Source organism: Bacillus sp. z33 (assembly GCF_058313615.1).
Genome location: NZ_JBZFQN010000001.1, coordinates 519,042 through 576,712, shown reverse-complemented (window position 1 = coordinate 576,712; position 57,671 = coordinate 519,042). Strand labels below are relative to the sequence as shown.

62 protein-coding genes and 1 riboswitch (2 of these 63 cut by a window edge) are annotated in these 57,671 nt (G+C 36.9%); of the genes, 51 read left to right on the top strand and 11 right to left on the bottom strand.

Going from position 1 to position 57,671, the window contains the following annotated elements; translation table 11 throughout:
• The 6 genes from AC4G3L_RS02645 to AC4G3L_RS02620 form a co-directional block, all read left to right on the top strand.
• Positions 1-1,512, top strand: partial view of an ABC-F family ATP-binding cassette domain-containing protein gene (locus AC4G3L_RS02645; RefSeq protein WP_491075427.1) — the 3' portion only. 381 nt of this gene lie to the left of the window's left edge; only the last 1,512 of its 1,893 coding nucleotides appear in the window; its start codon lies beyond the left edge, outside the window; its stop codon occupies positions 1,510-1,512.
• Between the two features lie 72 nt (positions 1,513-1,584).
• Positions 1,585-2,718 carry a conserved virulence factor C family protein gene (locus AC4G3L_RS02640; RefSeq protein WP_491075426.1) on the top strand — a complete coding sequence of 378 codons (1,134 nt, stop codon included), beginning with the start codon at positions 1,585-1,587 and terminating at the stop codon, positions 2,716-2,718.
• A 239-nt stretch (positions 2,719-2,957) separates the two neighbouring features.
• Positions 2,958-3,389, top strand: coding sequence for a BrxA/BrxB family bacilliredoxin (locus AC4G3L_RS02635; RefSeq protein ID WP_491075425.1), 432 nt, complete (start codon positions 2,958-2,960; stop codon positions 3,387-3,389).
• Positions 3,390-3,407: 18 nt separating this feature from the next.
• A complete protein-coding gene (locus AC4G3L_RS02630; protein WP_491075424.1) occupies positions 3,408-4,226 on the top strand; it encodes a class I SAM-dependent methyltransferase in 819 nt (272 codons plus the stop codon).
• Positions 4,227-4,310: 84 nt separating this feature from the next.
• Entirely contained in the window at positions 4,311-4,901 is a 591-nt protein-coding gene (locus AC4G3L_RS02625; RefSeq protein WP_491075423.1) for a YpjP family protein, read from the top strand.
• Positions 4,902-5,002: 101 nt separating this feature from the next.
• Positions 5,003-5,776: a TerC family protein gene (locus tag AC4G3L_RS02620; protein ID WP_491075422.1), complete on the top strand. Its 774-nt coding sequence runs from the start codon at positions 5,003-5,005 to the stop codon at positions 5,774-5,776.
• A gap of 33 nt (positions 5,777-5,809) precedes the next feature.
• Here the strand turns inward: AC4G3L_RS02620 and AC4G3L_RS02615 are convergent, their stop codons facing one another.
• Positions 5,810-5,962 (bottom strand): hypothetical protein, encoded by a 153-nt coding sequence (locus AC4G3L_RS02615; protein WP_491075421.1) that lies wholly within the window; start codon positions 5,960-5,962, stop codon positions 5,810-5,812.
• A gap of 322 nt (positions 5,963-6,284) precedes the next feature.
• Between AC4G3L_RS02615 and AC4G3L_RS02610 the strand changes: the two genes are divergently transcribed.
• The 5 genes from AC4G3L_RS02610 to AC4G3L_RS02590 all read left to right on the top strand — a co-directional run bounded on the left by AC4G3L_RS02610 (position 6,285) and on the right by AC4G3L_RS02590 (position 10,628).
• Entirely contained in the window at positions 6,285-7,001 is a 717-nt protein-coding gene (locus AC4G3L_RS02610) for an anthrax toxin lethal factor-related metalloendopeptidase (RefSeq protein ID WP_491075420.1), read from the top strand.
• 17 nt (positions 7,002-7,018) lie between these two features.
• Entirely contained in the window at positions 7,019-7,975 is a 957-nt protein-coding gene (locus AC4G3L_RS02605; RefSeq protein WP_491075419.1) for a thymidylate synthase, read from the top strand.
• 743 nt (positions 7,976-8,718) lie between these two features.
• Positions 8,719-9,474 (top strand): SDR family NAD(P)-dependent oxidoreductase, encoded by a 756-nt coding sequence (locus AC4G3L_RS02600; protein ID WP_491075418.1) that lies wholly within the window; start codon positions 8,719-8,721, stop codon positions 9,472-9,474.
• Positions 9,475-9,486: 12 nt separating this feature from the next.
• Positions 9,487-9,933: a MarR family winged helix-turn-helix transcriptional regulator gene (locus tag AC4G3L_RS02595; RefSeq protein WP_491075417.1), complete on the top strand. Its 447-nt coding sequence runs from the start codon at positions 9,487-9,489 to the stop codon at positions 9,931-9,933.
• 194 nt (positions 9,934-10,127) lie between these two features.
• A complete protein-coding gene (locus tag AC4G3L_RS02590) occupies positions 10,128-10,628 on the top strand; it encodes a hypothetical protein (RefSeq protein WP_491075416.1) in 501 nt (166 codons plus the stop codon).
• Positions 10,629-10,873: 245 nt separating this feature from the next.
• Here AC4G3L_RS02590 and AC4G3L_RS02585 read toward each other — a convergent pair whose 3' ends face one another.
• Positions 10,874-11,368: a CotY/CotZ family spore coat protein gene (locus AC4G3L_RS02585; protein WP_491075415.1), complete on the bottom strand. Its 495-nt coding sequence runs from the start codon at positions 11,366-11,368 to the stop codon at positions 10,874-10,876.
• Positions 11,369-11,483: 115 nt separating this feature from the next.
• Here AC4G3L_RS02585 and AC4G3L_RS02580 point away from each other — a divergent pair, with 115 nt between their 5' ends.
• The gene (locus AC4G3L_RS02580) at positions 11,484-11,840 is read left to right on the top strand and encodes a DUF1360 domain-containing protein (protein ID WP_491075414.1); all 357 of its coding nucleotides are present in this window, start codon (positions 11,484-11,486) and stop codon (positions 11,838-11,840) included.
• Between the two features lie 26 nt (positions 11,841-11,866).
• Here the strand turns inward: AC4G3L_RS02580 and AC4G3L_RS02575 are convergent, their stop codons facing one another.
• Positions 11,867-12,940: a glycosyltransferase family 4 protein gene (locus tag AC4G3L_RS02575; protein ID WP_491076222.1), complete on the bottom strand. Its 1,074-nt coding sequence runs from the start codon at positions 12,938-12,940 to the stop codon at positions 11,867-11,869.
• A gap of 171 nt (positions 12,941-13,111) precedes the next feature.
• Here AC4G3L_RS02575 and AC4G3L_RS02570 point away from each other — a divergent pair, with 171 nt between their 5' ends.
• The 17 genes from AC4G3L_RS02570 to AC4G3L_RS02490 all read left to right on the top strand — a co-directional run bounded on the left by AC4G3L_RS02570 (position 13,112) and on the right by AC4G3L_RS02490 (position 28,744).
• Entirely contained in the window at positions 13,112-13,825 is a 714-nt protein-coding gene (locus tag AC4G3L_RS02570; protein WP_491075413.1) for a glycosyltransferase, read from the top strand.
• A 47-nt stretch (positions 13,826-13,872) separates the two neighbouring features.
• Positions 13,873-14,850, top strand: a complete 978-nt coding sequence (locus AC4G3L_RS02565; RefSeq protein ID WP_491075412.1) for a glycosyltransferase family 4 protein — start codon at positions 13,873-13,875, stop codon at positions 14,848-14,850.
• 209 nt (positions 14,851-15,059) lie between these two features.
• Positions 15,060-15,272, top strand: coding sequence for a hypothetical protein (locus AC4G3L_RS02560; protein WP_491075411.1), 213 nt, complete (start codon positions 15,060-15,062; stop codon positions 15,270-15,272).
• A 98-nt stretch (positions 15,273-15,370) separates the two neighbouring features.
• The gene (wecB, locus tag AC4G3L_RS02555; RefSeq protein ID WP_491075410.1) at positions 15,371-16,462 is read left to right on the top strand and encodes a non-hydrolyzing UDP-N-acetylglucosamine 2-epimerase; all 1,092 of its coding nucleotides are present in this window, start codon (positions 15,371-15,373) and stop codon (positions 16,460-16,462) included.
• Positions 16,455-17,441: an SDR family NAD(P)-dependent oxidoreductase gene (locus AC4G3L_RS02550; protein ID WP_491075409.1), complete on the top strand. Its 987-nt coding sequence runs from the start codon at positions 16,455-16,457 to the stop codon at positions 17,439-17,441. The genes wecB and AC4G3L_RS02550 overlap by 8 nt, the downstream gene beginning before the upstream one ends.
• Positions 17,438-18,265, top strand: coding sequence for a dTDP-4-dehydrorhamnose reductase family protein (locus AC4G3L_RS02545; protein ID WP_491075408.1), 828 nt, complete (start codon positions 17,438-17,440; stop codon positions 18,263-18,265). Before AC4G3L_RS02550 ends, AC4G3L_RS02545 begins: the two co-directional genes overlap by 4 nt.
• Positions 18,258-19,166 (top strand): SDR family oxidoreductase, encoded by a 909-nt coding sequence (locus AC4G3L_RS02540; RefSeq protein ID WP_491075407.1) that lies wholly within the window; start codon positions 18,258-18,260, stop codon positions 19,164-19,166. Before AC4G3L_RS02545 ends, AC4G3L_RS02540 begins: the two co-directional genes overlap by 8 nt.
• 337 nt (positions 19,167-19,503) lie before the next feature.
• Positions 19,504-19,998 (top strand): dihydrofolate reductase, encoded by a 495-nt coding sequence (locus AC4G3L_RS02535; RefSeq protein WP_491075406.1) that lies wholly within the window; start codon positions 19,504-19,506, stop codon positions 19,996-19,998.
• 19 nt (positions 19,999-20,017) lie between these two features.
• Positions 20,018-20,746: a lysophospholipid acyltransferase family protein gene (locus tag AC4G3L_RS02530; protein WP_491075405.1), complete on the top strand. Its 729-nt coding sequence runs from the start codon at positions 20,018-20,020 to the stop codon at positions 20,744-20,746.
• Between the two features lie 261 nt (positions 20,747-21,007).
• Positions 21,008-22,276 (top strand): threonine ammonia-lyase IlvA, encoded by a 1,269-nt coding sequence (ilvA, locus tag AC4G3L_RS02525; RefSeq protein WP_491075404.1) that lies wholly within the window; start codon positions 21,008-21,010, stop codon positions 22,274-22,276.
• 150 nt (positions 22,277-22,426) lie between these two features.
• Positions 22,427-22,621, top strand: a complete 195-nt coding sequence (locus tag AC4G3L_RS02520) for a twin-arginine translocase TatA/TatE family subunit (RefSeq protein WP_491075403.1) — start codon at positions 22,427-22,429, stop codon at positions 22,619-22,621.
• A gap of 81 nt (positions 22,622-22,702) precedes the next feature.
• Positions 22,703-23,440: a twin-arginine translocase subunit TatC gene (tatC, locus tag AC4G3L_RS02515; protein WP_491075402.1), complete on the top strand. Its 738-nt coding sequence runs from the start codon at positions 22,703-22,705 to the stop codon at positions 23,438-23,440.
• Between the two features lie 376 nt (positions 23,441-23,816).
• On the top strand, positions 23,817-24,659 hold the full coding sequence (locus tag AC4G3L_RS02510) for a DegV family protein (RefSeq protein WP_491075401.1): 843 nt from the start codon (positions 23,817-23,819) through the stop codon (positions 24,657-24,659).
• Positions 24,660-25,303: 644 nt separating this feature from the next.
• Entirely contained in the window at positions 25,304-26,404 is a 1,101-nt protein-coding gene (locus AC4G3L_RS02505) for a metallophosphoesterase (protein WP_491075400.1), read from the top strand.
• Between the two features lie 223 nt (positions 26,405-26,627).
• Entirely contained in the window at positions 26,628-27,212 is a 585-nt protein-coding gene (locus AC4G3L_RS02500; protein WP_491075399.1) for an SCO family protein, read from the top strand.
• A 97-nt stretch (positions 27,213-27,309) separates the two neighbouring features.
• Positions 27,310-28,167: an SGNH/GDSL hydrolase family protein gene (locus AC4G3L_RS02495; RefSeq protein WP_491075398.1), complete on the top strand. Its 858-nt coding sequence runs from the start codon at positions 27,310-27,312 to the stop codon at positions 28,165-28,167.
• The gene (locus AC4G3L_RS02490; protein WP_491075397.1) at positions 28,148-28,744 is read left to right on the top strand and encodes a YpmS family protein; all 597 of its coding nucleotides are present in this window, start codon (positions 28,148-28,150) and stop codon (positions 28,742-28,744) included. The genes AC4G3L_RS02495 and AC4G3L_RS02490 overlap by 20 nt, the downstream gene beginning before the upstream one ends.
• A 54-nt stretch (positions 28,745-28,798) precedes the next feature.
• On the opposite strand, the gene AC4G3L_RS02485 is transcribed toward AC4G3L_RS02490, so the two are convergent.
• A complete protein-coding gene (locus AC4G3L_RS02485; RefSeq protein WP_491075396.1) occupies positions 28,799-29,542 on the bottom strand; it encodes a DUF4397 domain-containing protein in 744 nt (247 codons plus the stop codon).
• A 166-nt stretch (positions 29,543-29,708) separates the two neighbouring features.
• Between AC4G3L_RS02485 and msrA the strand changes: the two genes are divergently transcribed.
• Both msrA and msrB read left to right on the top strand, forming a co-directional pair.
• Complete coding sequence (gene msrA / locus AC4G3L_RS02480; protein ID WP_491075395.1) at positions 29,709-30,236, top strand: peptide-methionine (S)-S-oxide reductase MsrA; 528 nt, start codon at positions 29,709-29,711, stop codon at positions 30,234-30,236.
• Positions 30,229-30,657, top strand: a complete 429-nt coding sequence (gene msrB / locus AC4G3L_RS02475; protein WP_491075394.1) for a peptide-methionine (R)-S-oxide reductase MsrB — start codon at positions 30,229-30,231, stop codon at positions 30,655-30,657. The genes msrA and msrB overlap by 8 nt, the downstream gene beginning before the upstream one ends.
• Positions 30,658-31,067: 410 nt before the next feature.
• Here msrB and AC4G3L_RS02470 read toward each other — a convergent pair whose 3' ends face one another.
• Positions 31,068-32,162, bottom strand: coding sequence for an SGNH/GDSL hydrolase family protein (locus tag AC4G3L_RS02470; RefSeq protein ID WP_491075393.1), 1,095 nt, complete (start codon positions 32,160-32,162; stop codon positions 31,068-31,070).
• Positions 32,163-32,300: 138 nt separating this feature from the next.
• On the opposite strand from AC4G3L_RS02470, the gene AC4G3L_RS02465 reads away from it, so the two are divergent.
• From AC4G3L_RS02465 to AC4G3L_RS02425, 9 genes are all read left to right on the top strand, one after another.
• Complete coding sequence (locus tag AC4G3L_RS02465) at positions 32,301-32,468, top strand: YjcZ family sporulation protein (RefSeq protein WP_491075392.1); 168 nt, start codon at positions 32,301-32,303, stop codon at positions 32,466-32,468.
• Between the two features lie 221 nt (positions 32,469-32,689).
• Positions 32,690-34,153, top strand: coding sequence for an NAD(P)/FAD-dependent oxidoreductase (locus AC4G3L_RS02460; RefSeq protein WP_491075391.1), 1,464 nt, complete (start codon positions 32,690-32,692; stop codon positions 34,151-34,153).
• Positions 34,154-34,474: 321 nt separating this feature from the next.
• Complete coding sequence (locus tag AC4G3L_RS02455) at positions 34,475-34,696, top strand: YozE family protein (protein WP_491075390.1); 222 nt, start codon at positions 34,475-34,477, stop codon at positions 34,694-34,696.
• Positions 34,697-34,818: 122 nt separating this feature from the next.
• Positions 34,819-36,573, top strand: coding sequence for a sensor histidine kinase (locus AC4G3L_RS02450; protein WP_491075389.1), 1,755 nt, complete (start codon positions 34,819-34,821; stop codon positions 36,571-36,573).
• A gap of 311 nt (positions 36,574-36,884) precedes the next feature.
• Entirely contained in the window at positions 36,885-37,583 is a 699-nt protein-coding gene (gene yodN, locus AC4G3L_RS02445) for a germination protein YodN (RefSeq protein ID WP_491075388.1), read from the top strand.
• 382 nt (positions 37,584-37,965) lie between these two features.
• Positions 37,966-38,286 carry a YodL domain-containing protein gene (locus AC4G3L_RS02440; RefSeq protein ID WP_491075387.1) on the top strand — a complete coding sequence of 107 codons (321 nt, stop codon included), beginning with the start codon at positions 37,966-37,968 and terminating at the stop codon, positions 38,284-38,286.
• Between the two features lie 102 nt (positions 38,287-38,388).
• Positions 38,389-39,093: a purine-nucleoside phosphorylase gene (deoD, locus tag AC4G3L_RS02435; protein ID WP_491075386.1), complete on the top strand. Its 705-nt coding sequence runs from the start codon at positions 38,389-38,391 to the stop codon at positions 39,091-39,093.
• 308 nt (positions 39,094-39,401) lie between these two features.
• Complete coding sequence (locus AC4G3L_RS02430) at positions 39,402-40,190, top strand: M15 family metallopeptidase (protein WP_491075385.1); 789 nt, start codon at positions 39,402-39,404, stop codon at positions 40,188-40,190.
• Between the two features lie 55 nt (positions 40,191-40,245).
• The gene (locus tag AC4G3L_RS02425) at positions 40,246-41,730 is read left to right on the top strand and encodes a S41 family peptidase (protein WP_491075384.1); all 1,485 of its coding nucleotides are present in this window, start codon (positions 40,246-40,248) and stop codon (positions 41,728-41,730) included.
• A 162-nt stretch (positions 41,731-41,892) separates the two neighbouring features.
• Here AC4G3L_RS02425 and AC4G3L_RS02420 read toward each other — a convergent pair whose 3' ends face one another.
• Positions 41,893-42,141, bottom strand: a complete 249-nt coding sequence (locus AC4G3L_RS02420; protein WP_491075383.1) for a DNA alkylation repair protein — start codon at positions 42,139-42,141, stop codon at positions 41,893-41,895.
• Positions 42,142-42,356: 215 nt separating this feature from the next.
• Between AC4G3L_RS02420 and AC4G3L_RS02415 the strand changes: the two genes are divergently transcribed.
• Both AC4G3L_RS02415 and AC4G3L_RS02410 read left to right on the top strand, forming a co-directional pair.
• The gene (locus AC4G3L_RS02415) at positions 42,357-42,752 is read left to right on the top strand and encodes a FixH family protein (RefSeq protein WP_491075382.1); all 396 of its coding nucleotides are present in this window, start codon (positions 42,357-42,359) and stop codon (positions 42,750-42,752) included.
• Between the two features lie 362 nt (positions 42,753-43,114).
• Positions 43,115-43,597 (top strand): DUF6385 domain-containing protein, encoded by a 483-nt coding sequence (locus AC4G3L_RS02410; RefSeq protein ID WP_491075381.1) that lies wholly within the window; start codon positions 43,115-43,117, stop codon positions 43,595-43,597.
• Positions 43,598-43,640: 43 nt separating this feature from the next.
• On the opposite strand, the gene AC4G3L_RS02405 is transcribed toward AC4G3L_RS02410, so the two are convergent.
• Positions 43,641-44,114: an Hsp20/alpha crystallin family protein gene (locus tag AC4G3L_RS02405; protein ID WP_491075380.1), complete on the bottom strand. Its 474-nt coding sequence runs from the start codon at positions 44,112-44,114 to the stop codon at positions 43,641-43,643.
• Between the two features lie 152 nt (positions 44,115-44,266).
• Here AC4G3L_RS02405 and AC4G3L_RS02400 point away from each other — a divergent pair, with 152 nt between their 5' ends.
• The gene (locus tag AC4G3L_RS02400) at positions 44,267-45,031 is read left to right on the top strand and encodes an SDR family oxidoreductase (protein ID WP_491075379.1); all 765 of its coding nucleotides are present in this window, start codon (positions 44,267-44,269) and stop codon (positions 45,029-45,031) included.
• A 142-nt stretch (positions 45,032-45,173) separates the two neighbouring features.
• Here AC4G3L_RS02400 and AC4G3L_RS02395 read toward each other — a convergent pair whose 3' ends face one another.
• A complete protein-coding gene (locus AC4G3L_RS02395) occupies positions 45,174-46,535 on the bottom strand; it encodes an MATE family efflux transporter (RefSeq protein WP_491075378.1) in 1,362 nt (453 codons plus the stop codon).
• Positions 46,536-46,690: 155 nt separating this feature from the next.
• On the opposite strand from AC4G3L_RS02395, the gene AC4G3L_RS02390 reads away from it, so the two are divergent.
• The gene (locus AC4G3L_RS02390; protein WP_491075377.1) at positions 46,691-46,840 is read left to right on the top strand and encodes a DUF2639 domain-containing protein; all 150 of its coding nucleotides are present in this window, start codon (positions 46,691-46,693) and stop codon (positions 46,838-46,840) included.
• Positions 46,841-46,899: 59 nt separating this feature from the next.
• Here AC4G3L_RS02390 and AC4G3L_RS02385 read toward each other — a convergent pair whose 3' ends face one another.
• Together AC4G3L_RS02385 and AC4G3L_RS02380 are read right to left on the bottom strand one after the other, a co-directional pair.
• Complete coding sequence (locus tag AC4G3L_RS02385) at positions 46,900-47,457, bottom strand: GNAT family N-acetyltransferase (protein WP_491075376.1); 558 nt, start codon at positions 47,455-47,457, stop codon at positions 46,900-46,902.
• A 278-nt stretch (positions 47,458-47,735) separates the two neighbouring features.
• Entirely contained in the window at positions 47,736-48,518 is a 783-nt protein-coding gene (locus AC4G3L_RS02380; protein ID WP_491075375.1) for an undecaprenyl-diphosphate phosphatase, read from the bottom strand.
• 162 nt (positions 48,519-48,680) lie between these two features.
• On the opposite strand from AC4G3L_RS02380, the gene AC4G3L_RS02375 reads away from it, so the two are divergent.
• From AC4G3L_RS02375 to AC4G3L_RS02355, 5 genes are all read left to right on the top strand, one after another.
• Positions 48,681-49,004 carry a DUF4870 domain-containing protein gene (locus AC4G3L_RS02375; RefSeq protein ID WP_491075374.1) on the top strand — a complete coding sequence of 108 codons (324 nt, stop codon included), beginning with the start codon at positions 48,681-48,683 and terminating at the stop codon, positions 49,002-49,004.
• 40 nt (positions 49,005-49,044) lie between these two features.
• Positions 49,045-49,935, top strand: a complete 891-nt coding sequence (locus tag AC4G3L_RS02370) for a hypothetical protein (protein WP_491075373.1) — start codon at positions 49,045-49,047, stop codon at positions 49,933-49,935.
• A gap of 74 nt (positions 49,936-50,009) precedes the next feature.
• Positions 50,010-50,993 (top strand): diaminopimelate epimerase, encoded by a 984-nt coding sequence (dapF, locus tag AC4G3L_RS02365; RefSeq protein ID WP_491075372.1) that lies wholly within the window; start codon positions 50,010-50,012, stop codon positions 50,991-50,993.
• A 47-nt stretch (positions 50,994-51,040) separates the two neighbouring features.
• Positions 51,041-51,718 carry a phosphatase PAP2 family protein gene (locus AC4G3L_RS02360; protein ID WP_491075371.1) on the top strand — a complete coding sequence of 226 codons (678 nt, stop codon included), beginning with the start codon at positions 51,041-51,043 and terminating at the stop codon, positions 51,716-51,718.
• A gap of 275 nt (positions 51,719-51,993) precedes the next feature.
• Positions 51,994-52,134: a hypothetical protein gene (locus AC4G3L_RS02355; protein ID WP_491075370.1), complete on the top strand. Its 141-nt coding sequence runs from the start codon at positions 51,994-51,996 to the stop codon at positions 52,132-52,134.
• A gap of 112 nt (positions 52,135-52,246) precedes the next feature.
• Here AC4G3L_RS02355 and AC4G3L_RS02350 read toward each other — a convergent pair whose 3' ends face one another.
• A complete protein-coding gene (locus AC4G3L_RS02350; RefSeq protein ID WP_491075369.1) occupies positions 52,247-52,843 on the bottom strand; it encodes a class I SAM-dependent methyltransferase in 597 nt (198 codons plus the stop codon).
• A gap of 124 nt (positions 52,844-52,967) precedes the next feature.
• A riboswitch (SAM riboswitch) is annotated at positions 52,968-53,069 on the top strand.
• 91 nt (positions 53,070-53,160) lie between these two features.
• Here AC4G3L_RS02350 and AC4G3L_RS02345 point away from each other — a divergent pair.
• Positions 53,161-55,020 carry a bifunctional homocysteine S-methyltransferase/methylenetetrahydrofolate reductase gene (locus tag AC4G3L_RS02345; protein ID WP_491075368.1) on the top strand — a complete coding sequence of 620 codons (1,860 nt, stop codon included), beginning with the start codon at positions 53,161-53,163 and terminating at the stop codon, positions 55,018-55,020.
• On the top strand, positions 55,017-57,671 hold the 5' portion of the coding sequence (gene metH / locus AC4G3L_RS02340; RefSeq protein ID WP_491075367.1) for a methionine synthase. The gene runs 789 nt beyond the window's last position; 2,655 of the gene's 3,444 nt are visible here — the first part of the coding sequence; its start codon is at positions 55,017-55,019; its stop codon lies beyond the right edge, outside the window. Before AC4G3L_RS02345 ends, metH begins: the two co-directional genes overlap by 4 nt.

Below are 57,671 nucleotides of genomic sequence, written 5' to 3'. Positions count from 1 at the left end.
ATGGATGCAAATGGAGGATGGGAAATCCATTCGAATGCGCAAATTATGTTAAATAAGCTTGGAATAAAAGATCTTAATGCAAAAATGGGATCTTTATCCGGAGGCCAAAAAAAGCGTTGTGCTTTAGCTAAAGCATTAATGGAAAAAGCAGATTTACTCATTCTGGATGAGCCTACGAACCATCTTGATTATGATAGCATTCAGTGGCTGCAGGAATACATCCAAGGATATCAAGGCTCAGTTTTGTTCGTTACCCATGATCGATATTTTCTCGATGCGGTGACTAAAAAGATTTGGGAGCTTGATAAGGGTGAATTGCATTCATTTGATGGAAATTATGAGAAGTTTATAGAAATCAAAGCGATACGAGACGAAATGGAAGCGAAATCCACACATAAACTATCAAGGCTTTTTCAGCAGGAATTGGCCTGGATGCGTAAAGGTGCCAAAGCAAGAACAACCAAACAAAAAGCTAGAATTCAACGTTTTGAATCCATACAGGAAGAAGCAAAATCCGGGAAAAACACTGAGGAATTAACCTTGGATGTCGCCTCCACCCGATTGGGTAAAAAAGTGTTGGAGCTGTCTGGCCTTTCAAAATCTTATGAGGATAAATTGTTAATAGATCAATTCTCTGCAATCTTGCAAAAAGGTGATCGGATTGGGATCCTCGGAGCTAATGGCAGTGGGAAAACGACGATATTAAGACTGCTCGCGGGTGTAGAACCGATAAGTGCGGGGTCTATAGATCGGGGATCAACCGTTTTAGTCGGGTATTATACTCAGGAAAATGAAGAATTACCGCTTAATAAGCGGATGATTGAGTATATTAGAGAGACAAGTGAAGCAGTTACGCTGGCAGATGGAGAGCGAATTTCAGCCGCACAAATGCTTGAGCGTTTTCTGTTTGAACCGCATACCCATGGGACCGTTATTGGAAAGCTTTCAGGCGGTGAAAGAAAAAGGCTCTATCTGCTCAAAATATTGATGGAATCTCCAAATGTCTTATTATTGGATGAACCGACAAATGATTTGGACATTCAAACATTAACTGTTTTAGAAGAATACTTGCAGCATTTTCCCGGCGTTGTCATAACCGTTTCACATGATCGATACTTCTTGGACAAAACATGTGATACATTATGGGTATTTACCGGAAATGGCCATATAGAAAAATATTATGGGCAGGCTAGTGATTATCTGGAATGGAAACAGGAGCAGGATAAATCTGCAATCGCAACTGAAAAAGAAATAACCTCTAAAGTAAAACGTACAGAAGAAACCAAAACCAAAAAGAGGCTTTCCTATCATGAGATGAGAGAATGGGAAGGAATCGATGCAAAAATAGAAGCTGTTGAAAAACGATTGGAAGAAGTCGCGCACGAATTAAATACAGCTGGCAGCGACTTTGAACTGGCGAATAAGTTGGCTGAGGAAGAGATTCAATTAAATGAAGAGCTGGAGCATCTAATTGAACGTTGGTCTTATTTATCAGAAATACAAGAAGGTTAAATCGTCAGAATGTAAATATTTTAATGAATATGCTACAATCCCCCTAGATTAATAGATCAGGGGGATTTTTATATGAGGATTGTCTCAATTGAGCCGACACCAAGCCCGAACACAATGAAGGTGATTCTAAATGAAGAATTACCGACAGGGAAAAGTACGAATTATAAAAAAGATACACGAGATACAGCACCTCCATTTATAAAAGAAGTCTTAACAATTGAAGGGGTGAAAGGTGTCTATCATGTAGCTGACTTTCTGGCTGTAGAGAGAAATGCCAAATATGATTGGCCGGGCATTCTGGCTCAGGTTCGAACCGTTTTTGGTGAGTCAGTGCAAGGAACCAGCAGCAATTCATTGAATTCTAGTAAAGGGTTTGGAGAAGTGAAAGTACAGATCCAAATTTTTAAAGGAATACCGATTCAAATAAAAGCAAATAGTGAGCTGGAAGAAAAGCGCTGGGCTATGCCCAAGTACTTTATTGATGCTTTCCAGGATGCACAGCTAGAGGATGATAATGCTGTTTTAATCCGTAAATGGAGTGATTTCGGCAATCGGTACGGGGAGCTTGAACAAATTGGGATAGAGGTTATGGATGAATTAATTGCCCTATATCCTGATGAACGTTTAGCTGAACTCGTTGTTGAGGCGAAAAATGTGATTAAAAAAGCGGAAACCGTAAAAGTTAAACGGAGGAAGTTAACAGAAAGTGATTTGGAACAGGATGATTGGAAGGCGAGATTTCAGGCATTGGATCAAATGGATGATCCCGAACTTGTCGATCTCCCTTTACTTGATAAAGCACTGCAGGACGAAAAAGCCTCTATCAGAAGGCTTGCTGTTGTCTACTTGGGAATGATTGAGGATATCTCAGTACTGCCTTATTTATATAAAGGTCTAAAGGATAAAAGTGTGACGGTCAGAAGAACAGCCGGAGACTGTTTATCTGATTTAGGTTTTCCTGATGCAGAACCAGCTATGATCGAAGCTTTGGCTGATTCGAGCAAGCTGGTACGCTGGAGAGCGGCTATGTTCTTATATGAGGTTGGAGGAGAAATGGCTTTGCCAGCATTGCGTAAAGCTGAAAATGATGAAGAATTCGAAGTGGCCTTGCAAGCGAAAATGGCTATTGAGCGCATTGAAAATGGCGATGAAGCGCTTGGATCTGTATGGAAACAAATGACTGAAGCAAGAAAAAACAAAAATTAAATACAGTGATTATTTGAAGTAGCTGCCTAATGCCCCGGCAGCTCTCTTTTTTATCTATCAAAAAATTTATTGGATAAATCATCAGCATTGTTTTTAATTAGAAGAAGGCAGTCCTGTCTGAACTGGAGTTTTATTCTAAATAGAAATCGTACATACAATATAAGGGAATACATTGATTGCACCAGTGAGCTTTCTACTGTATCCTAACATATGAAAGACTTTGATTGGGGGAATATAAAATGTCTATGGCATATGAAGAATATATGAGACAAATGGTCAAGCCGATGAGAGCAGAACTGACAGAAGCAGGCTTTGAAGAACTTACAACGCCGGAACAAGTGGATGAATTTATGGAAAAAGCAGAAGGTACCACACTGGTAGTAGTAAATTCAGTATGCGGATGTGCTGGCGGTTTGGCAAGACCAGCTGCTGCAGAGGCGATAAATGCTGAAATTAAACCGGATCATTTTGTAACAGTCTTTGCAGGTCAGGATAAGGAAGCCACCGCAAGAATGAGAGAATATCTGGGAGAAGTCCCATCCTCTCCATCTATGGCATTATTAAAAGGGAATGAAGTGGTTCATTTTATTCCAAGACATGAGATCGAAGGCTTTACATTAGAAGACGTCAGAGAGAATTTATTGAACGCTTTTACCGAGTATTGCAAATAAGTATAGAGGAATGCTCATTTGAGTGTTCCTTTTTTAATTGAATTTAAAGGAGCTATTAATTTGTTTGTCACGACGGTTGAAAAAACGAATGATTTACTTATCCAAAAAGCAATAAATACAGCAAATCAGTTAGGAATTCCTTATATTGAACGCAATAAAAAAACGATTAAGCAATTGCAAGCCCATTATAAGGAGTCTTGTCTTGTAGTCGGGAAGATGAAGACAGAATTGTATGATAGAAATGCCACAGATCCGCTATTCTTTCATCCCAATATGGCCGCCATCCGTATGAAGAGGATTGATAAAGGGGAAGAGGATCCTTTTGTCAGAGCTGCCGGTTTATGCGAAGGGATGTCGATCCTGGATTGTACACTTGGTATGGGGGCAGATGCGCTGATTGCTTCTTATATGATTGGAAATGGCGGTAAAATTACGGCTTTAGAGGTAAATCCATTTATTTATTTTATTATCAACGATGGATTACAAAGATACCCATTTAAGAATGAACAACTGAGGGAGGCTGCAAAGAGGATCGAAACGGTCAATATGGATTATGTAAGCTTTCTTGAAGGATCCAGCGATCGGTCTTATGATGTGGTTTATTTTGATCCAATGTTTACTGAAAGAGTGATTGAAAGTACGGGAATCCAATCACTGGGAATATTTGCTTCATATGAGGACTTGACGAAAGAGGCCATTCAACAGGCCATGAGAGTTGCCAAAAAACGGATTATACTAAAAGACCATTATAAAAGTGAACGGTTTGCTAAGTATGGTTTCACTGTTGAAAAAAGAAAAACTGCAAAATTTCATTTTGGTGTGATAGAATTAGAATAGTGAAAAAATTAAAATTTAATTTTCGATATTAAGTAAAGAGGTTGATGATACAGCTTATTTTGATAGATAGGCAGGTGATTAAGTGTGAAAAATTGGTCAAGCATCTTAAAGAAATCATTGGTAGTTGGACTTTCTGTTTTAAGCTTTGGATTAATATCTCCGTCTCAATATCAAGATTGGTATGAAGGAAACAGTGTAAAAGAGAACAAAACCAATCCATTTATTGGCCAGAATCATTACGATGACAGTGAATCCATTTCATTATTTAGTCAAAGCGATTTTTTGTCATATGCTATGCTTCGTGCTGAGGAACAATCCTTTGAAAAATTTGGAGATCGAATCGGTCCCTATATAAAAGATGAATTTTATACGAATGTATTACCACAAATGGAATATATTCTGGAGCAATTCTCATCCGAGTTTCCGGAAGAGAAATTGCTGAATATTGCGATATCAGAGAAGCCCAGCGGGGGCTTAAGCGAAAAAATATTTCACTTGTATGATCGGAAAACAAATAAGGATTTAATCAGATTCCACGTCAGAAGAGAAAACCCGCCTGGAGAAGGTCATTGGTTTGAATTTCATTACCATACATATAAAGATAATTTTGATTCACATAACTCTATGGCAAGAATTTATTGGAGCCAAAATACACCGCCAAAGTGGATTAGCTGAGCAAGAAAAGAAATTTGATAGGTTGAAATTCTCAGATTAATACGTTGCAATCAACGTATTTTCTTTTTTGTGTTAAAGTAAAAATGGGAGATGAATACAACATGAATGAGTTTACTTCACAGCTACTGGAAACATACGCTATGTTTTTTGATTGGCAAATGTGGATTGAGGTATTGTCTGATCCTGTCAGCTGGGGATTAATTGGTACGTTAGTGCTGATGGAAGGATTGCTATCATCCGATAATGCCCTTGTCCTTGCGGTAATGGTTAAAGATTTGCCGGAAAAGCAACGCAGAAAAGCTTTATTTTACGGATTAATCGGTGCCTATTTATTCCGTTTCCTTGCTATTGGAGTAGGTGTCTATCTGATTGAAATACTGTGGGTGAAATTGATTGGTGGAGCCTATCTTGCATGGTTATCCATTCAGTATTTTTACAAAAAGTACAAACATTTTGAAACGACTCCTGATGTCCCAAACGTGAAAAAGTCCGGCTTACTTATACGATTGTTCGGTACCTTCTGGGGGACAGTTGTATCAGTAGAATTAATGGATATTGCTTTCTCTGTAGATAGTATCCTGGCGGCCTTTGGTGTGAGCCAACAAGTTTGGGTTTTATTTGTAGGGGGCATTTTGGGTGTATTAATGATGAGAGGTGTGGCAGGTATATTTCTACGGCTTATTGATAAAATACCAGAGCTTGAAAGTGCCGCTTATATCTTGATTGTTTTTATCGCTGTTAAGATGGTTGGTTCTAATTTTGGCCTTCATATCGATCATGCCATGTTCTTTTTCGTAATTGTTTTAATCTTTGGCGTAACTATTTTATTGCACTTTTACAAAAAGAAAAAAAATCAGCAAACATTGAATATGTAAGAAAATCCCTGATCGATTCGATCAGGGATTTTCTTATAAATGGATAAAGACAAAAACGATACAGAAGCCAAGAGCAATTAGACTGTCTATCATAATTAATCTCCAATCGGTCATAGCTGAGTACAGATCTTCCATTATTTCTTCATCAAGATTATATTTATCTGGATGGAACCGGATATTAACCACCTCTCCCTAAATTCTAGAATGCTAATCAGGCCTCAAAGTTGATTTTTAGGTTCAAACGGTTAGCATAGATTTCCTTTTTTTTGCATACTGGTAAACTCTCATCCTATGGTATAATTTTTAATGATTTGGCTAACTGGACAATCACGTCCATTAGCGGTAATTCTTATGAACCTACATATATGTCCGTCTGTTCTCTCCAAGAGATTATTTACATACCCCTTAAAAACCTATTTTTATACGAACTGTATTTGGTTGGTGAGCTTGGGGTTTGTGCTCTAAATCTTGAAGAACCCTAATTACCCTTCTCCTGGAGTTGTAACAGATGATAAAAACTAAAAGATTAACAGCCTTATATTTTATTTGCGTACTGATGACTATTTTTATTCTATTTCCTTTAGAGGATAACTATGCGCAGTCTGTCTATATAAAAAATTTAGCTTCAGTTGAAAATGAAGCATTGCTTTCAAAAATAGTGGTTTTGCCTGATGACCGCAATCAATGGGATGAGGCTACCGGTATTATAGAAAGGTTAAGTGAGTTACCTGAGAGTTTACTGAAAACATTAGAAGTTAATAAAATAAAAATAAAGTTATTTACCGGATCATTAACTGATCAACGAGAGGCTTCTCATCTAAAAGGTATCCAGCCAAGGGGATATTCCTTGAAAAATTGGGATGAAGTCCCGGGGATGGGAGGAGGCAAGACCGTCTTAGTTAAAATCGGCTATAGTGAAAAAGGAATGGATCATGATTCAGTCAATCTAGAACTGCATGAGCTTGGCCATTCGGTCGATCAAATTATATTGAATGATAGTAGTAAAACAAGTGGTTTTCAGGCAATTTGGTCAAAAGAGGTGCATAATCTCTTTCCAAATCAAGCATACTTTATCGATTACCCGGAGGAGTATTTTGCAGAATGTTTTGCGATGCTTTATTACAATGAAAAAACCAGGACCAATTTGTTGTTAAAAGCTCCCCTCACCTATAATTTTCTAGAAAGTATTGAAAAGAATGATTATACTTTAAAAGAGCAACAATGATGTAGGAGGATGAACTAGTGGTGAAAAATGAACAGGCCTATTTAAACCTTTGCCAGCATGTGCTAGATAATGGAATAAAAAAAGCGGATCGTACAGGGACAGGGACAATCTCTATTTTCGGCCATCAAATGAGGTTTAATTTGCAAGAGGGCTTTCCCTTATTAACGACCAAAAGGGTGCCATTTCGCCTGATTGCCAGCGAATTACTTTGGTTTATAAAGGGAGATACAAATATTAAATATCTGCTTCAGCATAACAATAATATTTGGAATGAGTGGGCATTTAAGAAATGGGTTGAAAGTTCCGAGTATACAGGTCCTGATATGACTGATTTTGGCATTCGTTCTTTGCGGGATGAAGAATTTAATCAATCATATGGAGAACAAATGGAATTGTTCAAAGAGAAAATCTTAAGTGATGATGCCTTTGCTGCAAAATATGGAGAGCTTGGAAATGTATATGGGAAACAGTGGAGGGAATGGAAGACATCAACGGGTGAAACAATCGACCAGCTTAAAGATGTTGTCGAACAAATTAAAAGCAACCCCTCATCCAGAAGGTTGATTGTTTCCGCATGGAATCCTGAAGATGTACCAACTATGGCTTTGCCGCCGTGTCACAGTCTATTCCAATTTCATGTGGCAGATGGCAAGCTTTCCTGTCAATTGTATCAAAGAAGTGCTGATATCTTTCTTGGCGTGCCTTTTAATATCGCTAGTTATGCCTTGCTTACTCATTTAATTGCTGCTGAATGCGGTCTTGAAGTTGGTGAATTTGTTCATACTCTTGGCGATGCACATATTTACCTAAACCATGTTGAACAAGTGAAGACGCAATTGGAAAGACAGCCAAGAGAACTTCCTGATCTGTTCATTGATTCCTCGTTTGAAAGTATTTTTGATATGAATCTGGAGCAAATAAAAATAGAGGGATATGACCCCCATCCAACCATAAAAGCACCAATCGCTGTTTAGTTTTTAACAATATCATAATCAAATAATACCACCTAAGAGTGGTGTGAACGGCCTGCAGAATATCTACTCTGTAGGCTTTTTTCTGAGTTTATGTAAAAATTAAGAAAAAATGAGTTCATTTAATGAATTGAATCATTTGAAATGAACGCTGGATTTCATGCCAATACTCCGGATAGGTATCCGTGAATTTGAGAAAAGCTTGATGGAAATTTATGATTAAAAAATCATAAGAGGCACTACGATTTTTTTGTTATTTCTCAAATCAAAATATAAGGCAAATGGACGGGTGTAATAATTGGTAATCTGGAAAGGATTTAAAATCGCTATTTCTATATCATTTTGAAAGATAAAATCGTTAATTGATTTTATCGGACAATTTTTTGCGAAATTTGGTTCCTGGATGGAAGGGGAGCTTTCATCCAATAATATAATACCTCTGTACATATCTTACTCCTTAATAAAATTAAGTAAATTTATGTATAGGGTAGCCAAAATTATTAAAGATGATACCTATTAAAACAGTTCAGATTTTCTAAACCGTCATTAAAAGTATGCGATGATAGTGTGAGTTCGTGTGAATTGTTTGTATTTCCTAGACTGATTTAGTTAAATTAGGACCTAATTCTTCTGTCTGAAAAAAAGTAGATTAGTCTGAACTTTAAGAATATGTGAGCATATTAGTTTAACATTAAACAATTTACTGTTAAAATATAGTTAGATAAGAAAATAAAGGGGAGATTTAAATGGGGAAACTTCAAGAAAAAGTTGTCGTTATTACAGGTGGTGCAGGTGGAATCGGACTAGGAATGGCGAAAGCAATGGCTAAAGAAGATGCGGTCCTAGTGCTTGTTGATGTGAATGAAGAAACAGGAAGAGCTGCAGAGAAAGTAGTACAGGAAATATCTCCGAATTCTATGTTCTTAAAAGCAGACTTAATGGACCGTGAAAATTTACCGAATATTATTAAAACAGTTGTCGATAAATATGGAAAATTGGATGTACTTGTTAACAATGCACATGCTTCCAAACAGAAATTGATTGAAGAAACTACACAGGCAGATCTTGATCTATCCTTTGGAACAGGTTTTTATCCTACATTCTATCTAATGCAGGCAGCCCTTCCATATCTAAAGGAAACCCAAGGGAATATCATTAACTTTGCCTCAGGAGCAGGAATAAATGGAGACAAAACGCAAGCAGCCTATGCTGCTGCGAAAGAGGCTATTCGTGGTATCACTCGTGTAGCTGCTAATGAGTGGGGAGTCTATGGCATCAATGTCAATCTGATTAGTCCAATTGCTAATTCTGAAGGTGTAAGGGCTTGGGCAAAAGCACAGCCAGAATATCACCAAGCTGTCGTGAATAAGATTCCGCTTGGACGTTTCGGTGATGTGGAAGATGATATCGGCCGTGTAGCAGTCTTCCTTGCAAGCGCTGATTCTCAATATATTACGGGACAAACCATCATGGTCGATGGCGGAGCAACTATGCTCAGATAAGTAGGGATTATGATGAACCAAAAAAATCTGTTTGACTTAATTCATTCTATTGAACAGCTATCCAATGAACATATCGTGGAATTTACGTCACGTTACTCCTATCCAATTGGTGTATCAGCTGTTCTCGTGTTGGCTGAGTTGAGAGAAAACGGGGCTATCAGGCAAAGTGATCTCGCTGATATGCTTAGCTATACGAAGGGTGCTATCACTCATATTGCCACGAAACTCGTTAACTATGGGTTGGCTGAGCGCCTGTATGATGAAGGAGACCGTCGTACGGTTTATTTAGGCATTACGGATAAGGGAATCATTGCTTTAACCGAGGCACAAAAAATTGGGGAATCTATTTTTCTGAAACTGTTCGAAGGACTTTCCAGAGACGAATTGCATGAATACTTGCGTCTTCAACAGAAATTGCTTGAAGGAATGAAAAACAGGCGGTTGTCTGGAAAGAAGTAAAAGGATAAGAGATAAGTGAGCCGATTGCGATTCTATATGCAATCGGCTTTACTTTGTTCCTGCAGAGAGAATTACGTTTAACAAAAAACACTCCCATCTATTAGGCTCAGTTAGTTGCAAGTAATTTGTCAAAGGACAAAGGCCTATTGCATACATATATTAATGACCAACTTTTATGAAACGGAGGGAAGAAAATGAATGACAATAAAAGTACAAATTCTTCCATGCCTTTATTTTATATTACTCAACCAGTGAACAATAGTAAGTTAAGTGTTCAGAATATGCAAGAAATTTACCATAGTAAGGGAAGTATTAAAGAGGAAGAGGAAAAAAAATTAGAAAAAGTTAAAGCAGTAAGAAAAGAATATAAAGAGGATTTACAAATTGAAGAAACATTCGAAGAAAATACCTCTATGATCATAGAAGATCATTTGAGTGAAGAAAACTTGAATTTGGAAGAAAATAAGATAGTTCAAGCTGAAAGAGAAATGCTAAAAAATGATCTCCGTATAAAATTAATAAGGTTAGCAAGGTATCCAGCTGTAGTTCAAAAGCCATTCTGTGAAATAAAAATTGGAGGAGAATCAATTATTGGGCAAATAGAGAGTAAACGTGGAGAAATTTTAAAGATTAAAGTAGGTGAAGAAATAAGATTATTAGCGATAGATGAAATTGATGAACTTTCTACTCTGTAAAAAAAATAATAATGACCTTATCTTTCAAAATTTGAAAAATAGGGTCCTCTTTTTTATGAATATAATTACTTTTGCCTAAACAAAAAAAGAGGAGTTTCATAAGATGTATAAGAAGTTAAGGATAAGCCTAAAGGTAGATAAAAATCTTAAATTGAAAATGATTAAAGCCCTAAGACGTACAAAAAGAAAACCTGAGGAGGTTTCCCCAGGCTGTAGTATATGAAAGTAAATAATAACCTGCCAGTTTATTTACAATCATGATGGATAGATACAGGACATAGACAACTAACTGCACCGAACATATTTAGATCAACAGTAATATAAGCTTTAGTACCTTCGAGTTCATCATAACTATGGTCTTCTATATGCTGGTCATCTTTGTCTTTACCCTTTGAATAATGATCCTTTTTTCTTAATAATTCTAATGTTGCACAACAAGTATCGGGGTCAACATTATCGACTCGGAAAAGTTTGGATTCAATAAAATAACATTTATCCTTCTTTCTGGTTGATCCATGACCTTCAAATAGCTCTCCGGTGTTAAATACAGTAAGCAGAACTGGAATCGTGTTATATTTGTGTCCTACAGCTAGTTGGCCTTTGTTTAATTCGTTAATAGCCCTATCGCAACCTTTACAGAGAATTTCTTCTTCTGGGTTTATTAAATCCTGTGCTTCTGCAATAGCAAGTAAAGTATCGCATACACAACTAGATGTTTCATAATTAGAACCGCAACTCATATCTTCTCCTCCTTGATGATATATTCCCTAACAGATTATGAAAACAAGAGTATTGTTGTATGAGTATTTAGCCTATTTTTGCATGTATTTATAAAAATGAAGAGGATGGTAGTCAATGATGGAGCTGGATATTATAAAAATATTTATTATTGGATTAGCAGCCTTTCGATTAACACGATTATTTGTGTTCGATAAAATTACTGAATTTATTAGGAATCCATTTTTTGAGGAAAAGATAGAAATAGATGAAACCGGTCAAGAAATCACCTATTTAATTCCCCGGGAGAAGGGATTTCGGCATTTTGTTGGTGAACTAATTAGTTGTCACTGGTGTACTGGAATTTGGATAAGTACATTTTTAGTTTGTTTATATTTATTCGTCCCATCAGTAGCTTATATCCTTATCCTTATTTTAAGCATATCCGCAGTTGGCAGTATAATCGAGACATTGGTTCAAAAATGGATAGAGTAAGTTCTTACAGGTGTTTGAAAAATCAATCAGGGTTGTTTTTTTAATTGGTCTATCATTTGAACAAAGTTATGACCATATTGTTCCAGAGAAAAATTGGCACGTACATAATGGACAGCATTGGCAGTTAATTGTGTTCTTAATACATGGTTTTCCAATAGATCTTTGGCATGAACCAATGCTTCGCCAATCTGTCCTAGATGATAGACTTTTCCAGTTTGATCATGGTGGACAAAACTGGAAATTCCGTCTGAATTGGTTGTTAATACTGCACATTCGCAGCTCATCGCTTCAAGCAAGGCATAACCGAATCCTTCTGTGATTGAGGTAGAGCACAAGAAACCAGATGATTTTGCAATCTTTGAATAATAATTTGCCATTTCGGCATGTGGGATATCATAGTGCAGCGTAATTTTATCAGATAGTGGGTCCTTACTTATTAGGTTGCGAAATAGGATCATTTCATTTGGATCATACTGTTTACTATCTAAGAAAAACCAAATACGGAGCGTAGGATGAAGGTGGATTAAAGTTGAAGCAATTAGTATGAACTCATTCCAATTCTTATTTTTCTCAATGCGTCCAACCCAAGCGATAATTGGTGATGGTTCTACAGGTACATGTATATTCAGCTTGAATTGGTTGAGATCCAATCCATTATGAAAGTGAAAACTCGGTTTATCAGGATAATAATCTTTCGTAAATTTAACAAGGTGAGGAGTAACAGGAGTCAATATGGCATTGGCAAACTGATCGAGATAGTGTTTAGAATAAGCGGAAAGCCAAATTTTAGCTGTATCCATACTGCCTAGTCCCTGTATTTCATAAATTAAGATTCCACTGTATCCAAACCGACGAATTTTTTCTAACATTAAATAATCTGAACATACGATTATAGCCTCGTAGTTTTCCTCGAGAATTAATTTTTTAATACCCTCATCATTAGAAATAATAAATGTGGTGATATCTGTGATGTTTTGCAAACCAGGTCCTTCCATTAAATATAAAAACTCAAAGTGAATATCGAAAGGCTTTAAAGCTTGGCTCCGCTGTCTGGCTAATGTTTCAACTCCGCCACTTGGATAGTTGAAGATAAATAGCATTTTCCTCAAAATGATCATCACTCCATATATTTTTTGACTCTTCTTATTTATATGTAGCTCTCTCTCATTAAGATAATGAATTATTCATAACACATAATTTCTGGTGAAAGCATAGGATAAAACAACTGTTCATATGTGAAGTTTTTATTAAATAGTGAGGGAGTGAGGTATATGAGCGCTAAGGTTTCTATTATTATACCTTTTTATAATTGTGCCTATATAAATCAAGCCATTGAAAGTGCTTTAAACCAAACGTATAAGAATATTGAAGTAATCGTTGTGGATGATGGATCTACTTCCTTTAAAGAAAAAGTCGTTCCCTATATGAAAGACATAAGGTATATTGTGAAAGAAAATGGCGGTACAGGAAGCGCTTTAAATGCCGGAATGCGCGTAGCTTCAGGCGAATATTTCGCATGGTTAAGTTCTGATGATATTTTTATGCCCACAAAAATCGAGAATCAGGTACGGTTTATGGAAGAGAGCCAATCCGCAATCAGTTATACGAATTATTCCTATATTGATGAAAAAAGCAACATCACATATGAAAGAGTCGGTATCCATTATGAAGTACCATCTGAATTTATCAGACATTTCCAACAGGGATGTCATATTAATGGATGTACCGTTATGTTTAGAAAGGAAGTATACCAGAAGATAGGAGAGTTTAACCCGAAGTATAAATACACACAGGATTATGAGTATTGGTTAAGGGTTATCCAAAGCTATCCTTTCCATTTTCTAAATGAACCATTAACTTTATACAGGGTGCATCCAGAAATGGGTAGTAAAAAGCATTACCGCTTTCAAATCGCAGAGGTCCTCGAACTTCGTGTTAAATATAAACCTATTCTTGAAAAATTAGAAAGAAGTGGTTGGGTGTGAAATTTGTCTTTCCAATCTTTACCCTTTGTAAAGGTGGAGCTCAGCGGATGCTTGCCGAAATAACAAATGGATTGGTCCTTAAAGGCCATGAAGTGAAAATCATTATGCCTTCGTCTGGAGTGGTAGACTATCCCATCATGGCTGCACTCATTCGAACGCCAAATACATTTTTGGAGGAAGCGGATTACCCGTATGCTGACTGTATCGTATCAAATTTCCATTTAACAGTGCCTTCTGCTGAGCAAGCCAGCCAAAAAGGGAAAGGTAAACATGTTAGACTCAGTATGTGCTATGAACCTATGTTTCTGCCAGATCAGCAACGTACATTTCCTTCGTATAATATCACAAAGAACTTATTTGTTTTATCTGAGTATCAGCAAAAAATAATTGAACTTTCTCATGGAATTAAAGGCAGTATCATCCCGGTCGGAGTCAGTGATTCTTTTCGGAATTTAGGAATAAGGCAGCAAAATGGAACATTAACTATTTCAGCTATTATGAGAATGACGGAGGGCGGCTATGCCTGGCAACGTAACCAGGATGAATTAATAGAGGTCCTTCTAAAGATTAAAGCCGATTTTCCTGATGTCTCCATTAACTTAATATGTCCTCCGGATGAGTTTGATTCTTCCATAAAGTTACAAACTATTAAGCTTTTAGGTCCATTTAATTTTGAACTGCCTCAGAATGATGAACAGTTAAACCTATTGTATAACCAATCGGATATATATGTTTCTGCTTCTATGTTTGAAGCAGCTCTCTTACCGCCGCTTGAGGCTATGAGTTGTGGTGCGGCACTTGTCTCATACTATTCCGGTGGAAATATAGATTACTGTAAACATGAATCAACAGCTCTTATCTCTTATGCTTATGAGAAAAACTTATATGATCATATAGCCAGGTTAATAATGGATCAAAATCTTCGCCAAAGAATCTCTGCCCAAGGTGAAATAGAGGCGGCAAAATGGACTTGGGAAAAAAGCACTGAAAAATTTGAAGAAGAAATAAACACCCTTTTTATTTAGACATTGTGTAATAATGTCTATTTTTTATCGGTAATTAGGTCTTCCATACAGGCTGATATTTTTTACTCCGTTACATTTGCCCCAACAGTAAGCTTCGGTGGTAGCCTGATTACCGGAAGACTGGCTGATGTTATAGCGATAGAAACCAGTTGATTTTTTTTGCTTCATGTTTCTGACATGAAGCATTTTTAGAAGAGAGTATGACCATTTTGTTTTTTACGAAACGTTTTCATAACGGTATAGAGAAAAGTACGGATTATTTGATAGATGAATTAATTAACCATGTGAATTTGATTATTCGGAATCAGGATGGTGACTTAGAAAAAGAATCATATCAAGTAATGGTAAAACGACATTCAACTGAGAAAAGAGTAACAGACCTTTTGAATACGATTCGTGAGGTGACTGGGGTTACACGCTAACATGTTTTTGGAAATCTAGTGGATCCGTCTATGCAAACACAAGCATATGAACATAGTTTGTTAAAAGCACGGATAATGAAGCGGAGGAGCTACTTTTTATGCATATTATGACGATTTTAGGCACAAGGCCGGAAATCATCAGGTTAAGCCTCATTATAAAAAAACTTGATCAATACGCCGATAAACATACACTGGTCCATACCGGGCAAAATTTCACACGTTCATTAAGTGACGTCTTTTTTGAAGAATTAAAAATTAGAAAACCAGATTACTATTTAAAGATGAACTCCTATTTATTAGGTGAACAACTTGGATCGATGTTCCGTTCTCTTGAAGAAATAATAAGTATTGAAAAACCAGACCGAGTCCTTCTTTTGGGCGATACCAATAGTGCGTTGAGTGCAATATTAATGGAGCGCCATGGCATACCTGTCTATCATATGGAAGCAGGAAACAGATGTTTTGACCTGCGGGTTCCTGAAGAGAAAAACAGAAGAATCATTGATTCGATCAGTACATTTAATCTTCCTTATACAAAGAAAAGCAGAGAAAATCTTTTAAAGGAAAACATGCCAGTTAATCGGATATTCTTAACTGGCAACCCAATATTTGAAGTAATCACTCATTACACTGATCAAATTGCTCAGAGCCGAATACTTGAAAATCTTTCATTAGAAGAGAAAAACTACTTTCTAGTAACCATTCATCGCTCGGAAAATGTTGATGCACCGGATGTTTTAAAAGATATTTTTACAGGCTTAAATAAACTCGCCAGGTTCTATAATAAACGTATTATCTGCAGCATACATCCACGAACCAAATCAAAACTTAAAGCTATAACAGATTTAACGGCAGAACCGCTGGTTGAATTCCATGAACCGTTTGGATTATTTGATTTTATTAAACTACAAAAATATGCCTATTGTGTTTTAACTGACAGCGGTACAGTCCAGGAAGAAAGCTGCATTCTTAAGATTCCAGCGGTTACGATCAGAAACACAACAGAAAGACCCGAAACAGTCGAATGTGGAAGTAATATCATCTCTGGCACAGAGGCAGACAGAATCGTAAATAGTGTGGAAATTATGCTTAATCAGTCTACAGATTGGGAGATTCCGGATGGATATGGAGATAAGAATGTATCTCAAAAAGTTGTCAATTACCTAATGGGAGTGAAGGGGTTTGTTTAAAAATAAAAAAATTTTAGTAACTGGCGCAACTGGTTCGTGGGGATATGAGCTAGTAAAAAAGCTGTTAGAACAGGATCCAGAAGAGATCAGAATCTACTCAAGGAATGAATCAAAGCAAGTAGAGATGATGAGGCATTATTCTGACAAACGATTAAAGTTTGTTATTGGTGATATTAAAGAACGTGAAAGTTTAATACAAGCTTGTCAGCATATAGATTATCTGTTTCATTTGGCCGCCTTGAAACATGTTCCGGTATGTGAAGATCAGCCATTAGAGGCTATGAAAACGAATGTACTTGGTACGCAAAATGTAATAGAAGCAGCTATTATCAATCATATCAAGAAAGTCATTTATATCTCTACGGACAAGGCAGCTAACCCATCCAATTTTTATGGTCTATCGAAAGCAATGGGTGAGCGGTTAATTATTCATGCAAATACCCTAAATACTGAAACCAGTTTTGTAACGGTAAGGGGCGGAAATGTACTAGGTACAACTGGCAGTGTCATTCATGTTTTTAAGAAGCATATGCGAGAAAAAGGTGAAGTAGGGATTACAGATTTTCGGATGACTCGCTTTTTTTTAACAATTGAAGATGCTATAGAACTACTATTTATGGCTTCTAATGAAAGTATCGGTGGGGAAATTTTTGTGATGAAGATGCCTACATGCCTGATAAAGGATCTGGCTGAAGTATTGATTGAAGACTCTGGTATAAAAGATGTGAAGATAAAACAACTGGGAATACGCCCTGGAGAAAAGATTCATGAAATCCTTTTTTCGGAGCATGAGAGTGATCAAACAGTCCATTATAATGAAGACTATTATGTAGTATTACCGAGCTTGGATATTAAGGGGTTAAAAGAACATTACAATCAGTTTAAACCCGTCGAGCATGGGAGCTACAGTTCTCAATTTGACTTGTTGAGTAAAGAAGAATTGAAGAAAATGTTGGCAAAAGGCGGATTTTTATTATGAAGGTACTTGTATTAGGCGGTCATGGAATGGCAGGCCATATGGTGGTTGACTATTTAAAAGCTGATCCAACCTTACAAGTTCACTTTACAACTCGTAAAGAAGATAATGAGAGTATTAAATGGAATGCCACAGATTTCAAACATATGGATCATATCATTGAACAAACTAAACCAGATTTCGTTATCAATTGTATAGGAATCTTGAATAAAGCGGTCGATGAAAATATCTATGATGCTATTATTGTGAACAGTTTATTACCTCATCATCTTGTCAGACAGCTTGACCGATATGGTGGTAAGCTTGTTCATATTAGTACAGACTGTGTATTCAGCGGCCAAAAAGGAAATTATCTTGAAACCGATATGAAGGATGGCCAAACGTCCTATGCAAAAACGAAAGCGCTTGGAGAAGTGGATTTAGACTCCCATCTAACGATCAGGACTTCCATCATAGGCCCTGAGATTAAAAATAATGGGATTGGTTTGCTGCAGTGGTTTCTAAAACAAACTGGTACGATAAAAGGGTATAAGCAAGTTTGGTGGAATGGAGTGACAACGCTTGAATTAGCAAAGTTCATTCGATATGCCATAGATCAGAAGATTGGGGGATTGTATCATTTAAGTGCACTGGAGCCCATTAACAAGTACGATTTATTGGTTCACTTTAAAAATTATTTTTTAAAAGAAGATGTAGATATACTTCCAGATAGTGAAGTGGGTTCTAATAAAACATTAATTAATTCTCGCAATGATTGTTTGTATGAGGCAAAAGATTATCCTAAGATGCTCGAAGAATTGCGTGATTGGATGTCACTTTATGAATAAGAAAATCCTCATAACAGGTGCTCAGGGATTTACTGGCCAGCATGCCTGCAAGTATTTTCATGAACAGGGTTACCATGTGATTCCAGTAGCTCGAGATAAGCAAACTGGTGGAACGTCAACTTTTGTGTATTGCGATTTAACTCATTTGTCAGATGTAGAAAAGGTAATTACAGACACAAGTCCTGATTTTATTCTCCACCTAGCAGGAAAAAATCATGCAGGGGAATCATGGCATGTCCCTGGGTTATATGTAGATACCAATGTGATAGGAACAGTTAATATTTTGGAAGCAGTAAGAAAATACAAGCCAGACACGAAAATTTTAGTGACTGGATCTATGCTGGAAACAGCTCTTGCTGATGATAAACCAAATCATCCCTATGGTTTAAGTAAAACTATACAATCGACGGTTGCTATGGCATGGCATTATTTGTATCAACTACCTATATCAGTGGTCAGGCCACCAAATTTAATAGGACCAGGCAATTCAACCGGTGTTTGCTCGCAATTTGCTAAAAGAATTGTAAAAAGTGAAAAGGATAATAAACCGAATGTCACGTTGAAGGTTAATAACTCAGGGATTAAAAGAGCCTTTTTGGATGTCAGAGACGCAGCAATGATTTATGCTCATTTATTAGAGCATGGTGAATCGGGAAATATTTATGAATTGGATCGATTAGATAGATACACATTGATGGAGATAGTAGAGCACTTTGAATCTTTAAGCTCCTGCTCGATAGAAAAAGAATTTATAGATCTGAATGAACCACCAAGTAAACAGGATGAGGAGAGAAATCATCATATACTGGGAGAAAAAGTGGTAAGAGTGTCCTGTCAGCAAAATTATAAATTGAAGGAAAGTCTTACTGATATATTAGACTATTATAGAAACGCTATATAGATCGGTAATACCCGCCCTTTTTACAGGGGGATACAGACTGTAGACAAATCCCTTAATTTTTTAGGGACCTTGTCTACAGCTTTTTTTGTTTTGGCTATTATGTTAACGCTATTTTCTACAGAATGGGCTCGCTTTCCGCGGACAAGCATCAAGCCTCCTCGCGCTCTGCGCTGCGGGGTCTAGGGTACGCTTGTTTTGGCTCCTATAGAGCCATTCTGAATTCCTTTTGTCTGCAATCTGAATCCCCCCTTTTACAGGGGGATATTGTTTTTCCAAAATAACATGTCGGTTCGAAATTTGATATAATAGAGGTAAAAGTTTGTTCGGAGGGTACTTTATGTTTTCAATTGTCGTAGCACATGATCGTAATCAGGTTATTGGCGTAAATAATAATCTTCCATGGCGTATTCCTGCTGATATGGCCCATGTGAAACAAACAACGATGGGGAAAATCCTCATTATGGGGCGGAAAACGTTTGATTCTATAGGAAAGCCTCTTCCAGGCAGGACAAATGTAGTTTTAACAAAAGATACATCTTGGGTCTTTGATGGGATTAAAGTTGTGCATTCCGTGGATGAAATTCATCAAATTGAAAAAAATACGGATACTGAATGTATCATATTTGGCGGTCAAGTTTTATTTGAACAGCTTCTTCCATATGTCTCAAAAATCTATTTGACATACATTGATCATGATTTTGAAGGAGATACATTCTTCCCTATCCAAAATTATGACGAAGACTGGATTTTGATCTCCTCTGAAAAAGGGCCTAAAGACGAAAAAAATCCATATGATTATTATTTTAAAGAGTACATACGTAAGAAGGATTAAATATAGGAGTTGAGTTTCATTGTTACGTTTAATTTATATGTTTTTCAATTTATGCGGTTTTTTACTGTATAGCTTACCGGAATTAAAGAAAATGAAAAAGGTCTACGCGCACAATGATGCTCGTGACGATGTGGTTATTCAACAAGTCCCGAAAAAATGGGCAAAAGGGTTTTTAAAGAAATCAGGCTGTGAGCTGGAAGTGGAAGGAATCGAAAATATCCCGGAAGGTCCAGTGTTATTTGTTGGAAATCATGAAGGAGACTTTGATATACCGGTTTTACTGGATGGAATTCCCAAGCCTTTTGGCTTTATTGCTAAAATTGAAGTGAAAAAAATTCCAATCGTTGCAGACTGGATGGAGGTAATGGGCTGCGTGTTTATGGATCGTAAAGACCGCCGAGCCTCTGTACAGGCGATTAGACAAGGTGTACAAAAGTTAAAGGATGGTCACTCCATGCTCATTTTTCCAGAAGGTACACGTAATAGAGGCAAGGAGATTGGTGAATTTAAGGCTGGTTCTTTACGTCTTGCAAAAGATTCAAAAGTTCCGATTGTACCTTTTGTGATCCAAGGTTCAGCAGATATTTTCGAAAATAATCATAATAGGATTAAGCCGGGGAAGGTTAAGCTTATTATTTTACCTGCGATTTTTTCTGAACGTTACGACGCAGAGGGAATGGCTGCAGTGGCTGAACAGATCCACACAAAAATAAATGAAGAACGGAGCAATCTGTTAAAGGGAGCATAAATAGATTGCTTGCCAAGGTACTTACGATAACTATGCTTAAGCGATAAAGCAGGTGGGATTTTATTCACCTGTTTTGTCGTTTTTTTTAGAATTACGATAATAGTTGATAACTATAAAAGCAAACATGATAATTTGCCTTAAGTTCATTTATCGAATTCATATTTTGCACACCTAAAAAACCAATTATTCTGAAAATTCAGTTGATTTATTGTCCGCACCTGCTATAATTTATGGATTAATAAAAGTAATGGAGGAGAGCAAATGAATCATCAGGTGAATACGAATCAAGGAGTACCGCTTGAACAAATTATTATTGCCTACCAACAGTTAAAAGACAAAGTGGCTCATACTCCCTTACAAAAAAACAAACGGTTGTCCGAGAAGTTTAATTGCAATGTTTATCTCAAAAGAGAAGACCTTCAATATGTGCGTTCTTTTAAGCTGCGCGGGGCGTTTTATGCAATGATGAACTTATCGGAAGCAGAATTGGAAAATGGCATAGTATGTGCAAGTGCCGGTAATCATGCTCAGGGTATGGCATATGCATGCAATGAACTAAAGGTGAATGGGAAAATTTACATGCCAACAACTACTCCGAGACAAAAAATTAACCAAGTTGAGTTGTTTGGAAAAGAATATGTGGAAATAATTCTGATTGGTGATACGTTTGATGATGCTTTTGCGGAAGCCAGGATATGCGAGGAGGAAGAGAAACGATCATTTATTCATCCATTTGATGATCAATTTGTAATTGCCGGACAAGGTACGGTAGCCGTTGAGATCTTTCATGATATTGATGTGCCTATAGACTACATTTTTGGCAGTGTGGGGGGCGGAGGATTAATGTCAGGGGTTGCTTCATACAGTTCAAGTGTATCCCCCTACACAGCCTGCATTGGTGTTGAACCGGTTGGTGCACCCTCTATGCAAACAGCAATAAAGGAAGGTCATGTAGTTAAATTATCACAAATTGAGTCCTTTGTGGATGGAGCTGCCGTAAAAGAGGTTGGACAGCAAACCTTTACTATATGTTGTGAACTGTTAAAAGATGTTGTGACCGTCCCAGAAGGAAAAGTATGCAGTACGATTCTTGAATTATATAATGAGCATGCCATTGTGGCAGAACCAGCCGGGGCATTGTCCGTGTCAGCACTGGATTTATATAAAGATAAATTGGCAGGAAAAACAGTCGTGTGCATCATCAGCGGTGGAAATAATGATATTGGCAGAATGCAGGATATCAAAGATCGCTCTCTCCAATATGAAGGTCTTTTACATCATTTTATTGTGCACTTCCCACAGCGTGCAGGTGCTCTGCGAGAATTCCTTGATGAAGTGCTTGGTCCGAACGATGATATAACCAGATTTGAATATACGAAAAAAAATAATAAAGATAATGGTCCTGCTCTCGTTGGAATAGAATTACAGAAAAGAGAGGATTATAACGAACTGATGCAGCGCATGGAGAAAAAAGGATTCCAATTTTTTGAAGTAAAGAAAGGGAGCAGTCTTTATCAGTTTTTGATATAAGAATTTAAATCGTGTTTAACCCATGAAAATTGATACCTAAATAAGTAAAAGTTGAAATAAACTGTTTTTATATGAAATAATTTCTTTTCATTACTCTTAAAACAATTATAATAGTAGTAGATTCATATCAGCTTGGGAGGGGAGAAAAGCATGTTCTCAAATATAGGGGTACCGGGATTAATATTAATCCTATTACTAGTACTGATTATCTTTGGACCTAAGAAGCTACCTGAAATCGGCAGGGCGTTTGGTCAAACGTTACGAGAATTTAAAAATTCCACAAAAGATTTAACCAGTGATGTAATGGATGATATAAGGGATGTTAAAAAAGAAGCCAACAAATAATTGAATAGTTTCAATTTAAGAGAGGTGTGAGAATAAATTCTTACACCTCTTTAAAGGGATTCAGAAAGGCGTGACTCTAGTTTGGAAGAGAAAGAATTAAATATCATAGAGCACCTTGATGAATTGAGAACAAGGTTAATCATCACGGTAACTGCTTTTGTACTATTTTTATGTGTATCCTTCTTCTTTGTAAAAGATATATATAAATTTTTTACTCGTAATGTCGAAGAGAAGCTTATTGTACTTGGACCTAGTGATGTTATGTGGATTTACTTTACAATAGCTTCAATTGTGGCTATTGCCTGCACGATACCTGTTCTTGCAATTCAGCTTTGGTTGTTTGTAAAACCTGCGCTTTTGAAACATGAACAAAAGATTGCATTATCCTATATACCTGCTTTGTTTATTTTATTCATTGCCGGATTATCTTTTGGATATTTTGTCATTTTCCCAATTGTTATAAGCTTCTTAACAGATCTGGGGAATGATGTGATGACGACAGCCTATACGGCAGAAAAATATTTTAAATTTATCATTAATATGTCATTGCCATTTGCATTTCTGTTTGAACTGCCCGTTGTCATGATGTTTTTGACGTCTCTTGGGATTATCAATCCCTACATAATGGCAAAGTATAGAAAATATGCTTATTTTGTATTAATTGTGATCGCAATCCTGATTACTCCGCCTGAATTTCTGTCTGATTTTATTGTCTCAGTTCCTTTACTGCTGCTATATGAAATAAGTATATCACTATCAAAATATGTATATAAACGAAAGCTAAAGAAAGCGGAGCATTCCGAATTAGTGCTGGAGTGAGGTAGGTGAGTTACGCAGATTGGACCGAGAGTATTTTTATTTTTTAAAGCAACTAGCTAATCTTAAAAAGACTTATTTGAACAGATGAGTGTGAATCGACGACGATTTGCACTCTTTCTCTATCTAAATTCAAAATGGTTTATCGAGGTAGGTTGTATTTTAAAAATATAGGAAATATTGAAACAACTCAATTACGTACAAGTTTCAATAACAGGACAAGTGATTGCGTGCTATTTGTGTAAACAATAGATAGAAAAGTGAGTTTACCCCGTATCGGCAATCCCTATCTAAATTATAAAGGTAATAATAAAATGCATTTAAAATTTAATTTCTACCGTGTATAATATGAATAGTCATACATATAGGATGTGAAAATATGCCAAATGTTAAAATTGTTACTGACTCAACTCTTGATCTGCCAAAAGAGATCATCAAAGAGAATAACATAACGGTTGTACCACTCTCAATTACAATAGATGGAGAAACATACATTGATGGCGTTGACATTTCACCAAACGAGTTTATAACAAAAATGCAGCAATCGGAAGAACTTCCAAAAAGCTCACAGCCGCCGGCAGGTGAATTCTTAGAGGTTTATAATAAACTGTCGGAAGACGGAAGTGAAGTGTTATCTATCCATATGACTGCTCAAATGAGCGGAACTGTTCAGTCGGCTCAGACCGCCGCCAGGATGGCCGACGGGAAAGTTACTGTCGTTAATTCAAAATATATATCCAATGCATTAGCCTTTCAGGTATTAGAAGCAGCTAAATTGGCAAATGAAGGCAAAACGATGGATGAGATTGTTGAACGAATTGATCATATTAGGGAAAATACGCGTCTTTTTGTAGTGGTAGATACTCTGGAGAATTTAGTGAAGGGTGGCCGAATCGGAAAAGGAAAGGCTATGTTAAGCTCACTCTTAAATATTAAGCCGATTGCTTCACTGGATACAGGTGAATATACTCCCGTAGCAAAAGTAAGAAGTCAAAGCCAAATTGTCAAGTATTTGGTTAAGCAGCTTGTGCAGGATACGGAGGGGAAAGTCCTGAAAGGGATTGGCATTACTCATGCCGATGCAATAGAACTTGCAACGAAACTTAAAGAAATGATTATAAAAGAACTTGGAATAGATGATGTACCAATCTATGATACAACGCCTATTATCAGTACACATACAGGTATAGGGGCAATAGGTTTTATGTATTATGCAGAATAAATTATATAAATGTAAAAATACACTATTACATGGGGGATAGTGTATTTTTTATGATTTAAATAATATTTTTTATTTTTTACAGGTAACCTGCCTAATTTTGTCTATACATAGATACTACGAGATTTTTCAAGGTCCTCTGATAAATATAAAAGCTGATTAACATAATAACGTAAAATTCTCATGTTAACAGCTATTTTTATGGGAATAGTCCTTTTTATCTTCTCAATAATTGGGAACGGCTTTTTATCCGTTAAAAGATAAAGAGACTAGTAATGGTTTCATGCTGTGCTAACAATCATCGAGAGAATGAAAAGGAAGTTGAAGTGGAAAGTGGTACAACATTTAGAGTGTATATCCCACCTAGGTGAAAAAAGTTTTATCATAGCTAAGTACCATAACTGAACAGGAATAGATTTATAAGGAAAGTGTCAATCAGTGCTTCCTCTGGAATGATGGCTTATCTATTAGGTTGGATGTATTCCAATCTTGCAAATTTATTCTTAAATCGGCGATAAAAGGTTATTATGATTAAAGTGATTAAAAAAATTAGTGCAACATCTCGTGGACAGAAATAAGATCCCGCCTGTCGTTGCTTTATTGAAATAAAGACACAATTTATACGAAAAGGAGTTTACAGAATACATATGTTCATTCTCACTATAGTTATCGCACTATTACTCTATGGCGGACTTGTTTACTATATTGGCTGGCGGGGGTATGTTTTGCTCCGACCAGAATCATCAAGTCGTCGTTTTAAGATCCTTTACATCCTTATCTTCGTGTTTGCAGGGAGTTCGTTTATTGTCGGCCGCATTTCCGGGATTACATTTTTAAATATTATTGGTGCTTACTGGATGGCATGCTTTTATTTGCTGTTATTGTTAGTTCCTCTTGCCCATCTTATGGTTATAATCTTACGCCTAACCCGCCTGCCGCGACATGGAACACAAAAATGGACAGGCATCGTCGCTATGGGGTTGCTTGTGTTCTTTCTATTATACGGCACATATAATGCATACAGCCCTGTCGTTCGCAGCTATGAAATTAAGATGGATAAAGGATCATCTTCCCTTGATACCCTAGATATTGTAATGGCGGCTGATACACACTTTGGTCTGCTGTCAGGCAAAGATCATGCAGAGCGTTTAGTGGATCAAATCAACAAACTCAACCCAGATCTAATCCTGCTTCCCGGCGATCTTTTTGATGATGATGTTCAACCATTCCTTGATCAAAAAATTGATCAAATATTATCCAAGCTTCATGCACCATATGGAGTCTATGCATCGCTTGGCAATCATGATAAGCATGATGGTACCATGCAGGAATTAATTCTAGCCTTGGAACGCAGTGGTATCAATGTATTGTACGATGAAACGGTAAAAGTTGAAAATGAATTCACGCTCATTGGGCGTAAAGATCGAACCGAAGAGGACAGATTGCCATTAGAAAAAATAATGAGCGGAGTGGATCTTGAAAAACCTGCTATTTTATTGGAACATCAGCCTTATGAACTTAACATTGCACAACAGGAAGGTATTGACCTAATGGTGTCCGGTCATACTCATCGCGGGCAAATTTTCCCTGGTAACTTAATCACTGATGCGATTTATGAAAATGATTGGGGTTATTTACAACAGGAACAGATGCACACAATCGTGACCTCTGGTTATGGTTTTTGGGGACCGCCTATTAGAATCGGTACACGCTCTGAAATTGTATCAATTGAAATCCAGTTTGAGTAGGAAATGGATAGAATAATCGCTATTACTACATGTTTAAGCCTTTTATAGATTTTGAAGAATGCCAAAGCTATTCATAATTTTTGGAATAGATGACCAATTTGTTTGATTATCATGTAACCTCATCTTAAAAGAAAATACATGAAATATAGGCAAAATACTTTTGTGAAAATACAGATTTTGATAAAATTAGCATTAATAGAGATTGATCACAGGGTGGTTATCCATGAAATATTTTGGCAAAATAGCAATGATTTTGTTTCTGGTTATGATTGTAAATGCATGTTCCGAACAAGAAATACCTAATGCTAAGAATTGGAAGGTAAATGAATTTACCTTTACTGACCAAAGTGGCAATACCTTATCAAAAGCTGATTTAAAAGGAAAAGTTTGGATTGCTGACTTCATTTTTACAAATTGTAATACGGTATGTTTGCCGATGACATCTAATATGAAAAAGCTTCAGAATAAGATATCTGAAGAAGGTCTTGAAGATGTACATATTGTATCCTTTAGTGTGGATCCAGCGTTTGATAAACCTTCTGTTTTAAAAAAATATGGGGAAAGTTTTCAGGCGGATTTCGATAATTGGAGTTTTTTGACGGGATATGACCAGGAAACAATTGAAAGCTTGGCAAAAGATAGCTTTAAATTAATGGTCTCGAAGCCCGCTGAAGGAGATCAGGTCATTCATGGAACCAGTTTTTCATTGGTGAATCAAGATGGAATAGTGGTTCAGCAATATTCCGGACTTGAAGATATACCCATCGATGATATTATGAAGCATATAAAAATACTACAATCCAAATAGGGGAGGGCAGGGAAACCTGTCCTTTTTTATATCATATTGATAATTGTTGTAAATATAATGAGTATAATAAGAGTATTATTAAGGCAGGTGACATCTTATGTTTTGGAAAATTTCGATAACTGTGATGCTGTCTTTTATGCTTTCTGGGTGTAATATTGTCCAAACATTATTAGGCAAGCAAGTGGAAGAACACTCAACCTCTTATCTAACAAAAGCAGTAAAACAAGAAATACCCGATGATTTCTTTCCAACTGATATAAATATTGTATCCTTAGGAGATTCCTTGACACAGGGGGTCGGGGACAGCAGTGAAAGTGGTGGATATATTCCTTATTTAGTATCTTATTTAGAACAAAATAAAGGGATTAAAGAAGCTGAATTTGCCAATCATGGTGTTCGCGGTAATAGAACCACAGATCTCTTGAAAAAACTGCAAACACCACAATTAATTTCTGATATTCAACAGGCAGATGTCATTGTGATCACCATTGGCGGGAATGATATCATGAAAGTTGTAAAAGATCAATTTACAAATTTAACAATGCAAGATTTTTACCTCGAGGCCGAGCATTATGAGGAGCGATTAAAAGAGATTTTTAGTGTAATTAGACAGTATAATAAGGATGCAGAAATTTATTTTGTCGGATTGTATAACCCTTTCGGTAAATGGATCTCTACTTTTCAGGAACTGGATAAGATTATGGATGATTGGAATAGCATCAGTCGAGAAATTGTTAACAAGGATTCAAATGCATTTTTCATAGAGATAGATGATGCATTCTCAGATTCGGATGAAAATCTTTTATACAAGGAAGATTATTTTCATCCGAATGACAGGGGTTATGAAATCATTGCAAAGCGAATATATGACGAAATGAAAGAGCGTACCGTTGATAATATAAATAATATGAGGATGGTCAATGAGGGGGAGAATAATGGGGGAAATCTTCAATAAAAATAATAAGTGGAAGTTACTTTTTTTTGGACTATTAACCATAAATTTAATCGCAGCATGTATTCTGATCTACTGGACAACTCGTCCAGTAAAAGATGATGAATCATTAAATAAGCTAGCCAAAAACAAAGAAACAGTTGAAATTCCGTTTACTTCAAACAAGGAAGACCTTAATCGGATTATTAATCATTATATTGAGGAAGAAAGTTCAGATAGCCCTATCCAATATGAGGTACTTTTAAAGGATAATCTGGAATTGTACGGAACACTAGCAGCGTTTGGAAGGAATGTCGAGCTAAAGGTGTTATTTGACCCAGTTACATTAGAGAATGGTGACTTGCTTTTAAAACATGAATCTATACAAATTGGCGGGATGAGTTTGCCGGCAACATTTGTCCTGAATTATATTGATGAAAAATATAAGATGCCTGATTGGGTGATAATCAGACCGAGTGATAAGACGATTTATTTGGCATTAAGTAAAATGGATTTAAAAAGTGGTATAACGGTTAAATCAAAATCTTTTGATTTGAAAAATGATGATATTGAATTAAATTTATTAGTACCGGTAGAATAATTAAAAAAGAGGAATTGTGTACTATGGAATCCATAGGCTCAATTCCTCTTTTTATTAGTTATAAATAAACTGTATTTCAGCGTCTCGATGATCAGTTCCCCTACTTAAGATTGTCATTGTATATATTTGATTCGGATGAAGGGTGACGGAAAAAGGATCGAGTATCATTTTTTTTGATTTTGAACATTTTATTAAAAATTCTATTGTCATGGGGGTTAATCCAAGATAGGAGCTGGGCTTTTTAAAGGCTAAATTAGAAAAAATGGTATCTCCGTCTGTAACGGCTATATCAATTCCGCCCGAATCAGGATTGAGATTCAGACAATTTAATTTTGTCTCTTTGCTGGGTAGGAAAAGATCGTCCTTTATGGAAAGTAGATTATCTCCTGTAGCAATGACGGTGTAAGGAGACCCCTCTTTAATTTCCATTTTTGTGCTCAATAAAACGGTTTGTAACTGATCACTTGGATAAAGGTCAATTTGATACTTCCCCTCCGGAAGTGATAAATAATGACTTACCGACTTAAAGGGAACACGACGGAAAATTCTTGTTCCGTTTAGATACATATCTATATTCTTAACAGATGATAGAGCATGAAAAAATCTAACCTTTCCAATCGTGGAGCGATCTGTACTTACTCTTTGAACAGGAAGTTGATGCCTGAGCCGATTCATATAAGATAAGTGTTGAAAGTAATAGTCTATAAATAGTCCAGGATTGGAGTATTTATAATATTGAGATAGTAAATCGTACTTTTGAGCCTTTTGATTATACTCTTCTGTACTGATAGAGGACATTGCTATCACTCCTCGAACATCCTAATTTTACTTTAGCTATATGCAATAGAGCTTAGGCAAGTGTCTATATATGTTAAAAGTCATAAGCAAACCATTTTCTTAATGGGCAGATAAAGAGTAAAATAACTAATACATTAATAAAATGAAATAAAATGGAGGTAGGATAATGGAAAAAGCAATATTTGCCGGTGGGTGTTTTTGGTGCATGGTAAAACCTTTTGATACATTCCCGGGAGTACAAAGCGTCATAGCTGGCTATACAGGCGGACATAAAGAATATCCTACTTACGAAGAAGTTTGTGCAGGAACAACTGGGCATGTCGAAGCAGTTGAAATTACATTTGACCCAGATATTATAAAATATAAATCGATTGTCGAGTTATTTTGGCAGCAAATTGATCCAACGGATGATGGTGGGCAATTTTGTGATCGCGGGGAATCTTATAAGACAGCCATTTTTTATACAACTAAGGAACAGAAGGAAGTTGCGGAACAGTCAAAACAAGATTTGGGGAATAGCGGAAAATTCACAAAAGACATTGTGACACCGATTCTGCCTGCCAAGCCATTTTATGCAGCTGAGGAATATCATCAAGATTTTTATAAGAAAAACAAGGCACATTATGAATCCTATCAAGTAGGTTCTGGTCGTGCCGGATTTATAAACGAGCACTGGAGTGAAAAAAATGACTAATTATTCTGAGCGTCTGAAAAAATTATCGCCGATTCAATATGATGTTACACAACGAAACGGCACTGAACCGCCATTTCGTAACGAATACTGGGATCATCAGGAAGACGGAATCTACGTAGATGTTATTTCCGGAAAGCCACTATTCAGTTCATTGGATAAGTATGATGCCGGATGTGGATGGCCAAGTTTTACAAAGCCAATTGATGAATCTGAAATAATTGAGAAAGACGATTATTCATTGAGCGCACATAGGATAGAAGTCAGGAGTAATGAAGCGGATTCTCATCTGGGGCATGTTTTTCCAGATGGACCAGGACCAGCTGGATTAAGATACTGTATCAATTCTGCAGCAATGAAGTTTATTCCAAAAGAAGATTTGGAAACTCAAGGATACGGACAATATAAGAAATTATTTAAGTGATGAAAAACGAGAAGAACCGATTCTGTGAGTGTTTTGTGGCGTGAAGCCGAAAGGTCAGAGTTTCAAATAAAACAGATAAATAGCTGGTGTGAAGATGGGTTTTTACCGATCTCACGCCAGCTGTTTTTTTATTATTCTTGAATTTATATAATGAATAATCTTTTTTTAGTTCATAAACGGACACATTATTTCACCATAAAATGAGAGTATATTTATGTTTAAAATAGCTTACCGAAATCTTCTGCAATGCTCTTCGTTATTTTGAATATGGAGTTCTAAGCAAAAATCAATCGGTTGGCTGAATAATAGTAAAGAAGCGGTCTTAAATGCGTGATCTGCTGGTTGTTGTGATTGTGAAGATTATATATTGGAAAAAGGAGTGTCCATTTAAAGACAGCTCCAATAAAAATCTACTCTTTTTCAATGATTCCGTAAATCCGAATAAAGGATTCATTCGTTACATTATTTTTACTTTGAATGCCAGCAGGAATAATTTTCAGTTCATGTGTGCCTTCACTTACGTTATTTTCCAGGTAAATATATCTTTCTTTTTGAAATGGCCACCATGTACTGATGGTGCTATGAAATTGATTATCTATGTAGATATCGGCCATTCCTCCATCCGGACCACGCAATAAAGTGATTCCAACCATTGGCCCGTTAAATTGGTATATTAGGTGATGGTTTTCTTTATTTGAGTACAGGAATGCGGCTTTCTTTATAAATCCCTTATTATGCTTATATTGTTCTTTCATTTTTAACTGGAAATCATCTTTAATCCACTTAGCTGGAGGAAGAATTTCTGTTTTTTGAGTTTGTTTTAATGCACTAAGAGTTTCAAAGATTTCAGTCGAATATAATTCATATCCTTTACCATTTGGATGGATGGAGTCTTTTGTTAATTCTGCTATGGAAAAGGGGGATTCTTTAAAAACTGTCCGCATATCCACCGTCATGGCTCCATAGTAGTGACTGATTTCCTGAATTGTTTGAGCAAATCCTTCATCTGGTAAGCTACTCTCAATGACGGTTATTACGGTTGCTTGCGGTGCTCTCATCTTAGTTTGTCGAATTAGGTTTTCATACAATTCGGCGAAATCGTCTTTCAGCATGTATTTTCGGTCATTTTCCCCAAATACGATAAAAATCAAATCTGCGTAAGGGGAAATTTTCGTGTTTTGTAATTTATAGATTCCTTCAAATGATGTAGACCCACTTTGAACGATATATTGTCCGCTCATTCTGCTGCCATAGCTTTCTTCCACCCTGTCTTCTAATTGTGAAAACCAGGTAAGTTCAGGTGTTTCTGCGCCCGAGCCTCGACCAATACTATCTCCAATTACTACATAATGAATTCTTTGGGCGTTCTGTAGTTTATTAAATAAGTCCTGTGTTTGGCTTTTACTATAGAAGATGTTGATGTTAAAAAATATGAGTATGCCCACGACTAAGATCATACCGAGAAATATTGCTTGTTTACGCTTTAAAATTAAACTAACCCCCATTATACTTCTCTCTATTCTAGTTTGATGTTACAACGTTCTCCTGAAATTTACAACAGAATTAGGCATATGCACATACCCAAAGGGCGTTTAACACATATAGTGAAAATGTAAGGATGAACTTCTGAAGGAGTGAAGCAAATGTTTTACGGTCAAGATGGTTGTTACGGTGGAGGATATGGATATGGTGGATATGGTTCTGGAGGTTACGGATATGGAAGCGGAGGCGGAGGCGGTTTTGGTTCCGGATTTGCACTGATTGTTGTTTTATTTATCCTTCTTATCATTATTGGTGCTTCTTTCTGCTGATTGTACTAATTGATAAGAACGGGACGGTCACCCGTCCCTTTTTTTTTGTAATTTGCGAAAAAATTAACCTATTTTGATTAAAATACTATATAAAATACCTTTATAAACGAATGAAATTCATTATAAATTTATTAATGTTCGTGTTATTAGTTGACGTTACATATTCATTTTGATATAGTTTTCATTGGAAGAAATGCCATTTTTACGGAGGAGATCCTCATATGAAAACGAATTATGATGTGATTATCGTGGGCGCTGGACCTGCTGGTATATTCGCTGCCTACGAATTTACATTAAAGTTACCGGAAGCGAAGATACTCTTAATTGATAAAGGTCATGATATATATAGAAGAAATTGTCCTATATTGCAAAAGAAAATTGTAAAATGTCCACCACCAACTAATCGTAAGAGCTTTGCTGGATGCTTACCTGCCTGTTCAATTACGAACGGTTTTGGTGGTGCAGGGGCATATTCAGATGGGAAATTTAATATCACCAGTGAATTTGGCGGATGGATGACGGATTATTTGCCAAATAATCAAGTTGTTGAACTAATTAAGTATGTGGATGCAATTAACTTAAAACATGGAGCAACTGATACAATTACAGATCCGATGAGTGAGGAAGTCCGTCAAATTGAAAAGCGTGGATACTCCGCTGGTTTAAAACTTTTGCGAGCAAAAGTGCGCCATTTGGGTACAGAGCAAAATCTGGAAATATTAAAAAGTATTTATGAATATTTAAAAGATAGAATTGATATGGTATTCAAAACAGAAGTAGAGGATGTAATCACGGAAAAACAGGATCACCAAATCGTTACAAAAGGAATTTTGCTTAAAAATGGTGAACAAATTTTCTCGGATTACGTCATTGTTGCACCGGGAAGAGATGGATCAATATGGTTGACAGAAATTTTGAAAAAACGCCGTTTTAAGATGACAAGCAATCAGGTGGATGTAGGAGTAAGGGTTGAAACGTCTGATATCGTAATGGAAGAAATTAATAAGTATTTGTATGAAGGTAAGTTTATTTATAATACGTCTGTTGGTACAAAAGTTCGAACATTTTGTTCCAATCCATCCGGACATGTGGTGGTCGAGAATCATTCCGGAATTATGCTTGCCAACGGACATGCCTACAAAGATCCTAAGCTTGGGAGTAATAATACAAATTTTGCATTATTGGTATCACATAAATTTTCCGAGCCATTTGATAAACCTACCGAATATGCACAAGATATATCAAGACTGGCGAATGCTCTTTCAAATGGCGGTTTAATTGTTCAAAAGTATGGTGATATCTTAAGGGGTAGACGGTCTACTTTAAAAAGAATAAAAGAAGGCTTTATAGAACCTACAATGAAAGAGGCGGTCCCAGGAGATTTAGGATTAGTCCTACCGTACAATACAATGAAGAGTTTAATTGAAATGACAGAAGCATTAAATAAAGTTACGCCTGGCTTAGCCTCTGAGCACACTCTGTTCTATGGAGTAGAAGCGAAATTTTACTCCGCACGTCCAAATCTGGATGAGCACTTCCAAACTGATATAGTAAATTTATATGTGGGTGGAGACGGAGGCGGTATTACAAGAGGGCTAGCACAAGCAAGTGCTTGCGGTGTTTGGGTAGCACGTGATATTATCCGTAAAGTTACGGAAGTCAAGGTGGAACCAGCTTTAGTATAAAATGATGAACTTCGGCTTAGCCGAAGTCTTTTTTATACAAAAAATATTGTTAATCTATAAAATTTTATTAAATATAATACGAAAAAGTTTGTTTTCATGTATACTTATTACTGGATGAAACGAAAAATTATCCTTTCAATACATATTTAGCTAAAAATTATCCATATTGTTAACATTTATACATGTTAGATTAAAGGTAAAATAAGATTTAGACAGCTTTCACATAACCGCCAAGTATTTGGGTAAATAATAGCATTATGGAGTTTTTTTAGGTAATATGTATATTGCCTGATTAATGTTAAATGAGTGGAGCGGAAGCAAGTGAAATCTTTTTATCAATTTTTAAACACATATAGGCATGCCCTGGAGAAAAGTGAAATGTCCATTTTTGCTGAAAATGTCTTTCATGATCCAGGTTTTCCTAGAAATTCATCTGACTATCATGAAATAAGCCTTTATTTAGAAATGAATGGTGAATATATATTGGACATGAGCTTATTTGATGATGCCTGGAATTTATACCTTCAGCATATTGGTCAGTAAGTATAGGGTACGATTACATTAAAATCATAGTAACCCTATCTAATTAAAATGTATAATCAATTTTAATAGTATAAAATGAGTTTTTAGCCAATGAATTTTATCAGAAAGAAACAGGTGTTACTATGCCAGTTCGATTACAAACGCGTTTATTATGGTATTCGCTTATTATCTCATCCGTGCCTTTAGTATGCCTTGGACTTATTTCTTATTCTACCCAGAAAGGGTTAATTGAAAATCAGGTTAGAATGACGTTAAGAACAGCATCCTATCATGCGGCAGATACAACGGATCGATTTATAGATGAGAGAATTAGTGACCTTGCCTACTTAAGTAAGCATTCGGGTATACAGTCGGATCATAAAGCAGATTCCTTACAGTTTTTGAAAGAGTACGTTGAGTCAAAATCGATTTACTCGGGGTATATTTATGTGAATAAGAATGGTGAGGTATACCCTTCAGAAGAGCATAGTGATTTGTCTGCTAATTTCATTACAAGTGAATCCTTTAAAAAATCAAGTGCAGGTATACAATATTTATCAAAAGTATATAAATTTGACCATCAAAAACCTTTTTTTTGGATTAGTACTCCTGTGTATACGAATAATAACGAAATGAATGGAGTATTTGCTCCTACATTTGATTTGTTTTATTTGTGGAAAACCATTGAATCCAATTTAACGCTTGAACGTCAAAAATTTCCTTATAAGGCATTTATGATAAATCATGAGGGCTGGATTGTATCAGAGCAAAATGAAGAAAATATTTTGAAATCAAATTTTCTTAAGGATAATCATTTATCTATTAATGATTTGATTGTATCTGATGAAAACAATGAATTAATTCAATCTGAAGATGGGAAGCAGCTATTTGCAGTTAAGTCAATCAAGACAAGAGCCGATGCACAGGAGCAGTGGTATGTCATTACAGCAGCCAATAAAAAGATTGTATATGCACCGCTATTGAAACTGATAAATGGATATATATTTATTGGATTGTTAATGCTGCTTGCTATTTTGGGATTTGTCTATTACATAACCAGAACAGTGGTTAAACCTGTTGAAAGCATGGCTGAAGGTGTAGAAAGATATACAAATGGAGAGAAATATACTCAGATTGAAAACACATACTATGAGCTAATGGTTCTTAATAAAATGTTTATATCGATGACTGAAACACTTGAGCAACGGGAAAAGGAGCTTCTCAGGACAGAAAAACTTAAATATGTCGGACAACTGGCAGCCGGTGTAGCCCATGAAATCAGGAATCCCATTACAACAATTCGGGGACTTTTCCAATTATTGAGAGATCATCCATACGATGAAAAAGTATTTAAGAATTATATTGATATTATTATAGAAGAGCTTAACCGTATGAATAAAATCGTTGGTGAATTGTTGAATCTCTCCAAACCGTATCAATTAATTTTAAAAAAGTATTCGGTTAATGAGTTGATTGAAGAAATCATTCTGCTGCAAAGAGCAGAACTGAATAAAAAAAATATTACAATTTTAAAAGATATACATTGTGAAGGGACGATTTATACAGATCGAAATCGACTCTATCAAGTTATCTTGAATATTATTCAGAATTCCTGCGATGCAATGGCAGGGGGTGGTACAATCAGTATCTTAACGGATTGTGTGGAAGGTAAAGTGAAATTGACAATACGGGATAATGGACCCGGCATTAGTGAAGTTATTTTAACAAAGCTTGGCACTCCCTTTTTTACTACAAAAGAAAACGGTACTGGACTTGGACTGACTACAAGCATGAAAATCATGGAAGAGTTAAAAGGCTCATTTGAAATAACAAGTGTTGAAGGTGAAGGCACAAGTATTACTCTGACGATACCATCTGATGAAAGCATCTTTTTATAAATAGTGTGAACACCCGATCTGAAAATCCGCTTATTCTTATTACATAGAATAAGCGGATTTTTTTGCCGAAACTTAACCAATATTGAAGGGGATTTAATGAGTAATGCTTCAAATGTCTATATAATGTAAAGAATGTATGGTTATAAAGTAGGTTCTGCAAGGCATTGAGGAATTCGGAAATAGCAGATTAATAATTTAAATTTACCGAACTGCCATTAAGAAAATTCAGACAATAGAATTATAGGCTCCCCCTCCATATATGAACTGCATATACTGATAAAAAATTACCCGAACTTCAAGGGGTGGCAGCAATGGGCAAGCATAATAAACCAAAGTTTGCGATTGGAAATTCTGTAGTCATACTGGTTAATGGAATCGTCGGTGTAGTAAAATCTGTTCAAGAATTTAATCAAACCTATGTATATGAGATTCAAGGTGCTGATGGTGTATTTACGGAATCTTCTTTAATACTTGTAGAAGAATTTGAGGGACTATTATTTGAAGCTGAACAAGTAAACATTGATTATAAGTTCTTTTTCGGTGATCTGGTGCAAGTGAAAGGATACGGAAAGGAAATCTTTAAAGTCATGGGGTTTCGGACCGAGATTTGGAGATACAAAGAAGAATCCTGGGAAGATATTATATATGAATTATCAAGGATTAATGATAATGAGTGGCTGGAATGCAATGAAGATGATTTGACTTTTCTGGCATATGCCAAGGATGCCGAACAGTTCTTAAAGAAACATGCTCTTAATCAAAAAATGAACGTCAATCATTACAAGAAGACAACAGAGATATCACCCATGCTAAGTTCAAAGAGAAAGAATAACCAGGATATGGAACAAGATGACATGATTAATCATCTTCTCGACATTTATAATGATTATCGAATATTGCTTGATATGTTTGGCGACGATACCTATGGTAAAGTGATGAATACAGCTGTAAAAAAACTGAAAAAACTAGTAGAGGATCAAACCACAAAGGAAAAAAAAGAACCTCATTAATCAAAAAACAGACTTCTCAAACCAAGAGTGGTCTGTTTTTTCATATATAGATTTATTTATGCTGAATTTGAGAATAAATGAGACAATTTCGTCTATAGTTCAGCCAAACTTCGTGAGAATCCAGCCAACCCCCCCGATTATTCAGCCAAACTCCGGCAGAATCCAGCCAAACCTGCGATAATCCAGCCAAGCTCAAGAGGATTCAGCCAAACTCCGGCAGAATCCAGCCAATCGACAGAACATTGAAAAAAAGCAAAAAAATGTATTAAAAAAGCTCATCTGACTACGAAAATTTTCTTTCGACAAAAATAGAAGTTTTTCATTGCAGGAATTTCTTAAGGGAAGGTGTAAATTTAATAAGAAACACATTAGGAGGGAAAGTATGCTAAAACAAAGAATTTTACAGTGGTCGACTTTGAGAAGAAGAGAATATGAAATCGCCATATTTCAGACCGAACACCCTCGGGAGAAAAAAGGTTATAAACTTGTGTATCAAGGGCAAATCGATGGAGATAACCATACGGATGTTATTAATAAATTGTTTAAGAAATTTAATATAAGAGATATGATACCTGAGAATTATCAAGGGAGAACCATATCAAGCGGGGATATCATTATGATTGGTGATAATTATGAGAAAAAGAGTTATTATCAGCTTCAATCAGGTGGCTGGGCTATAGTGAACCGTCTTTACGTCTGTTAAAATCTGAATAATCCGTCATTTTCTATTTCTTAATGGCTTGTGGTATAGTTATATTTGAATAGAGACAGTATTGTCGTTACATAAAGGAGGAAATATTCAAACATGAGTATACATATAGGAGCTAAAGAAAACGAAATCGCGGAAGCAGTTTTATTACCGGGAGATCCATTGAGAGCAAAATATATAGCTGAAACATTTTTAGACAACCCAGTTTGTTATAATGAAGTCAGAAACATGTTTGGTTATACAGGAACATATAAAGGTAAAAAAGTGTCTGTTCAAGGAACAGGTATGGGTGTTCCGTCCATCTCTATTTATGTTAATGAACTAATGCAAAGCTACAATGTACAAAAATTAATTCGTGTCGGTACATGCGGTGCGATTCAAAAAGATGTTAAAGTAAGAGACGTTATTTTAGCCATGACATCATCTACTGATTCCAATATGAATAAATTACTTTTTGATGGAATAGATTTTGCGCCAACAGCTGATTTTAATTTATTAAAAACTGCCTATGATACTGGTGTTGATAAAGGATTACATCTTAAAGTCGGTAATGTATTTACAGCAGACCAATTCTATAATGATAAAGCCGATCATCAAAAATGGGCGCAATATGGTATTTTGGCGATTGAAATGGAAACAACTGCACTATATACATTAGCTGCTAAATACGGCAGACAGGCATTATCCATTTTGACCGTAAGTGACCATATTATTACGGGTGAAGAAACAACAGCTGAAGAAAGACAAACAACATTTAATGACATGATTGAAGTAGCATTAGACACAGCAATTAAAGCCTAATATTAAAAAATCAAGTAAGCTCTGGTGAAAACCAGGGCTTTTTTTATATAATAGTGCTATTGGTGAATTATAGGATGAATGGTGGTAGGTTTAATAAATTGATTTTATAAAAAATAGAGCATACAGCAATCGTTTCATATATACTTGAAAAAGATAAAAGGATAAATGGGATTCGCGCCTAAGAGAATGGATTCATACATACATATAAACAGATTAAGTTGAATGGTCCAATAGAATAATAGCTACGAATAATTCTAGACGAAATAGCTTGGTGGCAGTTAGAGCAAAGAAATTGTGAGGGAAGAGAAATGAGAACAATACTTCTAAAGATGATGATGGCAACAGCTTTATTACTCACAGCATGTGATGGATTACCTACTGATTCGGTTAATTCATCTAATCAAGAGAATGAGAACGAAGCACAGGAAACGAATGGTCAGGAGGAACAGGATAACAGTGTTGAGTTAGGTGCTGATCTATTGAACGATATTAAGGTAGAGGATGGTGTTAACTACATCCAAAATCCAGATAATATACTTGTGTTGGTTAACAAAGAATATAGCCTACCAGTTGGTTATCGAGCAGGTGATTTAGTAAAACCAGATGTGACGTTTTCCTTCTCAGGAGAACATGAAAAACAGTTTATGAGGAAAGAAGCTGCTGAGGCTCTTGAAAAAATGTTTGCTGCAGCAAGTGAAGATGGAGTTGAAATCGCTGCGGTCTCCGGTTTCCGTTCCTATGATAGACAGGTTCAACTATACAATGCAGAAATTGCAGTATCCGGTATCGAACATGCTCAGCAATCGGTTGCGGAGCCTGGAAAGAGTGAGCATCAGACGGGCCTGACGATGGATGTTTCAAGTGCGGAAAATAATTACCAATTGAATAAAGCCTTTGGTTCAACGGCAGCAGGTCAATGGCTTGCGGAAAATTCGGCAGAATATGGCTTTATTATTCGTTATCCAGAAAATGGAGAAAAAATAACGGGCTATATGCACGAACCTTGGCATATTAGATATGTGAGAAAAGAATATGCTACAGATATGAAGAACAGGGACTTGACCTTCGAAGAGTATATCCAGTTGGCAACTGAGTAGGATATAATTTGTGGTTCTGTTATAATATAGATAAATCTTATGGAAGTATAGTTCAGTGAAAGTGGTGAACCAGTTGGATTCAGAGCAAGGACAAGCAAATGAGCCTAAGGGTTATCTAAAGATAAGATGGGTCTATCTTATTTTAGGAGCGGCTTTATTAATTATTCTTAGTGTTATTGCAACACGATACATAGTAAATAGTTCACAACAATCGACATCAGGAATTAAGACTACTTTCAGTGGATCTGAAAGCGATATGGATAAAATCAAGAGTGCCCTAGAAACACTTGAAAATAATTATTTTGAAGAAGTAGACCGAGATAAATTAATTGATGGTGCTATAAACGGAATGGTGGAATCACTTGATGATCCCTATTCAGATTTTATGACACAAGAAGAAGCAGCGAGCTTTCATGAAAGCATTTCATCTTCCTTTGAAGGTATAGGGGCAGAAATAATGTCGGAAAATGATCAAATTGTAATTGTTTCACCGATTAAGGGAGCACCTGCTGAAAAAGCTGGATTAAAAGCAGGCGACATTATTTTAAAAGTAAATGATAAAAGCCTGCAGGGAATGTCATCGAGTGATGCTGTGCTGCAAATCCGCGGAAAAAAAGGAACAAAGGTTAATTTATTGATTCAACGTCCCGGAGCAAGTAAAACAATGGAAGTTAATCTTGTAAGAGATACCATTCCGGTTAATACAGTCTATAAAGAAAACCTGACTGACGAAATAGCCAGCATTCAACTAACAAGTTTTTCTGAAAATACCGCCGAAGAGCTTGAAAAAGCGCTTCGTGAGGTAGAAGAGCAAGGAATGAAGGGGATTGTCCTTGACTTAAGGCAAAATCCGGGTGGTTTATTAGATCAGGCTGAAATCATAGCGAATATGTTTGTTCCTGCTGGTAAAACCCTCTTCCAGGTTGAGGATAGAAGTGGTAACAGACAAGTATCAAAAGCAACAGACACAGGTTATAAGTTTGATTTATCGACTGTTGTTTTAATTGATGAAGGAAGTGCAAGTGCCTCCGAAATAGTGGCAGCTGCGTTAAATGAATCTGCTGATATTCCGTTGGTAGGCGTTAAATCATATGGTAAGGGAACTGCTCAATCTGCCATAGACTTCACGGATAAATCTAATTTGAAATTTACGTATGCGAAATGGCTGACTCCGGATGGTAATTGGATTCATAAAAAAGGAATCAAGCCTGACATCAATGTCAAAATGCCTGATTATGCTAATTTGTCGTTCATTAATCCAGAAGAAAAACTTACAATCTCCACGATGTCACCAGGAGTGGAGAGTGCGGAGAAAATGCTTGAGGCAATCGGATACGATCCAGGTAAAGCAGATGGATATTTTGATGAAGACACAGCTGCAGCGGTTAAAAAATTCCAGAAGGAACATGATTTAAAAGAAACAGGTATGATTCAGGGAGATACCACAAATAAATTAATGACTGAATTAAGGAATAAAATCACAAAAGAAGACCCACAAATTGAAGCAGCTAAGAAAAAAGTGGCTGAAGAAATAAAATAAAAAATCGCTCTCTCCACATTGGAGAGGCGATTTTTTTTGGGCTGGATTCCGACTCAGTATGGCTGGATTCCATTTTTCTTCATTTGTTCATATCTATGTGGGTGGGTATATTAACGGCTTTAAAACACGATGGAAGGCTAACTTGCCATGATATAGACGATATTAATTAAATGAGCGTTCACCAAATGCGATAAATGTCTTTTCGTCTTCTATTAATCCGCAGGCTGCACATTGAATTCTTCTGACAGGCCCATTATAAGGCAAATGGAAAGCATCTAATTCATCATCTGCGTACATTTGGATAATGGTGCCTGATTGGGGATCAAGTTTTACATAAATGGGAGTTTGTTCAATTACATTAAATCGAGATCGGTTCGTTTTACAATTTGGACAACAATATGGATGACTCACATACCTAACCTCCTTTTACTATAGGTTTTGTTACCTATACTTGAAATATACAGATAGAGGAAGAAGAAATGATCAGGACGTTTTAGTTAAATCTAATTGGTACAAGAATTATGTATGATAATTCATCATTTTTCATCAATTATACTGGTTTACAATTCCAGTTATGGAGTATGATTAGAAATGAAATGGTGAATCAATAAGGGGATGGAATTGAAGTGTATAAGAAGAATGTATGGTTTATTTTAATATGTATAACTGTGATAAGCACGCTGTTTGGATGCCAATCGAAGAAAGCCGATGAAGAAGTTCCTGCCATGATTGATGTGCATGTAAAAATTTCCCCTGAAAATGCTAAGGTTAAAGAAAATATGCTTTTCGAAGTCACCATAACACAGGGGGATCATAAAGTTACAGACGCCTCATCTGTGGAATTCGAATTTGGGAAGAAGGATGGGGCAGATAAAGAAAAAATTGCTGTTAATCATCAAGAGAACGGCATATATAGTCTCGAAAAGGCATTCAGTCAACCTGGAGATTATTACCTAATTCCGCATGTAACAGCAAGAGGAATGCATGCTATGCCAAAGAAAGAGTTTAAAATTTCTGATTAAACGAATAGTAGTTCGTTTAAATCCACCTGTTTGGACATAATAGAATCCGTAAAATCATCTCATCCTTTACTCAAGAGGTTTTAGGAAAGAGAGACAAAAGTTTAGAAGTATTGTCTGCAATTGAGGATTTAGGAATTAAATCAAATGGTTCAATAGGTTCATAGGTAACTGTAAAAATCAGAACTGACACTTAGTCAGTTTTTTTATATAAGAAGTATGTATTCATTAAATAGAATGTAAAGAAAACAACTAGTTTTTATAAAAACACTTTATTAGTGCTTTATCTATCTTCTTTTTCGGATGTTGGGTGCATACATATATAGTTAACTAAGTTATGCACCGATAGAAAGGAATGGTCAATCTTGACAATTCAGGAGAATGATAAAAAGATACTCGACCCATCACAGGTATACAGGTTACATAAGGAAGAAAAGCAATATACAGTTGAAACAAATAATCAAACAGAATTTAAAATAAAAGAGATTACTGGATTGGATGTTGGAGAGTTTACCAGTCGCTCTTTCCGAAGCAGGGCAGATTATGAATTTGTAAATATTAAGAAAGAGTTGTTTTTTAAATCAAGCGGGGATGCATATATTATTTTTGATGTGCATAAACTTCGGTATTTTACGGTGGCAGCGGCAAACCCAAATGATAAAGCACTCTATGTATCCTTATTGGTAAGCCCTGATAATGTGATGTATGCTTCCTTAATTGAAAAGCAAGTAGTTAACCCAGAGAAATTGGAAATATTGGACTGTCATAACAGGCTGAAATACATGAAGGTTGAACTCACCGGTAAAGCGGGGGACAAAGCACTCATATTTTTACAGGGGGAAAAATGAATAACAGTAAAAAAACTGGCCAGCTAATAAAAGGCCGGTTTTTTTACCATTCGGGTATGGAAATTTCAGATAAATGTGATTCATTCAGTTTGAAGAGGATGATTTCCAGTATTTCATCGCGATATGATGATTTAGACCCCTTTTTCTTAACTGGAGCCGGCAATTGAAAGGATTGTTTCTCATTTGGATCCGGAGGCAGGCCGGATAGTAGTAATTTTGTAGACGTATGGTATACCTTAAGGTTTGGTAATTGTTCTTCTTTAATTGAAATTCTAATAAAAAGATAATCATGAGTTTCCAAAATAGCAACGGAAAGTGGTCTTTGTGAACTGGATACTGGATGTTCATCTGGCTCTTGATTATTCTTAAATTGGTGGTTGATAAATCCTCCTAATTGTTCAGGTGAAAGCATAGAGAATAATTGTTCCATCTGCTTTTCCATACCTGACTGATTAATAAACTTCATCCAATCCGGCATTTGATTCTGGTTTTTAGAAAATAGATTCCACGGTAACAATTAATCACCTCAACTTTTACAGACATATTAGGTTAAGGTACTATATGCGATGAGGGTGATAATCGTTAATGCATTGTAGCTTTTAATTAACGAACTTGTAAGTATTCCATGTATAATACATATAAGAAATACTGCCTGTAGGGGGGAAGAAGTTGACTCGAAAGACAGCTTTAATTACTGGTTCAGCAAGAGGATTAGGCAAAGCTACAGCAAAGCAATTAGCTAAAGATGGGATAAATGTGATAACGACCTATCGAGAGAATCAAGTCAAAGCCATTCAAGATATGAAGGATTTGGCTCAAACCTACAAAGTGAAAGCATATGCTTTACCATATGATGTAACGGTTCGTGAAAACCATCGGGATCTCATCCATAAATGTTATGAGTTATGTGATGGAATTGATATCCTTATACATAATGCCGGTCCATATATGCAGGAACGAAAACCAATGCTGGAGTATACGGATGAAGAATGGGAATATCTCATTAACGGGAATCTATCGAGTATGTTTTACTTAGCCAGTGCGGCTATTCCATATATGCGTGCAAATAAATGGGGCAGAATTATCACAATGGGATTTGATCAATCAGATCATTCTCCAGGATGGAAATATCGTTCGGCTTTTGCTGCAGCCAAAACGGGATTGACCTCATTAACAAAGACCTTGGCATTGGAAGAAGCGGAGTATGGAATTACGGCTAATATGGTTTGTCCGGGAGATATTGTAGATCCCTTTAAGGAGAGCTTTCGTGTGGAGGATGGAGTGGTTTCTGATAAGGTTCCGGTTGGTAGACCGGGAACTGGTGGCGACATAGCACGTGTCATTTCCTTTCTTTGTGCCGAAGAATCCGACTTTATTACAGGGACGGTTATTCCCGTGACGGGTGGGCAGGACGTATTGTCCAAAAGCAGATAAGAGACAGATTGAATGACATATTTCTGATGTGTTATTTTTTGTGTTCCTTTGCTGACTATGAATATCAATGCAATAGCTAGTAGAAAAAGTTCGCTTGGATTTTCCAAAGCGAACTTTTTTCTAGTTATATTAGATTAACAGTCTAATTCAAGGTTTGTACGAATTTTCTTTTTTGAACATATAATAACCGGATTGTTAAACCGGTTGCGCCCACTGCTAAGCCTGCAATTAATCCAATCCAGTAACCGAATGCGTCTAAATTCGTGTTATTTGCCAGGAAAATCCCAAGCGGCAATCCAATAATCCAATAAGATATAAGAGACATAAAGAACGTGATATTCACATCTTTATAGCCTCTCAAAGCACCCTGGATTGGTGCTTGCAGAGCGTCTGATAGCTGGAAAAAGATTGCATAAATCAAGAAATGTGCTATTAATGATGCTACCGCAGGGTCGTTCGTGTAAAGAAGGGCTATATAATCTCTGAAAATAAATAAGAATATCGCATTGATTCCCGCAAAACCAACCGCACATAAAACTCCGAGCAACGTATATTCTCTTGCTGCTTTATAGTTTTTCGCACCTGCCTCATGGCCTACAATGATGGTCAATGCCATCGCAAAGCTTAATGGTACCATATACAAGAAGGATGAGAAGTTCATGGCAGCCTGATGGGATGCTATGGTGATGGTATCATAGGAGCTCATAGCCAACGTAACCGCTGCAAATATGCTGGTTTCAAAAAAGATGGACATACCGATTGGAAAACCGATTTTCATTAAACCAAGCCATTCCATGAAAGCGGGGATTGGCCAAGATTTTAAAATACCAAAACCGGAAAAAGGCTGTATCCTCATAATCATCACTGCTGCAACCAGGGCTATGACCCAATAAGTAATAGAAGCAGCAATCCCAGCACCAATACCGCCAAATGCCGGGACACCTAATTTTCCATAAATAAACATATAGTTAAGAACGATATTGACAGGGATGGCTATCAGGGTAATTAACATCGAAACATGGGTCTTGCCAAGTGCGTCTATAAAAGACCGCAGGACATTATAAATCATAACTGGTAAGATTCCAAATGCCAGAGCGACTAAATACCCATGTGCAATTCTATATACATCCGGCTCAAGGTTCATACTTGTTAATACCGGTTTTAGTACCAAGGCACCTGCACCAATCAGAATAAAGGACATCACGGCAGCTACATAAATAGCCTGCGTAACGGAGTAGCGAATTTTATCGGTTTTTTCTTTAGCACCAATCAGATGGGCCACGATTGGTGTAACGCCTAATAAAATCCCGGCAAATCCATTATAGAATGGACTCCATATAGAGGTGCCTATCGCTACTCCTGCTAAATCTTCAGGACTGGCTTTCCCGGACATAAACGTGTCAAAAAAGCTGATAGCAAACAGACCCAGCTGTGTAATTAAAATCGGGAAGAAGACCGTGATAATTCTAGAAAAATTATTCTTTGTAAAAATAGATAAGTCCATTTGAATGCCTCCGCACTTCGTATGTATGACAATGAGAAAAATTATACCACAAGTGATTCTAAATAAGACAGGTATTATAATGTTCCTATGCTATGTCATAATTAGTAAATTCACTCATATATTTGGTTAAGAAATTAGTGAAGTGGAGGGACAGAATGGCATACACAGGTTCGAAGGGCTGGTATGTTGCCAAGTTGAAAGAACTGGGAATACGAACGCATCCAATAGAAAGGAAGAAGCTGGAATTATATAAAACGTATATCCTTAGGAAATTATACGTTCAACAAGTGCAGTCAAAAAAATAAATTGAAGCAGGAAAAAAAGGTGTATGCCCAGTCTATAAAAAACGGGCATAACACCTTTTTTAAGCTTCTTTTAGATCAAATACAGAAACCTCTGTTGGTTGCCGCATTTGAGATAAAGTAAAGTGGTCCTTTGTTATCTCAAATAAATCAAACAAGTGCCCTCCAGCGTTAATTTCTTCATACAAAGCCTTTCGATTTTCATTTGCAAGCATTGTATAAGGCATCTTTTGGGCTGCTTTCAGAGATCGGATGTTTTCTTTTCTGATTCTGAGAAATACAGTTTCAATATCGAGCTCAAAAAACAGTTCTTCAAAGAAGTGCTGTTTGGCTAATTGATTATATCCCTTGCCATGATAAGGTTTCCCTAACCATGTACCTAAAAATCCAGCCTGATCGGATACATCGTAAAGTGTAATGGTGCCAATCGGATTTCCCCACTCATCGATAATGGTGCGTGAAATCAGTTCGCCTCGCTCTTCAGCTTCGATCATTTGTTTAGTAAGAAAGAGATATTCTTCATATTGATGCGTTTTATGGCGCACATAAGGGAAGACATCGGGGTGAATCATTAAATCAAACAATACAGGACAATCAGATAAATCACGTTTTTTCAACATACAGATCCCTCCGTATGAGGGCAGCCGCTAACTGCGATTTCCCCTCGAAATTTTTTAATGTAATATCAAAAAATTTCGGGGTGGGAATCGAACCCACTAGGACCATTTCTGGTGGCGCACCATTTGCCTTCCCTAATTTTTGCTTATACGATTAGTAAAAATAAGTATTTCTGAAAGTATCATACAAGATTTTTTAGTAAAATGATACAGTTTTTTTTCGTCATTTTTTGAATAATTTTTATTCGGAATTTTCCCTCAACATGTTACTGGTAAAATGATTAGAATATATTCATTTTCTGAAGTAATATTATGACAATACCCAAGGTAATAACATAGATGGCAAATGGTTTTAATGAGTGATTTTTAATGTATTTAATCATCCAGGCAACAGCAAGATACCCAAAAAAAGCAGAAAATATAGTGCCAAGTAATAACCCTGGAAACGATATGGCTTCGATAGGTCCTGTCAGTAAATCCTTTCCTTTAAATAATATTCCTCCAAATATGACAGGAATGGATAAGAGGAAGGAGAAGTAAGCCGCAGTTTCTCGATTCAGTCCGCTAAACAATCCAGCAGCTATGGTAAAACCGGAGCGGGAGATGGCAGGAAATATAGCGGCTGCTTGGAAACTTCCAATAAATAAAGCTTGTTTATATGTCATACTCTCTAAATTTTTATCTTGTTTGGGCATAATATCTGCATACCATAAAACCAATCCTGTTATAAGGAATTCCCAGCCCACCGTAATTCCAGATTTCGAAATGCTTTCAAAATAATCATTAAAGAGCACACCTGCCAAAACTGCAGGGATTGTTCCAAGCAGCAAAAGGAACATCAGTTTAGAAAATGGCTTTTTAATAAGTTTGACAATTTCATGCCAATAAAAGACGAGTAAAGCAAGAAGTGTACCTGTATGCAGCAATGTATCCAACAATAATCCAGCCTCGTCTAAGCCGAATAAATGCCTTCCCAAATATAAATGACCAGTACTGGAGATGGGGAGAAATTCAGTCAAACCCTGGATGATCCCAAGTACAATTGCTTTCCATTCTTCAAACAAATTTACCAGCCTCCCTCTTGCAGGTTCCAATTTCCAATTATGGACTTGTCTATGTATATGTATAGAGTGTATGAGGTAATGAAAGAATTCATGAAAGTTTTGAAACCTAAGATGAAATCACAACGTATAAAATGATATAGAGTCAACAGGAGGTTTAAACAAGTGCAAGATACTAATGATAAATTATGGGCAATGACAATTTACCTCAGCAGTTTTTTCTTTGTTCTGATTGGCCCACTGGTTATATGGTTAATTAAAAAGAACGATTCTGATTTTATTGATTATCACGGGAAGGAGTATTTTAACTTTTTAATCAGTTACACGATTTACACCTTTATAGCATTTATATTGATGTTTATCGGAATTGGTTTTATCCTTGCATGGCTGATTGGTATTTATGTACTGGTATTTACCATTGTTGCGGCAGTAAAGGCTTATTATGGTCATTATTATCAGATTCCGTTAACTATTCGAATCATCAAATAAAATTCTTAAGAAGACTTCGGCTTTTTTGCCGAGGTCTTTTTTGTATCCAGTTACTATTTTGGACATGCCGGTCATAGAATGTACAGATGGAGTAAAGGCTTATAAAATTGGCGGTGAATATTCTTTGACTACTAAGCATTATTACCAAAAAATCTATCGTATATATACAGCAGAATTAGTCGCATACTTTGTAGTCGGTCTCCTCTGTTTTTTGCTTACCTGGCTGATTGGATTTGATGTGATTCTTGCCGCAATCATAACGCTACCATTCCATATGCTGTTTTTTTTCTCTCTCAATCGAATTGTCGGCTTGAAATACAGGATGAAGAAACTTCCGGAAGAAAAAGAGGTAGGAGAAGGAGACTCACCACTTAAAAACGGCCAATATTTTCTTGGTTTTTTACCTGCGCCGACTCTCCATATGCCCATTTTCTCAACGGAAGGGAATATGGTTGGCGTTTTGAAAGATAAACGAGAAAATATATGGATGTGGATTGTACCATCCTTTCTACTCATTTATTTACCAAGAAGATATGTTTTATCAGACAGTTATGGTACTGTTTTATGTGAATATCGAAGCCGTTTTGGATTAAATGGTACCATTGATATTCTGACGGGTGAACAAGAAAAAATAGGGACATATAAGCAATCAAAACAGTTGGGAAAAAGTAGTACAAGCCATATAACCAATTCTTACGGCATTCGGCAATATGGTGGGGAAATCCGACATGGTTCAGAATTTATTGTCAAACAAACCTATAATCAGCGAAGTATTGTTCACTATTCAAGTGGATGGATGCCCTCCTATTATAGTCAGCATTTCCTTGATCCCAATACGCCTTTCCTCATATTTACGGAAGGCGCCACAGAAGATGAAAAAAGAATAGGATATTGTTTTTGTATTGATTACCTTCAGCAGCAAAATCATTAACCACTCATCCAGTCCTGTTTTGTTTTATAATAGTGAAATAGGTAGATTCATGTTTGTTTGAAGGGAGCAGGAGAATGGATATTAATATAATTAAAGTACATGGTTCCAATAATGATTTTTATTTAATTGATGAAATGGATACCAAGCTACCATTATCAGATCAAGAACGAAGCCAATTAGCCATAAGTATGTGTGAGCGCACCGGTACCGAGGGGGCAGACGGGATTCTCTTTGTGATGAACAGTGAGAAGGCAGATGCCAGAATGAGAGTCTTTAATACGGATGGTTCGGAAGCCTCCATGTGTGGGAATGGGCTCCGTTGTGTTGGGCGGTATGTTCAGGAAAAACTGAAGAAAAATAATCTGATGATTGAAACGATGAAAGCAAATCTGCAGGTAACGAAAGAACCTGACATGTATAAGGATATCCCTACATACCGAGTCGAAATATCTCCAGTTATCAAAGCAACCAGTGCATTGCCTATGAACACGGAGATGGATGAAATCATCAACAAAAGCCTGCCTTTTATTGATGAGGACCTTACATTCACAACCCTATCTGTACCAAATCCACATCTGATCAGTCTGGTTGATAAAGAGTTGATCCACTCGGATAGGCAAGAAAAAATAGCCACTATGCTGAATGGTAAGAATGATTGGTTTACCGATGGTGTGAATGTCAGCTTCGTTTCCCGCCTGGAGGAGGGGGCTATTTTTGTCCGCACGTTTGAGAGAGGCGTAGGCTTTACAAATGCCTGCGGAACAGCAATGTCAGCTTCCAGTCTCGTAACGAAATGGGTTGACGAACTCGATGATGAAGCCGTACTGCATGTCTATAATCCAGGTGGAATGGTACTATGCCAGGTTCATGATTTGCAGGATAAAACCTGGATTGATTTAATTGGGAATGCAACGTATGAATACGAAACGGTTATTCAGTTAAATTTAGAAACACTACATGTTAGCTTTGGGGAAAGGAAAATCTATAAAGAAGAGGCCGAGGCTTATTCATCATTCCAACAACATGTCAAAACCTATCTAGACTCTAAAATAGGATGAACTTAAGACGTTTTAAACAATATGTTCGCAATAGGGGAGGGCGTAAATTGAAGAAGCCTGAAAACACCTTTTTAAATGTTCATATTATTTCCTTTTTCGTGCTGATTGCTCTCTTTATTGTGTGTACGCTCTTGTTCGTAGATATTGCTGATGACCTAGACGAACATGAGCTATATCGGTTTGATATGACGATCATTCAGGCAATCCAGGGCAGTATTAATGAAATGAGTACAAAAGTGCTTACTTTTATAACGAATTTAGGATCAGTAAAAGGCAATATCCTACTGGTTATCGTTTTTTCTTCGTTGTTACTGTTTAAAAAACGTTTTCTCAGTGTGCTTTTTTTAATCATCACGACATGGTCAGGTGGTTATGTAAACCAATATTTAAAATGGATTTTCCAGCGGGAGAGACCAACTTTAAATCCATTGGTTCAAGAAAATGGCTTTAGCTTTCCGAGCGGCCACTCAATGTCCTCCTTCATCCTCTATGGTGCACTGATGATCATTACAACCAGAATCACCAAGAATTGGCCGATTCGATGGGCTGTTTATGCGATTTGTATATTTATGATTTTAACGATTGGCTACAGCCGTATTTACCTGGGGGTGCATTATCCTAGCGATGTGATTGCAGGGTATGTTGCGGGATGTGCATGGCTGGCAATCATTGCGATTGTGTTTAAGTTTGGGGAATATAGGAGAACAAAAGGTTTGAAATCATAAATAGGCTGTCTGTAAGCTATGCCGGCTTATAGACGCCTATTTTTTATGTAAACCTCTGTGAATAACTAACTGAGCATTTTCTTTTTATGGTTTTGCTACTTCCTATAAATACTGGAGATTAAAGTAGCAATCTTTGATGAGATGCAAATACTTTAAAAAGAGAGCCAGGGTAATTATGTCATTAACAACAGACATGGAATGATTATCATACAACTACTTGGTTCGGGTGGTATGCACCTTCTTTTCCTAATATAGGAGAAGGGAGGTGATAGACTATGGATTTTCTAAAAGCTCTGGCAAAAGATGAAGCAATGATCTTTTTCACGCCCCTTGCTGCCGGCAGCGCTACGCGATTTCGCCAATCTATAAAGCTCAAGAGGCAAACGAAAAACCACCCTGCGCCGACCAAAGCATAAGGGTGGTTCATCTAAGAATTAAACGATTTGCTTACCACTTGCTAGTAGTAGCACCAGGGAGTTACCAGCTCTCTGGTTTTTTAATATATGTGTATAATACCCTAAAAAAGGGCTATTTGGTGGCTGTTACATTGATGGATAAGCACGGTTTCATTGGTTTCGTTTGAACTTTAACTGATTTAAATCCTGTCTTAGTAAGAACCTCTTTAATTTCTTCGGCATATTCATGAGCCTGTTCTTCGGTTGCTTCTTCCTGCCTTGGCTGTACCGTTATGGTCACTTGCCCATTCTCTTTTAGTAAGGAATGTATTTTCTGAATGCAAACTTCCTGGTTGTCCCATAGTGGATAACTGTTTACACTGAAAATATTATCGTACACCATTGGATTAGGTATCTCGAGAACAGTTCCATTAAATAAACGCAGCTGATTCCGATCGAGGTGTTCCTGATTGCGCTTGCTCGCATTTTTCACCATTTCTTCAGATGGATCGACGCCATCAATCTGGATGGTTGGGTACTTATCAAAAAGCATATGCATTCCTTCGCCAGGGCCAAACCCTACTTCAAGCAGCGTATCATTCGGTGTAATAGACAATTGATTAAATGTCCAATCATACAATTCTTCATTTTCATAGGCCATGATTTTACCTGCGAGTTTTCCAAGTACACCTGTTGGATTTTTAAATTGATTTGTAAATATCTCTTTCATTTAACATCACTCCTACACGATACATACCCGAAATAATAAATCATTAACTCCTCTGCATTAATTATCAAAATAGATTGAAAAAACTGATAATTTATAGTAAATTTAGTAAATATATAATTTTATATCCTTATCTAGAGAGATGGAGGGACTGGCCCGTTGAAATCTCAGCAACCTGGATAGTAATTCAAGGTGCTAAATCCAGCAAGCGCCGCTTGAAAGATGAGAGACCAGAAGGGGGGCTTTCATGGCGAAAGCTCTTTTCTCATCGTCTATTTTCCTCATCAACTTTTCAATTTAACAAATTAGGGGGAAAGACAGTGAATCTATTAGAGACGTTAAACGAAAAAATTCTGGTTGCTGATGGGGCTAGTGGTACACTTTTATATTCATTTGGGATCGATAGCTGTTTTGAAGAACTAAATCTGACTGATCCCAATCAAATTGAAAAGATGCACAGGAGTTATATTGCAGCAGGTGCTGATATCATTCAATCCAATACATTCGGTGCAAACTACCATAAATTAAAGCGGTATGGTCTTGAAAGGGAAGTTTCCATGATCAATCGGACCGGAATAAAGCTGGCAAAAAGAGCTGCCAATCCGCATACCTTTGTTGTTGGGACAATCGGAGGTTTACGAAGCTTTAGAAAATCAGAATTAACATTAAGTGAAATTAAGGCATATTTTGAAGAGCAGCTACTCGCCTTATTGAAGGAAGAACCAGATGGGATTTTACTAGAAACCTATTATGATTTAGAGGAATTGTTAATGGTGTTAGAAGTAGCAAGAAGAACCAGTGATCTTCCTCTGATTGCGAATATATCCCTGCATGAAACGGGTCTATTGCAAAATGGGATGCATGTCAGTGAAGCATTTTCACTATTGAAAAAAGAGGGAGCCGATGTCGTCGGGATTAATTGTAGGATGGGTCCTTACCATATGATTCGGTCTTATGAAGAAGTACCGCTTTTAGAAGATACTTATTATGCGGCATACCCGAATGCAAGCTTACCTGATTTATCTGATGGAAGATATGTCTACTCTACAGAGGCGGACTATTTCATCAACAGTTCCAGGCAACTGGTGAAGCAAGGGGTACGGCTGATAGGCGGATGCTGCGGTACGACGCCTGCACATATTCAGGCCATACGTAAAGGAGTCGAAGACCTTTTTCCTGTTAAGGAAAAAGATTTTGTTGCACAGCCGAAGCATCAGTCTATTTCACATGAGATCATTCAGTACAAACGAAATGGGCCAGATACGATTTCAGGTATGGTAAAAAAACGAACGACGGTCATCGTGGAACTTGACCCGCCAAAGACGCTGGGGCTGGAGGAATTTTTGATAGGAAGTCGTTACTTATTGGACTCTGGTGCGGATGCTATCACACTTGCGGATAATTCATTGGCATCTCCGAGAATATCAAATCTTGCGGTAGCCTCTATTTTACAATCAAAGTTAAATACCATGCCTCTTGTCCATTTAACTTGCCGGGATCATAATCTGATTGGCTTGCAATCTCATTTAATGGGTATGCATTCTCTCGGATTGTCAGAGGTGTTAGTCGTGACCGGTGATCCTTCAAAAATTGGTGACTTTCCGGGAGCTACTTCCGTATATGATCTTTCTTCCATCGATCTGATTTCATTAATTAAGCAATTGAATGTGGGACGGTCTTATTCAGGGAAATCATTAGGAAGCCGGGCGAATTTTGAGGTGGCTGCTGCCTTTAACCCGCATGTAAAGTACATAGATAAAGCTGTTCAGAGAATGGAGAAGAAGATTCAGGCAGGTGCGGATTATTTTCTGACCCAGCCAGTGTTCAGTATTGAAAAATTAGAAGAAATATACGCAGCAACAAGGCATATTACGAAACCGATTTTTATTGGCATCATGCCTTTAACGAGTCACAGGAATGCAGAGTTTTTACACAATGAAGTACCGGGTATTTCCTTACCTGAGGATATCAGAACGGCGATGGAAAGAGCCGGAGCGGATAAGGAAGCCTGTGCTCGCGAAAGCTTTGCCATTTCAAAAGAATTAGTAGACGCGGCAAGTGAGTTATTTAATGGAATCTACATCATTACACCTTTTATGAAATATGAATTAAGCGGGCGTTTGGTGCGATACATCAAAGAACAAAAATCAGTAGTAAACAGGGAAGTGCATTTATCATGAGAGCAGTACAATTAAAAGACTTAATGGCTGAAAGAGTAGTTATTCTAGATGGAGCAATGGGCACCATGATTCAGGCACACCACTTAACAGAGGATGATTTTGGCGGGGAACAGTATGATGGGTGTAATGAATATTTAACACTAACCCGCCCAGACGTAATCCAATCCATTCATGAAGAGTATTTGGCAGCTGGTGTTGATATTATTGAAACAAACACGTTCGGCGCGACGCCAATTGTCTTGGATGAATATCATCTTGGCCATCTGGCTTATCAGCTGAATAAAGAATCAGCCCAATTGGCGCGAATAGCAGCTGATCAATTTGAAACTCCTAATAGTCCTCGCTTTGTTGCCGGTTCGATGGGACCCACCACCAAGACCTTATCCGTGACAGGTGGAGCGACTTTTGAACAATTGACAGATTCATATGAAGAACAAACGAAGGGCTTGCTTGATGGCGGAGTTGATTTGCTACTTTTGGAAACGTCGCAGGATTTATTAAATGTGAAAGCAGCTTATATCGGAATGCAAAGAGCATTCTCGTCTTTAGACAGGGAAGTGCCAGTAATTATCTCAGGAACGATTGAACCAATGGGGACGACTCTCGCCGGTCAAACGATTGAAGCATTTTATATATCATGCAAACATATGAATCCTCTTGCGATTGGGCTTAATTGTGCAACCGGGCCAGAGTTCATGGCTGAACATATCAGAGGTTTATCTGAATTAAGCACTGTCGCAGTGAGTTGTTATCCAAATGCCGGATTACCTGATGAAAATGGCCAGTATAACGAAACGCCATCCTCTCTAAGCAAAAAGATTAAGCAATTTGCTGAAAAAGGCTGGATCAATCTGGTCGGCGGCTGCTGTGGAACGACTCCCGACCATATCCGAGCAATAAAAGAAGCGGTTAGCGGAATGGAAGCGAGGAAAATTATAGGTAAACAGAGTATTCATGTTATCTCCGGTATTGAACCCTTGATATTTGACGACTCCATGAGACCTTTATTTGTAGGGGAACGGACTAATGTGATTGGGTCCAGAAAGTTTAAGAATCTGATTAAGGACAAAAAGTTCGAAGAAGCATCCGAGATTGCCAGACAGCAAGTCAAAAAGGGAGCCCATGTGATTGACGTATGCCTGGCTGATCCGGATAGTGATGAAGTTTCCGATATGGAAGAATTCATGAAGGAAGTAGCTAAGAAAATTAAAGTGCCTTTTGTCATCGATTCAACCGATGAACTCGTCATTGAAAAGGCACTTCGTCATACTCAGGGGAAAGCAATTATTAATTCAATTAATTTAGAGGATGGGGAAGAACGTTTCGAGAAAATTGTGCCATTGGCTAAACGGTATGGAGCAGCCTTAGTTGTGGGAACGATTGATGAAAAAGGAATGGCTGTAACGGAAGATCGTAAACTCGAGGTCGCGCGCAGATCATACCAACTGTTAACAGAAAAATACGAAATCGTACCGGAGGATATTATTTTTGACCCGCTCGTTTTTCCGGTTGGTACTGGTGATGAACAATACCGGGAAGGCGCTGCTGAAACAGTAAAGGGACTGGAAGCGATTAAAAAAGAGCTTCCAAGAACATTAACGATTTTAGGCATCAGTAATGTATCGTTTGGACTGCCGAATGAGGGAAGAGAGGTTCTGAATGCCGTTTATTTATACCATTGTACAAAGGCTGGCTTAGACTATGCGATTGTCAATACAGAAAAATTATCCCGATTTGCTTTAATCCCTGAAGAGGAAATCCGCTTATCAGAGAATCTTTTGTTTCATAACTCGGAAGAATCTCTTGCTGAGTTTGTTGCTTTTTATAGAACGAAAAAGCCTGTTCAAAAGGAAACAAAAGAAAAACTACCAATATTGGAGCGCCTGCCTGAATATATTATCGAAGGGACAAAGGACGGGTTGAAGGAGGATATTGATGAAGCTCTTGCACAAGGGATGGAGCCACTTGATATCATTAATGGTCCATTAATGGGCGGCATGGCGAAAGTGGGAGAACTATTTAATGATAACCAGTTAATCGTTGCAGAAGTATTGCAAAGTGCAGAAGCTATGAAAGCAGCTGTTTCTCAGCTTGAACCATTGATGACTATATCGGGCACAACGTCAACAAAAGGAAAAATGGTGCTGGCAACCGTGAAAGGGGACGTGCATGATATCGGGAAGAATCTCGTTGATATCATCATGAGTAATAATGGGTATGAAGTCGTTGACCTAGGGATTAAGGTAGCTCCGCAAACCTTGATTGAATCCGTCCGGAAGGAGAACCCAACTATTATTGGCTTGTCTGGCTTGCTAGTGAAATCAGCCCAGCAGATGGTCATTACTGCACAGGATTTAAGAGAAGCGGAAATTGATGTTCCGATTGTAGTAGGAGGAGCAGCTCTTACGAGGAAATTTACAAGGGGACGAATAGCTCCTGAATATAATGGACCAGTCTTTTATGCAAAGGATGCCATGAATGGACTCGATTTAATCAATCAGCTCCATGACGAAGATAAAAGGCCATCCTTTCTCGCTCAATTAGAGGAAGAAGCGAATAAGCAAGCAGAAGTGATTTCGATTGAAACGAAGAGGGATATTCAAGGAGCAGAAAATCGTCAAAAAACAGTAAAAGACCAAGATAATATACCA

Excerpts from the sequence above, each read along its gene's own strand:
- AC4G3L_RS02620 (WP_491075422.1), top strand. The coding sequence starts at position 5,003 with ATGAATGAGTTTACTTCACAGCTACTGGAAACATACGCTATGTTTTTT.
- AC4G3L_RS02505 (WP_491075400.1), top strand. The coding sequence starts at position 25,304 with ATGTTCATTCTCACTATAGTTATCGCACTATTACTCTATGGCGGACTT.
- AC4G3L_RS02485 (WP_491075396.1), bottom strand. The coding sequence starts at position 29,542 with ATGTCCTCTATCAGTACAGAAGAGTATAATCAAAAGGCTCAAAAGTAC.
- ilvA (WP_491075404.1), top strand. The coding sequence starts at position 21,008 with ATGAATCATCAGGTGAATACGAATCAAGGAGTACCGCTTGAACAAATT.
- msrB (WP_491075394.1), top strand. The coding sequence starts at position 30,229 with ATGACTAATTATTCTGAGCGTCTGAAAAAATTATCGCCGATTCAATAT.
- AC4G3L_RS02350 (WP_491075369.1), bottom strand. The coding sequence starts at position 52,843 with ATGAAAGAGATATTTACAAATCAATTTAAAAATCCAACAGGTGTACTT.
- AC4G3L_RS02640 (WP_491075426.1), top strand. The coding sequence starts at position 1,585 with ATGAGGATTGTCTCAATTGAGCCGACACCAAGCCCGAACACAATGAAG.
- AC4G3L_RS02520 (WP_491075403.1), top strand. The coding sequence starts at position 22,427 with ATGTTCTCAAATATAGGGGTACCGGGATTAATATTAATCCTATTACTA.
- AC4G3L_RS02430 (WP_491075385.1), top strand. The coding sequence starts at position 39,402 with ATGAGAACAATACTTCTAAAGATGATGATGGCAACAGCTTTATTACTC.
- deoD (WP_491075386.1), top strand. The coding sequence starts at position 38,389 with ATGAGTATACATATAGGAGCTAAAGAAAACGAAATCGCGGAAGCAGTT.
- AC4G3L_RS02510 (WP_491075401.1), top strand. The coding sequence starts at position 23,817 with ATGCCAAATGTTAAAATTGTTACTGACTCAACTCTTGATCTGCCAAAA.
- dapF (WP_491075372.1), top strand. The coding sequence starts at position 50,010 with ATGGATATTAATATAATTAAAGTACATGGTTCCAATAATGATTTTTAT.
- AC4G3L_RS02395 (WP_491075378.1), bottom strand. The coding sequence starts at position 46,535 with ATGGACTTATCTATTTTTACAAAGAATAATTTTTCTAGAATTATCACG.
- AC4G3L_RS02450 (WP_491075389.1), top strand. The coding sequence starts at position 34,819 with ATGCCAGTTCGATTACAAACGCGTTTATTATGGTATTCGCTTATTATC.
- AC4G3L_RS02390 (WP_491075377.1), top strand. The coding sequence starts at position 46,691 with ATGGCATACACAGGTTCGAAGGGCTGGTATGTTGCCAAGTTGAAAGAA.
- AC4G3L_RS02595 (WP_491075417.1), top strand. The coding sequence starts at position 9,487 with ATGAACCAAAAAAATCTGTTTGACTTAATTCATTCTATTGAACAGCTA.
- AC4G3L_RS02575 (WP_491076222.1), bottom strand. The coding sequence starts at position 12,940 with ATGCTATTTATCTTCAACTATCCAAGTGGCGGAGTTGAAACATTAGCC.
- AC4G3L_RS02355 (WP_491075370.1), top strand. The coding sequence starts at position 51,994 with ATGGATTTTCTAAAAGCTCTGGCAAAAGATGAAGCAATGATCTTTTTC.
- AC4G3L_RS02610 (WP_491075420.1), top strand. The coding sequence starts at position 6,285 with ATGATAAAAACTAAAAGATTAACAGCCTTATATTTTATTTGCGTACTG.
- yodN (WP_491075388.1), top strand. The coding sequence starts at position 36,885 with ATGGGCAAGCATAATAAACCAAAGTTTGCGATTGGAAATTCTGTAGTC.
- AC4G3L_RS02465 (WP_491075392.1), top strand. The coding sequence starts at position 32,301 with ATGTTTTACGGTCAAGATGGTTGTTACGGTGGAGGATATGGATATGGT.
- AC4G3L_RS02440 (WP_491075387.1), top strand. The coding sequence starts at position 37,966 with ATGCTAAAACAAAGAATTTTACAGTGGTCGACTTTGAGAAGAAGAGAA.
- AC4G3L_RS02495 (WP_491075398.1), top strand. The coding sequence starts at position 27,310 with ATGTTTTGGAAAATTTCGATAACTGTGATGCTGTCTTTTATGCTTTCT.
- AC4G3L_RS02460 (WP_491075391.1), top strand. The coding sequence starts at position 32,690 with ATGAAAACGAATTATGATGTGATTATCGTGGGCGCTGGACCTGCTGGT.
- AC4G3L_RS02535 (WP_491075406.1), top strand. The coding sequence starts at position 19,504 with ATGTTTTCAATTGTCGTAGCACATGATCGTAATCAGGTTATTGGCGTA.
- AC4G3L_RS02490 (WP_491075397.1), top strand. The coding sequence starts at position 28,148 with ATGGGGGAAATCTTCAATAAAAATAATAAGTGGAAGTTACTTTTTTTT.
- AC4G3L_RS02545 (WP_491075408.1), top strand. The coding sequence starts at position 17,438 with ATGAAGGTACTTGTATTAGGCGGTCATGGAATGGCAGGCCATATGGTG.
- AC4G3L_RS02470 (WP_491075393.1), bottom strand. The coding sequence starts at position 32,162 with ATGGGGGTTAGTTTAATTTTAAAGCGTAAACAAGCAATATTTCTCGGT.
- AC4G3L_RS02590 (WP_491075416.1), top strand. The coding sequence starts at position 10,128 with ATGAATGACAATAAAAGTACAAATTCTTCCATGCCTTTATTTTATATT.
- msrA (WP_491075395.1), top strand. The coding sequence starts at position 29,709 with ATGGAAAAAGCAATATTTGCCGGTGGGTGTTTTTGGTGCATGGTAAAA.
- wecB (WP_491075410.1), top strand. The coding sequence starts at position 15,371 with ATGCATATTATGACGATTTTAGGCACAAGGCCGGAAATCATCAGGTTA.
- AC4G3L_RS02500 (WP_491075399.1), top strand. The coding sequence starts at position 26,628 with ATGAAATATTTTGGCAAAATAGCAATGATTTTGTTTCTGGTTATGATT.
- AC4G3L_RS02385 (WP_491075376.1), bottom strand. The coding sequence starts at position 47,457 with ATGTTGAAAAAACGTGATTTATCTGATTGTCCTGTATTGTTTGATTTA.
- AC4G3L_RS02580 (WP_491075414.1), top strand. The coding sequence starts at position 11,484 with ATGATGGAGCTGGATATTATAAAAATATTTATTATTGGATTAGCAGCC.
- AC4G3L_RS02565 (WP_491075412.1), top strand. The coding sequence starts at position 13,873 with ATGCTTGCCGAAATAACAAATGGATTGGTCCTTAAAGGCCATGAAGTG.
- AC4G3L_RS02635 (WP_491075425.1), top strand. The coding sequence starts at position 2,958 with ATGTCTATGGCATATGAAGAATATATGAGACAAATGGTCAAGCCGATG.
- AC4G3L_RS02600 (WP_491075418.1), top strand. The coding sequence starts at position 8,719 with ATGGGGAAACTTCAAGAAAAAGTTGTCGTTATTACAGGTGGTGCAGGT.
- AC4G3L_RS02540 (WP_491075407.1), top strand. The coding sequence starts at position 18,258 with ATGAATAAGAAAATCCTCATAACAGGTGCTCAGGGATTTACTGGCCAG.
- AC4G3L_RS02570 (WP_491075413.1), top strand. The coding sequence starts at position 13,112 with ATGAGCGCTAAGGTTTCTATTATTATACCTTTTTATAATTGTGCCTAT.
- AC4G3L_RS02585 (WP_491075415.1), bottom strand. The coding sequence starts at position 11,368 with ATGAGTTGCGGTTCTAATTATGAAACATCTAGTTGTGTATGCGATACT.